Origin of the sequence: Pseudoalteromonas luteoviolacea (genome assembly GCF_021654285.1) — a bacterium.
GTDB classification, from domain to species: Bacteria; Pseudomonadota; Gammaproteobacteria; order Enterobacterales; family Alteromonadaceae; genus Pseudoalteromonas; species Pseudoalteromonas luteoviolacea_J.
Genome location: NZ_JAKFZS010000033.1, coordinates 1 through 57,671, shown reverse-complemented (window position 1 = coordinate 57,671; position 57,671 = coordinate 1). Strand labels below are relative to the sequence as shown.

Sequence of the window (57,671 nt, the reverse complement as noted above, 5' to 3'; positions counted from 1 at the left end):
AGATTGAAGAGCCTGAGCTAGTTTTAACTGGCTTTAATAAAATGGGTGTACCCGTCAAACTTGATACGCCCTACTCTTATGTAGAAAATATCAATATATCTTATCTTGATTACATCTTTTCTTTTGAATTTTCAGTACTCGATTTTTTATCTCCAAACAAAAATATCTACGCCTACAAACTTGAAGGATATGATGATAACTGGATCGAAATTGGAAATAGGAATACAGCATCGTTCACTAATTTGGATGGTGGTAGCTACCAATTTAAGGTAAAGGCAACCAATAGCAGTGGTGAATGGGGGGAAAAAATCTTATCTATAAATGTGGATGTTTCTCCCCCGCCTTGGAAAACTTGGTGGGCTTACGCACTCTATGTTTTATTTGTTGTAAGTGGTGTTTTTATGGTCATTTACTTACGAACAAAACTGCAAAAAGCTGAAATTAGACGTCAAAAGCAATTTGTTGTCGCACTTGAGCAGCAAGTATCAGAGAAAACAGCTTCTCTTGAAACGCAAGCGAGAAAACTAGAAGGTGCGCTCAAAAAGGCAGAAGAAGCGACCAGATTAAAATCTGAGTTTTTAGCTAATATGAGCCATGAAATACGCACCCCTATGAACGGCGTCATTGGCATGTTGGACTTATTAAAAAGCAGTGGATTAACTCAAGAACAATCGCATTCAGTCAATATTGCCAGTACAAGTGCGCACTCATTACTAAGCTTAATAAACGATATTCTAGATTTTTCTAAAATTGAGGCTGACAAACTTGAGCTTGAGTATGTCGATTTTGACCTGCGAGAGATTCTTGAAAGCCTTACAGAATCAATGGCCCTTTCAGCGCAGGAGAAAGGCGTCAGTATTGTTTTAGACCTTTCAGATATCAAAGAACCAATGATACAGTCAGATCCTGGCAGAATAAGACAAGTAGTAACAAACATTTTAAGCAATGCCATTAAATTTACTGAAAATGGTGAAATTGTTCTATCTGCATCATTAGTTGAAGATAGTTTCACTGGCAACTGTATTTTCTCATGCAATGTTAGTGACACAGGTATTGGGATCTCCGAGGAAAAACTCGTGACTTTATTTGACTCCTTTATTCAAGTTGATGCTTCAACCACACGTAAATACGGGGGGACAGGTTTAGGCCTTAGTATTACAAAAAGGCTATGTCAGCTGCTTGGAGGCGATGTGGGCGTCACCAGCCAAGTCGGCATTGGCAGCTGTTTTAGTATTAAGTGTTCAGTTAAAAAAAGCCATATTGAGAACGTCATTCACCCGGACTTTAGCAAACTAAACATTACGATGTTGCTTGTTGACCCTAATACATCAAGTAATAACGCGATAAAAAAGCAGCTTGAATTCTGGGGAGTTAGCGTAATTGAGGCTTTAAATGCTGACCAAGCTTTAGCAATACTAAATAAAAGTTCTATTGATTTAGTTCTGTTCAATAAAACGCTTACCGGCTTAAGTGGTGAACTAATGGCTAAAGAAATTAAAAGTAAGGTGTCTTTTGGCCATATTAAATTGATTATGATGACACAGCTAACTGAGCATTTTGAAGCAATGAATAATAGCTCTGTACAACTGGATGGTTACTTCACTAAACCGATGACAAAAAATGACCTACTCAAAGCCCTTTCTACAGTGACAACAACACTCGACTCAGTTGCGCATGTGCCCAAAGCAACTGTTCAGAACAATTCAGAAAAATTTATAAATACATTTTCAAAAGGTACGCGGATCTTATTGGTTGAAGATAATAAGGTAAACCAGATTGTCGCTCTACGAACCTTAGATAGTTTAAACCTAATAGTAGAAGTTGCTGAAAATGGCTTAGAAGCGCTAGAGAAGCTCAAGGAAGCCACTGTGGAATCAAAATATTCAATTATATTAATGGACTGCCAAATGCCAATGATGGATGGATATGAAACAACTAAAAATATTCGTGAATCAAATGCTGGCCCACAGAATTCAAACATACCTATTATTGCAATGACCGCAAATGCCATGCAAGGTGATAAGCAAAAGTGCTTAGATGCCGGCATGGATGATTATATAACTAAGCCTATCGAAGCGAATAAAGTCTTTGAAAAGATCGAGTATTGGTACAATAAAAAAAATAAACCCGTGAATTAGAACTATAAAAAAATGGGCCTAATGGCCCATTCTACAAAGTAAAAGTTACAATTACTTATAGTTTACGTTGTCAACAACTAGGTTGATATCGTTTTCACCAGTTACTTCCCAAACAGTTGTGTGTTCAGTTGTACCTGCTGGGTTATGACAAGCTACTGTTTGTCTGAAAACTCGGCCGATTTGTGAATAGACTTGCTCATTTAGTGCAAAGTGATTTGTGTGGAAAAGCGGTGTAGTACCTTCACCATTAAATACTTTCGAAACTAAACCATCGTTGATTTGTGATGTACAGTAACCGTCTTCAGTACCGTTGTTTACTAGAATTGAAGAAGTATAGCTAACTTGGTCATACCAACCTGCGCCACCACAGTGTTGTGATTGACCACTACAATCAGGAGTCTGCCAAGGGCCAACACCTGTTAAGCTAGCATTCCAAGTAATTTTTGGTAAAGCTGGTATCTTATGTTTTACTTTGTAGCTAACACCAGTTTCAGATTCACACGTTAGAGCCAATACGCGAGTACGTTGCAACTGCTCATCAGTGAAATAACCTTGAAGACTGACGACGTCAATATGATGAGTATTATGTCCAGCCGGGCTGATCCCAACATTTGCAATAAATTGGCCTGAAACTTCATCATATACAGCACCTGAAGAACAGTTGCCGTATCTATCTGCTCGGAAAACCCATGCATTAAATGTACGAGCATTTTCAGAGTCTGTCACTATACGCTCCATTAACGAACCAGCGTAATTTGACTCACGGTCATATCCATCTAAATCATCTAGGACAACATTAGCTGCCGCGCTATTGATTACAAGTAGAGATACAGCTGCTGTGAGAAGTTTAATTTTCATTTCTTAATCCCTTTTAAGATTAGTTTATTTTATAAAAATACCTTTTTGAATAGGCGTAATGTCGATTTTTAGCAGTGAGTATGTCAGTTGATATGTACTAAGTTGATATAGCTCACTGTCTGTTTCGCTATCTAAATTAGGTGTTAAAAAATGCCTTGTAAACAGCCAAAATCTCTAGAATCAAGCTGAAATCACGGGGGGTGTTATAAATCTAAATCATTAATTTGTTAGTAATGAAAAAGTAATTTTAATGTGCGGATCACACTGTTGAAATTTTTTATTTATTGATATTACATAGGCTTATATTCTTAATTTGTTTTTCATCACATTCCAGATTTATAAATAAAACCTTAGTGCAAGAATATAGGCTGGAGTTAAATTGTGATGAAAAGTGATTGAACTACTAAATTATATAAAACTGTAGTTCGCATAAAAAAATTTAATTTATAACGATGCATAGTAATTCGATAACACGAACATAAAAATTTCGTTATCAATTAATAAATATAAGTAATCCGAATTTTAATCTCTTATACTAAAGGCAGATTTTAGAGAGTTGCTAATGAACACTTCTTCTTGGGGAAGAAATAAATTTGCATGCGCTTCGATAATTAAGTCCTGAATCTTGCGTTTTTGAAGTGTTCTTTCAAACAAATCGACAGCTTTTCTTCCAACTTTAGAATCTGAACAAGCAATGTAGCCAAAAATAGTGGCTTTGGTATCGCCTATAGCATGAAAAGAGATGTCTTTGAGTACTTCTTCAGAAGGAAAATCCGTAACAAATACTGAGCTATATTCAATGATCCCATCCAGACGGCCTTGAACCAACATTTGTCTAAGCCTAAATGCACTATCATTGCCCTCACCGATAAATAGCCTATCTGTATTTTCAGTTATAAAATCATCGATTTCTAGTCCATATGAACGACCCTTTGTAACACCTATCCTTAACCCCATTGACAGCGCTCTTTTTAAAGTCACTTCTATAGACACAAACTTTTTATTACGCAAAATAAGTCGATTAGAGGGAAAGGCCATCAAAGGCAGTGATACAAATAAGGCCATTGTTTCACGTTCAGGCGTTCTAACCTTATTATACAAGCAGACGTTTTCATGATGTTTAAGCTCTCGCCACTCGCGTTCTCTACTGGCCGGCACAAACTCAATTGCCATTTCATTATTTAAGTTTCTGGCAATTATCAAAAGCAGCTGTGTGGCCAAATCCCCTGGTGACTCACCGTAGGATGGGTTGTAGTCAGATACAATTTCAATTTTTAAAGGTTTTGAGAAACTAAAGAAAGAAAGGAAAACACAAGCTAAAAGCACAAATCTAGACGGCATAGATACTCCCACTGCATGCAGTCCGTGCTGTAAATTGTTAGTTAAGTATAGCTACAAACCAATTGTTTGCTATTTATTACGCTAATAAAAAGGCCCTCAATTGAGGGCCTTTAAACAACTTACATTAGATGCTACAGCGTTTGTAGTTTCTGTATTCTGGCATCCAGTAGTTTTTATCGATTGCAGACCAAATTAGGTCATCAGGCATGTCTAATGACACCCCTTCTTCCATCGCTTTTTTGGCAACAGCAAATGCAATTCGCTTACTTAATTGCTCGATTTCCACCAGTGAAGGCAGAAGGCTGCCTTTACCTGTATTTGCCCATGGAGAAGATTCCGCTAATGTTTCACTCGCAACCATTAACATTGACTCTGTGATTCTTGACGCTTTAGCAGCCAATACACCTAGACCAATACCTGGGAAAATGTAACTGTTATTACATTGAGGGATTACGTGTGTTTTACCACCAAATTCAACTGGTTCAAACGGACTACCAGTGGCAACAATCGCATTACCTTCTGTCCACTCAATCACATCCTTTGGATGAGCTTCAACTTGGCGAGATGGATTACTAAGCGGGAAGATGATTGGTTGTTCACAACCTGCGTGCATCGCCTTGATCACTTGCTCAGTAAATAAGCCAGGTTGACCTGATACACCAATTAAAATATCTGGTTGTGCACAGTGCATCACGTCTAGTAAAGATGCATACTCACCACTGTAGTTCCAACTCTCTAGGTTTGCTGTTGTTTGAACAAGTGCTGCTTGGAAGTCTCTTAAGCCTTCCATACCTTCAGTTAATAGACCAAACCTATCAACCATAAATACTTGACTGCGTGCTTGCTCATCTGAGATACCTTCAGATACCATTTGTGCAATGATTTGCTCAGCAATACCACAACCAGCAGACCCCGCACCAACAAAAACAACTTTTTGCTCTGATAATTTTTCGCCTTTAACTCGACAAGCTGCAAGTAAAGAACCAACTGTTACAGAAGCGGTGCCTTGAATATCATCGTTAAAACAGCAAATTTCATCACGATAGCGCTTTAAAAGAGGCATTGCATTCGGTTGTGCAAAATCTTCGAACTGAAGTAACACATTTGGCCAGCGGCGCTTCACTGCTTTAATGAATAGATCTAAGAACTCATCGTATTCTTCTTGGCTAATGCGCTTATGTCTTGCGCCCATATACATTGGGTCGTTTAATAACTTCTCGTTATTTGTACCCACATCTAACATCACTGGTAATGTATACGCAGGACTGATCCCGCCACAGACTGTGTAAAGAGCCAATTTACCAATTGGAATACCCATACCACCGATACCTTGGTCACCAAGACCAAGAATTCGCTCACCATCAGTGACTACGATTACCTTTACTTTGCCTTTAGTCGCATTGCGAAGAATATCATCGATATTGTGGCGATCTTCATATGAAATAAATAATCCACGAGAGCTACGATAAATATCAGAGAACTTTTCACACGCATCGCCCACCGTTGGTGTGTAAATGATAGGCATCATCTCTTCTAGATGATCTCTCACTAGGCGGTAGTAAAGCGTCTCGTTGTTGTCTTGAATAGCTCGTAAATAAATATGTTTGTTTAGGTTATCTTTGAAACTTGAAAATTGTTGATAACAACGCTCTACCTGCTCCTCAATTGTTTCATAACGAGGAGGAACTAAACCTGCTAAGTTGAAGTTTTCACGCTCATGCTGGCTAAATGCACTGCCTTTATTAAGAAGCGGAGTTTCCAATAAAGTTGGGCCAGAATATGGGATGTAGAGGTAGTTAGGGTCGGTTTGTTTAGTCATATTTACAAGCTGTGACTCTTAATTTTTTGATATAAGGGATCATTATTGTCTAAGTACACAAATTTTCAATCACTTTAGTGCACATCAGACCAATAAAACGGCCCTGTAAACGAATGAGAGATCCGTAAACAGGGTCATACATTATAACTGAATAATCTATAATATCCTATGCTTACTCGCTAGATTCTCCAAGTGCAACCCCTTCTCTGCGCGGATCTGCACCGCCAAACAAAAGGCCTCCTTTTATTTCAATCGCGTGAATGCCTGAATTTAAATCAGAGATACGAACTTTATGGCCCTTTGACTCCAACCAAGGCTTCATTGTTTTTAAGTCTGTTCCTTTCTCCAAGGTAGTATATTTATTACGATTTGTAACACGCGGTAGGTTAATTGCCTGCTGTGGCGTTAAGCCCCAATCAAGCACGCCAATCACAGTTTGCGCTACGTAGTTAATAATTCGACTTCCACCAGGCGAACCAACAACCAATTTTAAACTGCCATCTTTATTAAATACCATCACAGGTGCCATGGAGCTTCTTGGGCGCTTATTTGGTTCAACACGGTTAGCGACCCATTTCCCACCAACTTTAGGTGAAAGAGAGAAGTCAGTCAGTTGATTGTTCAATAAATACCCGTTCACCATAATCGTTGATCCAAAACCCATCTCAATAGAGCTCGTCATAGAAACAGCATTACCTTTACTGTCGACTATTGACAGGTGTGTAGTTGATGGCAATTCATAGCTGTCGTCTTGAGCGTAAGATAATTTCCCCATTGATGGGTCGCCCACAGGCACGTCTTGATTGTCTCTTTCCCCGATTAACTTTGCTCTGGAATTTAAGTAAACCGGGTTTAAAAGCCCTTGGGTCGGCACGTCTACAAAATCAGGATCTGCGATATAAAAGTTACGGTCAGCGAATGCTAATCTTGATGCTTGAGTAAACAAATGAACGGCTTTTGGATCATTTGGTTTGTACTGCGCTAGTTTTTTGCCTTCTAGTAACTTCAATATCTGCAGCACCGTTAGCCCGCCGCTACTCGGTGGTGCCATCGAACACACTTTATAATCATGATATGAGGTGCAAACTGGATGACGCTCTTTACTTTGGTAATTTGCAAGATCGGACATTGATAAATGGCCCGGTGCAATTTCAGATTTTTGCACTGCTTTGACCATATCTTCTGCATATTTCCCTTCATAAAAGGCTTTAGGGCCGTATTCTGCGATCTCTTTATAGATTTTCGCTAATGCCGGATTCTTAACTAAAGTGCCTATTTCAAGCGCCTTCCCATCTGGGTAGAAATACTCTTTCGCTGGAGAAAGTTTAGTTAACCCCGGATTAAACTCTTTTTTAAGCAACATATGAAGTCTGGGGGATACTTTAAAGCCATTGTTAGCAAGTTCAATGGCTGGTTTGAATAACTGTTTCCACTTCAGCACTCCGTATTTATCATGCGCTTGCTTCATAGAATGAATAATACCCGGTACACCGACAGAACGGCCGCCAACAACCGCCTCAATCCACCTAACAGGTTTACCCTCTTTGTCTAAAAATAGCGTATGGTCTGCTTTTTTCGGTGCGGTTTCACGTCCATCAAACGAGGTGAGGTAATCATTGCGCTTGTCATAATGAAGAATGAATGCGCCACCACCAATACCTGATGATTGTGGCTCAACAAGCGTTAAAACTAACTGAGCAGCAATAGCTGCATCGATGGCGCTGCCACCTTGTTGAAGCATTAGCTGCCCTGCTTTACTTGCATGCGGGTTAGCAGCGACAACCATATACTTTTCAGCAATTTTTTCTTTTTTTAACGTCAGTCCGGTTGCCGCTTCAGGCTCTCTTGCTTCTCGCTTTTTGGGGTCAGCTTGGTCCGCTACAGCGGGTAAACTAGATGCGAGCATCAATGCTAGCAATGAGTGCTTAAGTTTGAATGTAGTCATTATTTATTTTCGATCTTCGTTGGCATCATAAAAGTTAACAGGCACAATATGTAAAAATACCTTTATTATTGTAGACATAGCATGCTTGGTTTCAACCTTCCAGTAAGCCCTCAGTATATCTTACCCCCATTGACACTAGCGATAATCGCTACTCTATTAATGGCTTTTGATATGCGAGATACACTCGAATTCCACCGCCAATTGATCACTGAAGGTCAAATATGGCGGATTTGGAGTAGCCAATATATTCATACCAATTGGACACATTTAGGTTTGAACCTAGTTGGTATTTTGTTTATTTGGGTACTGCACGCAGAACACACATCAATAAGGCGTTATTTTGTTCATGTATTATTACTAGGGCTTTGGACTGGATTAGGCATTTGGCTATTTTGTCCAGACATCAGAGTATACACTGGATTAAGCGGATTACTACATGGAATTATTGTTTGGGGTGCGCTAAAAGATATTCAAGTAAAAGAACCTACTGGTATTCTTTTATTCTTAGGTATTGTAGGTAAATTAGCTTGGGAACAATATGCAGGACCGAGTGCTGAGGTTGGTGACTTAATTGATTCCCGGGTGGCAATTGAATCACACCTTATTGGTGCTTTAGGTGGGGTTGTTTTAGCTATACCTTTATTTATACAAAATTTAGACCGTAATAAATCTGAAAATATATAACAACGAGCACTATTAGATGAAAAGGCCAGCATAATGCTGGCCTTTTTCGTCGTTATTAAAGGTTTTCTTTAAATAACTTATATATACGACGGTATTCATCTAACCAGCTTGACGGCTGAACAAAACCATGTGGTTCTACTGGGTAGATAGCAGTTTCAAAGTTTTCTTTTTCAAGTTCAATGAAACGCTGCACTAATCTAACAACATCTTGGAAAAACACATTGTCATCAATCATTGGCGCATTAATTAATAGAGGTTTATTTAAACCTTCAGCAAAGTAGATTGGAGAGCTTCGCTTATATGCAATAGGATCTACATCAGGCCTGTTCAAAATATTAGACGTGTACGGGTCATTGTAGTATGCCCAATCAGTAACTGGACGAAGCGCTGCACCTGCTTGGAACAGCTCTGGCTGCGTGAACAGTGCCATAAACGTCATGAATCCGCCATATGAACCGCCGTATGTACCGACAGAACCTACATCTACGTTTGCATGCTCACTCATCCATTTAACACCATCGGCCAAATCTTGGATCTCTGGAGTACCCATTTGACGATAAATGGCTGTACGCCAATCTCGGCCGTAGCCTTTCGACGCACGATAGTCCATATCCATTACCACATAGCCTTCGCTTGCAAGTAATGAATGGAACATAAACTCGCGGAAATAAACTGACCAACCCATATGTGAGTTTTGAAGGTAACCTGCACCATGGTTAAAGATAACTGCTTTACGCTTTTTACCTGTTTCGCCAGGCTTATAGTCTGCTGGATAATAAACTTTTGCATAAATTGGTGCGTCAGTGTGGCTAGATGGCACAGCAACAATTTTAGGAGCAATCAGTTTCTTGTTTAAGAATTCGTCAGAAACGGTATTGGTTAGGCGCTTTGGTTGAGCATTAGGCTTAGCATCAGCAACATAAAGCTCTGTAGGCATCATGATTTTTGAATGCTTAAGTAAAACCTTTGACTCGTCTGGGCTCAGCGAGTAATCAGTTAAACCATTTAAATCAGTAATTGCTGATTTTTCTTTTGTGTTTACATCGACGGTGTAAATCTCATAAATACCAGGGTGATCAACGTTTGCTTTGAAGAAAAACTTGCTGTTGTCACGCGTTAACTTTGGCTCTGATACTACAAACTTACCAGATGTAAGTTGCTTTGCCTTGCCATTAAGCGGTTTAACGTATAAATGGCTATACCCTGACTCTTCAGATAAGAAAAATAACGTATCTTCGTTATTCAACCAGCCAAAGTCATTGTACGCATAGTTTACCCAAGCTTTGTCATGTAGCCTATGCTGCGGCTCAAGTTCGCCTTTATCAAAGTCCAGAGTCGCGATCCAGCGATCTTTGTTATCCCAAGCTTTGAACATCATTGCGACTTGGTCACCTTTACTATTCCACTGGATAGGAGATTGTGACCAATACCAATCGCGCATTAGCTTAATTGCACGTGGTGATTTTTCAGACTTATACGTCTCACCTTTTGCTTTGGCATTTTCTCTTTTTACGTCGGCTAAAGCATCTTCGTCAAAACCCGGTAGGGTCTCAAAGCCAATGTTTTTTTGCTCACCTGTTTTCAAGTCGAAGTATCTCACTTCAACTTCAACTGGTTTGTTGTCCGCTACACGGCTGCGCGCTTGTACTGGATCGATATTACCATCCTGACCAATGTAATTTGGCATGATGTCTTTTTTCGTCGCTTGAGAAATCATGTGTGCTTTGCTTACAACAACAATCAGCTTGTCACCTTTAGGTGAAATGCTTGAATCTACTAGCTTGTAACCTTCACCGATATAAATTTGCTGACTAGCAATAGAGTTATTTTCAGACTCAATATTCGCTTGGCGCGCTTCTTTGTCTAAAGCGTTTTTGTGGGTAAGCGCAACATAATCGATAAGTTTGTGTTGCTCTTTTGCAATGTAGGTATTTGGCTCTTGTGTGCCAACCGGTTTATTGCCATTGTTGATTTTAACTAATTCTTTAGTCAAACCAGATATTACATCAACCGAAAAGATTGTTTTGCCTACTTTGAATGCTAGCTCACCAGAAACCATGAACTGAAGGATTTCTTCTTTTGCACTTGTACGCGTTAATTGTTTTACTTCTTGTGTTGCTACATTTCTAACAAAAATATTGCCTTGGAATGTATATGCTTGTAGCTTGCCGTCTGAAGAGTATATCGCTTCGTCGCTACCAATGTTATGTATGTTTGACAAAGCAACAGGCTGTGTACCTTTGCTATTTATCGAAAATGTGTCCCTAAGCTGGTTTCCAACCTGTTTTTGATTAAAGTAGATAGTATTACTATCAGCGCCCCAATAAGCATCTTCTGGAGAACGACCAATCCAATCTGGATCTGCCATAGCTTGCTCAAGCGTGATATTTTCACTACCAAAATCAAGTGGTGTTTGTACGTTTTCAACGACTGTTTTTGCAGTGCTGTTCGCACCTTCAAGGTCAGATTGTTGGCTTGTTGTTTGACAACCCGTTAGCAGTAAACCTGCAACGGCAATGCTCAATAGGGATTTTTTCATTAGAGCTCTTCTTTTAAGATTTAAATCGGCGCAATTTAAACAAAAGATAGAACATTATTCGACAGGTTTAAGACCAACAAACAAAGTTTTTAGCTTGTTTGCAGGTGTGTTCACAAAACAGCAACAACGAAGGATAAAAAAAGGCCAGTAAAGCTACTGGCCAAATACTCTCTGCGCTCACATAGTCGTTGATAGACAACGAATATGAAATGAGGCATATCCAAGCCTCATATATTCAGACTAGTGCAGTTTTAAAAGGTTCAAAAAAATTTAGTAAATTTACTTAATAAATCCATCAAGGATTAATACAAGTATGACTGAGCTGACAATTATCCATAAAATCAGGGCCATAATGAATGGCTGCCAGCCACACTGCTGTAATACTTTTTTCGAGATCCCCGAGCCAATCAAAAACAAAGTCCCGACTAAAAGTGCTTTTGCTCCCTCATAGCCCAATTCCCATAAAGACTTTAACTCTGGAAGCCAGGTGTTAATTGCTGCCGCCAATAAGAAGCCAACAATAAATAGAGGGATACTTGTTCTTTCTTCAGAGCGCCAAAATACACCAGCTAGTGCAGTATAGGGCACTATCCACATAGCACGTGTGAGCTTAATTGTTGTTGCCATGGCGAGCGCAACTGGACCATATGCAGCTGCTGCCCCTACGACGCTGCTCGTATCATGTATTGCAAGCGCGCTCCAGATTGCAAACTGGCTCTGGCTCAATTCAAAATAATGGCCGAGCCATGGAAATATCAGTAAACCAACTGCATTTAATGAAAATACAATTGCCAAAGCAACAGCAATTTCGTCTTGTTTGGCTTTAATAACGGGTGCCATCGCTGCTATCGCGCTGCCACCACAAATCGCGGTACCAAATGAAATAAGTGTGCCCGTGTTTTTATTCAATCGAAAAAGTTGAGTGAGAATTTCGCCCAACCCAATAATTGCGGTAATGCTAACAATAGTCAAAACTAGTGAACTACGCCCTACCTCAAGTACTTGCATAATATCAATATTAAAACCCAATCCAATAACTGAAATTTTGAGCAGTAACTTAGATAAATTCGCACTTTGTATCTCGAAAGGGTTGCCAAGCAGAAGCGCAAAAGTAATGCCCATAAATAATGCAGTAGCGGAACCAAAAACTGGACTGATACACGCAAAAAAACAAATCACGTATAGGGCTTTGAAGTAATTAGGACTGATTTGGGCCATGATAGAGCTTAATAAATACTTAATACAATAAAAAGCCGAGCTACTGCTCGGCTTTTTTTAGTTTAAAATCAAGGCGTGGCTTGTAGCTCCAACGCCTGGATAATCGTCATCAGGGAGTATCTCAGCTAGCTCTGCTAACCGCTCTCCTAATTGATGCAAATTATCTGCTGAGACATTAATGTGCCCCATTTTACGGCCAGGCTTAGATTCTTTACCATACCAATGGCTTGTGCAATCTTGAACACTGAGCACAGTATGAGGTATTGAAGGTTGACCTAGCACATTAATCATAGCTGTTGGCCTAACAAGTTCCGTTGAACCGATCGGTAGGCCTGTAATTGCACGCATGTGATTTTCAAATTGGCTAGTATGTGCACCTTGTTGAGTCCAATGCCCTGAGTTATGTACTCGAGGCGCTATCTCATTAACAAGTAGTTGACCCCCTACATCGAAAAACTCAATGGCCAAGACGCCAACATAATCCAGCTCAGTGGCTAACTTCTCGAAGGCAGACTCTGCTTGTACTTGTATTGCCGCCTTTTCTTTGCCTGCAATAGACAGAGTTAAGACGCCATTGGTGTGCTGATTCTCAGTCAAAGGATAAACCTTGCACTGGCCGTCTCTAGCACGAACACCAATAATAGAGACTTCTCTATCAAATGGGATCATTTTTTCAGCAATAATGGAATGTGGTGCTGTGTCAGTGCCCGAATCCAAAAAGTCTTTCATTTCTGCCCAAATTGGCTCAGCTTCGTCGGGCGTTTTCAATCGCCACTGCCCTTTACCGTCATAGCCTGCTTGACAAGTCTTTATTACCAGCGGTAAACCCAGTTCATCAATTGCATCAATAAATGCTTGTTTTTCTGTTATTAAAGCATAAGGTGCGCAAGGAACTCGTGCGTTGTCTAGCAAAGCCTTTTCTTTGCTGCGATCACCACCTGTTGCAATAGACTCAGCGCCGGGGAAGAACTTACCGCTTTGCTGACAGATACTTAACACATCTTCTGGAATGTGTTCGAACTCAGCTGTGATGGCGTAAGATTGCTCTACTTCTTGTTCGAGCGTGGTTGGTTTTACTTCAAATGTCACCGGGTTAACCACCTGCTTTGAACTTACATCGTAAGCCAAAACATCGATTCCCAAGTGTGTAGAAGCTAGGCTCATCATGCGGGCCAATTGACCCGCGCCTAGAACTAATACCTTCATGTTACTCAGCAGGATTAGGGTTAGCTAGAATTGTTTCAGTTTGTGCTTTTCTGAACGCTTCTACTTTTTCAAAAATCTCTGGTTGTTGACAACCTAGAATTTGAGCAGCTAGCAAACCAGCATTTGCAGCACCAGCATCACCAATTGCCAGAGTACCGACAGCAACACCTTTTGGCATCTGACAAATAGAGAGTAAAGAATCAACGCCGTTTAGCGTCTTAGATTTAACTGGAACACCAAGTACAGGCAAGCTAGTAAACGCTGCAGCCATACCCGGTAAATGCGCTGCACCGCCAGCGCCAGCAATGATAACCTTAATACCACGATCAGCTGCCGATGATGCATAATCGGCCAATAATTGAGGAGTGCGATGCGCCGAAACCACCTTTGTTTCATACTCAATGCCAAACTTATCTAACATATCTGCCGCATGTTGCATTGTAGGCCAATCCGACTTAGAGCCCATGATAATGCCAACCGTCATAATAAATCCTCAATTCTAAATTAAACGATACTTACTACAGCGCTAAAGGGGTTGCGCCGAAATCGAGAGTATTATACCCGAGTGATACGTTAAAGCGAGCACCAATAACTAAAAAACCGCGGTATGCGGTTTTTTTGATTGCGATATAACTCATTGCAAAGAATGCATTTTTAAAACTGACTAACCAATCTGATTACCTGGAACTGACTTTACCTCGTTAGGCTGAGTGTTAAAGGCAGCACGCCAGTGTGTGGAAAACTCCTTTGGACCAAGAATAATCACGAATAGCATCAAGCCTCCAGGAATAAGAACCAACTTAAGTGCTGGGCCTAGTATATAGCTGTAAAAAGCAATGAATGGGACAAATAAAATACAACCAATGACTCGCGTTAGCATCAAACACCTCCTAATAATTGAGCGCGCCCAATTAATTTAATGAGCGCGCTCAATTTTGTCAATATAAAGATAAGTTTGTTACATTTGCCGAGATTTATGATAAGCTTGCGCTTGCATTCAATATCTTGATTTAATATGAAAAAAAGAGAAATTACAGCTCAAAAAATACTTGATGTCAGCTGGAGTTTATTCCAAGAGCATGGCTATGCAGAAACGACAACTCGCCAAATAGCAACACATGCTTCTGTGGCAACAGGTACAGTGTTTAGCCACTTCCCCAACAAGATTGATATATTAAAGCTGGCGATGCATCAACGCATTGACGAAGTATTGAAAACGGCTCATCAAGAGAATGAACAGACAAGTCCGCGATTACGTCTTAGGCACTATGCTAAGTTTTTATATCGTTTTTACTGTGAGAACCGCCCTTTCAGCAAAGCCCTTTTGCAAGATTTGATGTGGCATAGCGCATTTTTTGAAGACCAGCTTACTGAGTTTAAGCACATGCTTTTTGAAGGTCATAAATATGATGAAGTCAAAGCTACAGCGATGATGGATTGTTATTTTATGACGTTAATTTATGGGTTAAATAATGAGCACCTATCCCCTGTAGACTTAGTTTCATTACTTACTGCGAAATTACAAATGATACACACATAATTATTGTATGATGTGTTCTTTATTTAATTTTGCTCATTACTCCATACACTTCTAAGCTTTAGTAAGAGTCACTATACAAACTATCGCTTGTGAAAATCTTATTTGTATTGTTGTTTTGTTACGTACAATATATCAGCGCAGCTGAGTCTGATCTTACGCTCACTAATGGCAAGTACCTAAATTTAAGTGCTGGCAGCGAATATTTGAACGATAATAATTTTGGCATAGTCGATGTGCTCTCTCTTCCCCCAAATCACTGGCGGACTAATTCAGTCAACAACTTTAATTTAGGTTACACAGACCAAACGTTTTGGGTAAGAGTCGATTTTGTTTTACCTCAAAATGACAAGGCCTACCTCATTGAAATCGCCTACCCCGTACTGGACAACTTAAAACTATATTTGATGCAGCAAGATGATGTCGTGAGTTATGCAAAACTAGGCGACAAACAGCATTTTGACTATCGCATTATTAAACACCACAACTTTATTTTACCCATCAAAAAAGAAGCCCATGGTCCACTTACTCTTTACATCCAAGTCGAGTCGACCAGTGCAGTACAATTACCAATTCGTCTTTGGGAGCAACCAGAGTTTTACGAGACCGACCAGTTGAATACGCTATTTCTAGGGGCTTATTTCGGTTTGATGAGTATCATGGTGGTATATAACATCTTCATGTATATCTCGCTCAAAGACGAAACATTTCTTTATTATGTTGTGTATGTTTCAGCCATCATTGCCTTCTATTTTAGCCTTTCAGGGCTTGCCTTTCGGTATTTGTGGCAAGAAAGCTTATGGTGGAATGACCAGTCCATATTATTTTTCTTAGTTGCAGCTGTGCTTGCTGGTACATTCTTTATTATTAAACTGTTAGAACTCCAAAAAAATAGCCTCATCTTGTATCGTGGTTGCTTAGTGATTTCATTTGTTGGCATATGCTTATTATTTGCGTCTATGTACTTCAACTATGGCACGATGATCCGCGTTATTATTTTATACGCGTCTGTGGCTTGTGCTTGGGGCGTTATCACCAGAACCATTAAATTGTTTGAAGGTACTCACTTTTCTACATACTACTCTTTAGCATGGAACGCCGCTTTATGTGGTGGCCTTATTTTGGCAGCCAATAAGCTCAACTTTTTACCAAATAATTGGTTTACTGAACATGCGTTAACCATAGGCACTTCGATAGAAGTGGCGTGTCTATCGTTTGCAATGGCCGAAAGGATAAACTCAGAGCGAAGAAAGCGATTTGTCGCGCAGGCTCGCAGTATGACAGAGATTCGCAAAGCGAATCAAAGACTAGAAACTGAAGTTATGAATAGAACTAAAGAGCTTCAAACTGCTTATGACAAGCTCAAGCATATTTCTCGCATCGATGAGCTGACTCAAGTGTTTAACCGACGTAGTCTCAATGACGCATTAAATACTGAGTGTTTAAGGGCAAAACGCTTTGGTCACTCCGTCAGTTTATTAATGATTGATATCGACCACTTTAAAAAAATTAATGATACCTATGGGCATCAATGCGGTGATAAGTGCATTGCACATATTGCGGATGTACTAAAAAAGACCTGTACACGCGCAGGTGATGTGGTAGCACGCTATGGTGGCGAAGAGTTTTGTATCTTATTACCAGAATGTAATGAAGGCGATGCGTTTGAACTGGCAGAATTAGTTAGAAAGCACACAGAAGCGTCTATAGTACGATTTGAGGACTCAGTAATCAAATTGACGGTTAGCATTGGAATAGCAACGCGTTGGGGTGTTGATTTAGAGCCACATCAACTGGTAAAACAATCCGACATGGCACTGTATTTTGCTAAGCAACATGGTCGTAATCAGGTGTCGCTTGGCTCGGTACTTGATATGTAAAGGCCGGTGTTAGATACCGGCCAATTATTTGTTAAGCTAAGCTAACTGTCTTTTGATGTTTACTGATGTTTGGGCAATACCAAATACTGTTTTCTTCCCCTTGGTAAACACGGATCTTAGCGCGTCTTAGGGCATAGAAAGCAACTGATGCAAAGCCAAGCGAACCCAACTCGATACCTAGATCGGCAATAGAATCAGGCGCCCAAATCCCAATTGAAGGAAGTATAATAGCAACGAGGGAGTTCAGAGGGACTACAATACATAAGGCTATAAATAACTTCAAACCAATAAGACTAAATCTGGCAGCACCTAATATAAACGCACTCACCATTGTGCCAAAGAACAAGGTGTAATAAACCCACATATAAGCAATATTAATGTTCCAATCACCTAAACTCAGCCACTTACTCGAGGCAAATACGCCTGCGATACCAATCGCACATCCAAGCGTAACGCCAATTGTTAAATTGGCCATAAAGTGACTTGAGCGGCTTTGTTCTACAGTTTGCTTTTTACGTCTTTTTTCAAGCCATATTAGGTTGCCACTATAGAATAAAAATGCACCGCCTAACCCCATTACAAAATAAAGCCAGCGACCGAGTTCACCGCCATAGCTCCCAAAGTGGAGTCCAAAAAAGCTCGTTACAATGGCACCCCAAACCCCTTGTTGGCCGGCATCAGTCGTAACACTACTTGAGTTAATCTCCATTGTGAAAGGGTTCATAAACACATAATCATTGTGTGGACCGCGCATGAGAGTTCGGTCACTGATGATCATCACGGTTGCAGATGGGTGCTCGGTCGTTAAACGGCTTAAACTAATGCTTTTAATCTCATAGTTTGGTGCATAAGTTAATGTAGCTTGCTTAATTTCATCTAAAGACGGCAGATCTTTCAGTTCATACCTGACCTCTTCGTGTTTTTCACCACCACCAAACATGGGTTTATCACCATATACTTGGCTCAAACCACCGTAAAACAAGTCATGAAACGAAAATACAATGACAGTCACTGCGATAATAATATGAAACGGTAAACTCGCAATACCCACAAGATTATGTGAGTCCAGCCAGAATCGGTTTGCACCTTTTTCTTTTCTCAGAGCAAAAAAGCTTTTTACTAAACTAGGGAGTAAAAAAATTACCCCAGACACAAGGGCAATAAAGTATAAAAATGCGGCAATGCCAAGTACATACACTCCCGCTTGATCGTGACCAAGCTCCCCCATAATACCTGCTGAACGATGTAAGTAGTCCACCAGCATGGAGAGCTCGTTCACATGGCGTAGTTCGGTGATCATGTCGCCCTGTTCATTAAGGGTTGCATGCCATACTTGATCATCCATCGAAAAGCCACGTGCTGAACCGTGTCCGTACCATGATATTGGAGAACTGCCTTCTTCAAAACTGATTGTGACGCCTTTGAGTGCCTCAGGGCTTGAAGACAAAACTTGTTGTAGTAGAACATCATGCTCGCCCGCCTTTACCTGCGGTAATTGATACTCTGGCGGTGTTGCCCAGTCGTTAATTGCAGAGCTAAACATCGTAAGTGCACCGGCAAAAAAGCCGATGAATAACAATAGACCGGCTGTGATCCCAGTCCATGTATGCAAGCTTTGGTATGTCCTTAAAATATCAGACCTAATTTTCATAGGTAACTCCTTAATGCATAGACAATTGCAATTGATAAAACAGCACCGCTACCAAGATACAACCAAGCTTGCTTACCTGTTTTAAACATATAAACAAAGCTTAAGATCAAACACCACAAAGGTGTGATCATCCACATATTAAATTGTGTTTTCCAGGATCTTTGCTCTGGCGTAATGTGCTCTGTAAGACCAGTCGGGCCAACCCACGCAAAAATTCCAACAAGACCAAGAGCTAAGAAAAAGCCTGCAAACACCCCTGCTAAAGTTTTACTCCACCAATGTGGTTGGATTTTATCTGTTTGAGACATGCTTAATTCCTTTTAATAAATAGCGCAATAAACGGAAAGCAAAATAAAGCTGCCATTAGAATTAGGATCCATATGAATACACCTGCCGAGCCAGAAAAATTAAAAAAACCTACCAAAATTGCCATGGTAAACAATCCATAGCCCAGTTTTTGGTATGTTTTAGAGAGCGGCTTTTTTAATAGTCTTTGGTGTCTATTAGACAAATATGAAAAAATTGCACCAGTGCTTATCAATAGCACCATCAGAAACGCGTACAAACCTATGCTCCTGTCCTTAGTAATGAGAGTATTTGGGATGCGGGATTATAAACATAATAGGAACATCATTGCACAGCTTAAATGTAATGAGAATGGTTTTTATTACATAAACAATATGAGATTTTCTAATAAATGAATTTATTCATGTAAAACAAGCTACTATATTATTATGTTAAATAAATTAGAGATTTCTCTTCATTAATCATTCCCCCTTCCAAAACAGAAAATAGCACTTCTTATATAGGCGAGGTTGACAACCTTCCCTATATTTAGTTTCCTCTTGATATTCTGTCTTACGCCTTAGTATCAACCAAAACTTAAACACTGCCCTCAAGGTAAACAATAATGGCAAACAAAAGAAAAGTGACGACTAAAAATAACAATATGGGTTTGTGCATCGCTTTAGGTGCAGGGTTAGGGATAATTTTTGGAGAGTTTACTAATAACGTAGAGCTTGGACTAATACTTGGTGCAGTAGCTGGCATGATAATTAGCTTGAGTAAAAAGCCAAATTTTTAATATTTGCGTTTAATACAAATGACACACAAACCAACTTAGCATTTTATTTTTTATCCGGTCCTCATTTCTTTGCTGGCTTCAAAAAACCTTTATGCTTGATCTGTAATCATTAAGCTTTATCTCGTATCAAAGACAACACTACCCAATAAATTATCTCAGTCGTAGAAAGTAGAACAGACTGACTCGATATAAATACATGATTCACATCACTGTTTCATTCATAAAATTATTGTACATTTTAAAATCAGTTATTAGATTGCCCGCACTCATGATATGAGAGCAGAAGTTTTGCATCATTTCCTCAAATAAAATCACAATAAAGGACTAATTGTGCCAAAAATATTCATTGTTCTATTCGCGTTTTTTGCCAACTGTGTCAGTGCCGAAGAAGCGTTTTCAAAGCGTACGCTGCAATTAGCAGCTAAAAAATACCAGCTCAATTACGATATTGATATAAAACAGCGCAACTTATCTGCCTCAGGCAAAATTACCGTCATTAATACCTCTCAAAAAAGCGCTGATCATATTCCGTTGCGTGTATACCGTTTATTAAAAGTCACTTCCGTAACAAATAGCGAAGGCCTGTCTATTCCTTTTACGCAGCAAGTTTTAAGCAACGAAGACTGGCCGATATTACAAACTAATTATGTTGAATTGAAATTAGATAAGGCAATAAAACCAAAAGAAATCTTTACATTTGAAATTAAGTATAAAGGGACTTTACTTGGGTATACTGAAACCGGCATGAACTATGTCAAAGATACTATCTCTGAAAATTTCTCCATTATTAGAATGGATGCATTTGCATACCCGCTAGTCACCTACCCCAACGATTTAGTCAATCGAAAAGCCAAATTTTGGCTCAATAGATATGATTACGATATCACCATAACAGTCCCAAACGAATACGTTGTTGCCAATGGTGGCAAACTCATCTCACATAACGAACATGCTACGAAACATACTTATCGATATACAAACAAATTACCCGCATGGAGAATGGACTTTGCAATAGCGCGTTATGCGTACTACGTCAAAGGAAAGTACTCCATATTTAGTTGGGAGTCATCGCAAAATTCGCAAGCCTTACTTGAAAAGATTGCGCATACTTTTGATTTATATACCAAGTGGTTCGGGCCATTAGAACAAGAACTGGGATATACATTTATCGAAGTTCCCGAAAACTATGGTGCGCAAGCAGACGTCACATCAGTCATTCAAGATGCAAAAGGGTTTAAAGAGCTCGACAGGGTTTATCATGAGATCAGTCATCAATGGAATGTAAAAAGTCTAGATGTACACTCTCCTCGATGGAATGAAGGCTTGGCCACCTTTTTAGAAGCCCTTACCTTAGATAAGTTAGACTCACCCGGACATCTAAGCCAACAAACTGCAAAAACCCTAAATAAAGTAAAATACACAATTAAACACAATCAACAATATGGTCAAACCGCATTTATTGACTACGGAAAAGAAGGGTTAAATTCCTACACAGTAGGAATGATATTTTTCCACTTACTCTATGACCTTGTTGGCGAAAATGAGTTCAATCACATTATAGGTGGCTTTTATCGAACATTTTATGCAACTGGGGCAACCACAGAGCAATTTATACAATTCGTTAAACGCAATTCAAGACAGGACTTGACCCATTTCTTCGATGAATGGGCTTATTCTCCAGTATTCGCAAAGCGCCTAAACGAATTTGAGTCATACAATGAGCTATATCACTTTTACAAAGTAAATAATCAAACACAATCGGCTTCTATCGTGAAATTAAAATAAGAGATAAAAAAATGAGAAGAAGAGTTACCTTGCTTGCAGTCACACTGCTTTTACCATCTTGTCGCTTGACGCAAACGGTTACGCTCAAGCCCTATGAGTGTGGTCCATTGGCAAGAAATAACTTTGGAGTTGTATTCTCTGTAGTACAGCCTAGTAACCGTCAAGCCTATTTCGTAAAAGGTGAAGCAAGTGATGTTTGTCCTAAGCTATTATCTGCAGAGTATGTGATAGGGGTTGGATCATCATACTGCGCTAATAAAGACTCCTCTAACGAGCATGAATGCAGCTCTATCAAAATATTCTCTATTATTGAGTATCAAAATGATCCCAGCATTTAACAAACAGATTGAGACAGCTCATGAAAAATAAAAAAGATTACATAAACATAAATGGTACAAACTTGTATTTTGATGTGTCGGGCAATCCAAAAGGTACACCATTATTGATGTTACATGGCGGCCTAGGTTCAATGGATGAACTAGACAGTATTTCCCCCTATGTCGCCTCGAATTATCAAGTTATCCGTGTTGACTTTAGAGGACATGGTAAATCACTTTTGGGTGAACTGCCTCTTAGCTATCTGCAATATCAAAAAGATATTCAAGCACTACTTAATCATCTAGACGTCGGTCAGTATTCAATATTTGGTTTTAGTGACGGTGGTATTGTTGCTTATCGGCTGGCAGCAAGCGAGCCTGAAAGGGTAAATTGCCTAGTGACACTTGGAGCACAATGGCGACTTAAGCCAAATGACCCGTCCATAGAGTTATTAAGCGGTTTAAATGAAGAAGATTGGCTATCGCAATTTGCTGATGAAGTTGCATATTACGAAGAGAATAATCCAGAACCGAATTTTTCAAAGCTTTTACATACAGTGAAAGGTGTATGGCTTGATACAACTGCATCGGGTTACCCGGATATTGCCGTCAAAACGATCAAGTGCCCTACTCTGGTCATGCGTGGAGACAACGACTTTTTATTCTCATTAGATGAAGCGGTCGCACTCAAAGCAAGCATAACAAATTGTAGTTTTGCCAATATACCGCTGACAGCTCATTCCTCTCATCAAGAATCACCAAAACTAGTTGGTGAAATGTTAAGCCAGTTTTTACGAAAACATACTATTTAAAATGTACTACAGGGTCTAAAACAACAAGGAAACAATATGCACAAACTACTACTCCCTTTATATTTCATATTATCTCTCATACCCGCTTTATCAAAAGCACAAGACCATCAATACGACATAATAAGGTAAATCATAATGGCTTGGTCGCTAATTTAATATCTACCAAAGGTTAAAGGTAAAGTGCCTGCTGTGATTGCTTTTGGAGGTTCTGAAGGTGGCTTAGGCACTGGCAATGCAAATGGTGAAATGATTGCCCCCCATGGTATAGCGGTGCTTGGTTTAGCCTATTTCAAAGACAAAGGCATTCCGCAAACGTTAGATCAGACCCCAATGGAGTATTTTATCGATGCAATAAATTATTTAGACACTCACCCATCAATAGATAGCTCAAAAATTGGGGTGGTTGGCGGTTCTAGAGACTCTGAAGCTGCATTTTTACTTGCAAGCTTAGACTCAAGAATTAAATCTGTCGACGTGACTACACCAAGTAAAGTTGCTTGGAATGGTTTAACTATGCCTAAGTCTGCATGGACAATGGATGGTAAAGACATCCCGGCATTAGCTCTGGGCTTAGATTCAAGTGCAACATTATTAAACAGGTTTAACGCAGCGTTAGATGACGAAATTCTAGTGAAAAAATCTTTATTTAAGTTTGAGAATATCAACGGTCCAATTTTAATGATTTCAGCTGAAAACGATCAAATCTGGCCTTCCTACCAAATGGCAAAGGACATTGAGTTGTACTTAAAAAATAGACAGTTCAAATATAAAGTAGTTCATAACTCATATAAAACTGGTCACGGGTTTAGCCAAGAAACAGCACCTAGAATTAAAAAGTCGATAATTAGACATTTTCTGAGTACATTATAGTTTGGAAAATTTAAAAGAAAAAAACTGGTTACTTACTGAGTACTTCGCACATCGACTTATATTAAGGAAATGCTTCACGGATGAGTCATTTTAAAATGAAAAATATTCTTCACTTAGATGGCATCGCTGGTTTAGTTGTAGGCATTCTTTTACTACTTTTGAACGATTGGGTTAGCCATCTATATAACTTACCTACTTCCATGATACTGTTTTTAGCGACAATGAATGCCTATTACGGCGTTTATGCATTGTCGCTCGCTTTTTCTAAAATTCGACAAGCCCGGTTAATTACCCTACTCATATTTGCAAACATTATATGGGCTGCATTATGTTGTGCGCTTGTTGTGTATTACATGCAAACTGCGAGTATAATAGGGTTAGTATTTATCAGCTTAGAAGGGATTTTTGTCACTTTTCTTGCCTATTTCGAGTGGCGTAATAAAGATCTACTATCAACTCCAAACAATACATGGAAAAATATTATGTAATTGATATTAAATAATTTTGTTGATAAATAACTTAAGAAAACCCAGTAAACAAGAGTTTAACCAAAGGTCTATATCTGCTTTTAATTTTATAAAATATTAATCGTAAAGCATTAATATTACGCACCAACAACTTATCAATACACTCAAGGGAATGTGCAGTGGAAAAAGAACAAGTACAAGGCGTCATCGTTAATGTCCTCCGTAAGACTGAGCACACATACGAATATTTATATCTAAAAAGGTCTGGCGGTAAATATAAAGGCCACTGGTGGCCAGTAGGAGGCACCTGCAATCCAACAGAGTCTTCATTAGACTGTGCAATCAGGAACTAAAAGAAGAAACAAACTTAAATGCATTCGCAATCTATCCACTTGGCAAAAAGATATCTCACATCGATAACATCTCTAAACTAATCGGTTATGTTGCGTTTATCAGTGCTAAGCAAACAGTTCGGTTGAACTATGAACATAATGATTTTAAATGGATGGCGGTAGAAAAAGCATACGCGTTTTTACCCCATTACACGCATGTATATATCAAGCATATAGAAGATAACTTTATCAAGAGCAAACCAAAGCCAAGCCAAAACCTTTTATAATCAGAGGCATTCATAAAGTTAAAAGCATCACTACTTAGTGTGTTGGTAGTCTTTACCTCACTGTTTTTCAGCTTTATAGACCATCAACATAAATTTCAAGTCTACTCTGCTTATCCCATTCTATTACAAACATTATCAATGTTGAGAACCGATTAGGTGCTTTACTATTTATTCTGTAATATAAATAATCTACATTCACTATCGTTTTAAAGGAAAGATGATGTTTTTCGCAAAATATAAAAAGAAAAAAGCGATCAGAAGTTACATATCAACTCTGGGCAAGGATCTTGCTCGCAGATACGGTAAAAGCAAAACATATACTACTGGACAAGTTGAAAAGACTATTCATGATGAAGGCTATAACTGGAGGCATATCTGCTACGCTCATGCTTTATATACCAGCATGAAACAGTTCGATAAATGGCACAGTGATCGTGGTGAAGTATGTGACTATAACAGTATGCGAGAAGAAATATCTGATTCATTTTTTGGCGGGGATATGTCACCCATCGACTCCGGTAGTTTTATGGAAGGAAGTGCTGGCGGCTCCTCTGGTGATGGTGGTTCAGATTAAGATAAACAAAGTATAAGCAGTCAAAGCGTTAGCAATGTGCTTTGACTACTTATATCGTATATTTACTTAAACAAAAGCCTAATCAAGACTAAGGTGCAATACTTCTAGCTCTTATTACTTGGAATAAAATCCAAAACATTAGCATTAATACAGTATCTATCCGTACCATTAGGCCCTTCTTTTTCAAATACGTGACCTAAATGGATGCCAGTAGATTTAGAGCGTATTTCGGTTCTGACCATGCCGTAACTTAAATCTTGATGATATGTCACACTCTCTTTTACCGGATATTTAAATGATAACCAACCAGTACCTGAATTAAATCTATCTTTTGTGTCAAACAAAGGCGCACCACTAAGCTTATCGACAAACACACCCTCCCCTGTATTTTTGAAAATATCATATTGCTTGCAAAACGGTCTCTCTGTGCCTTTTTGAAACGCAATTTTATAGGCCTCTGTATCACCTAGCTTAAAAGCGCCGAGCACTTTGTAAAAGGTTTCTCTATTCATAAAACCTTGATAACCCGCAACCTCTTTGCCATTTTCAATCAGTAAAATAGTCGGTGTTGCCCACGTAGCCGACATAATATCTATGCCTTGCAGTTGATCGGCATATCTATAATGAAGTGGTATAGAGCCTTGATAGTCATTCAGTACCGTGCTTTTCAACTTTTCACAATACGGACAATAACTGCGAGAATCTAAGACTATGATGTGCTTACCGCTTTTTAAAGCGTCGTTATCAACCAGTTTTGTTTCTTTTTTGTCAAACGTTACCCCCGTACTATGATCTGGGCAGTATCCATTGGGGTTTTTCGCGAGATAATTTTGATGATACTCTTCTGCTGAATAAAATCGCTCAAGGGGTTTTATTTTAGTCTGAATATCGCCATACCCCGCTTTTTGCAATAACAATTGGTAGCGCGCTTTTAAATCATGTGCTTGTTTTTCTTGCTCATCGGTATCAAACAAAATAACAGAACGGTATTGCGTGCCTACGTCATTCCCTTGGCGGTTTTTTTGCGTAGGATCATGGCTTTCAAAATATGATTTAATCAAAGACTCAGTAGAAATCAAATTAGCGTTGTAAGTAACTTTGACCACTTCAGCATAATTGTTCTCATCAAAGCGTCTACGAGGACTGATAATATTTTTGTAAGTCGCCTTAAAACCTCGACCATCGGCATAACCAGACTCTGCATCAATCACACCTTTCATGGCTTCATAGCGCTTCTCTGGTCCCCAAAAGCACCCAGAGCCAAGAACAAGTGTTTGAATATTTACACTCGCATTTTCCATTTCGGGCTTTGGCATATCAGCGCCGTAGCTAAAAGCCGAACATAAACCCAGTAACAAAGTAAAGGTAAGCTGCCTTTTCACTTACATGCTCCTATCATAATCGTCTAATCATTGGGACCGTGCTTTGAATAAAACAATTTCAAATTTTTGGATAGTTTTGATAAAACCTTGGGTCTAAAAACTGCGCTATAACAGGCTTATCTAGTAATTTTTTGAATAAAAAGCACATTTTTTAACTCACTTTTAAGTCTGTGCGTACATGTGAAAACTGATTGCCACACCTCCTTCACACTCACTATCTGTTCTTTGCAATTGCAACTTAACCTACAATACGAGCGGTTCAACGACATTAGATTAATATGTATTGTAAAATAAGGTAAAACGTTGCCACGCAATATCCAGAGGATTATAAAAATGTCTTTTATCTCTCGCCTTTCAGCGATCGCAGTCGCACTTGGTGCATCAGTTTCAGCAAACGCTGCAGATATCCAGTTCACTTCTACGCTTGATAACGCAGATTCATTAGTTGTATTCAAAGCTGAAGACAAAAAAGCGGCTTTCAAATTTCTAGACAAACCGACTAGAGCGCAATTAAACAGAGCATTAGAAAGTGAAGACTTCCAAGGTAAATTTGGAAAAACAGTTGAAGTACTAGCGCCTGTTTCCTCTGACTATAAACGCATTATTGTGGTTGGTCTTGGTAAAGAAGACGAACTAAACGCAAGCAAAATGACAAAACTTGGCGGTAACTTACATGCCAAGTTAGAAGATAAGAAATCAGCCAGTGTTGCAGTTGCTTTTGAAGACTTTGACGGTGAAATCAATAATTCACAACTTGCAGCTCAATTGGCACATGGTATCAACCTTCGTGACCACACTTTTGAAGTGTACAAAAAAGAGCCGAAAACTTTTAATGTAAGTTACAACATTGATGTAGACAGCAAGCGTAAAGCAGCTAAAGAATATATTACCCTAGAACATATTCAATCAGGTGTATTCTTAGCGCGTGACTTAACATCAGAAATTGCGTCTGAAATGACACCGGTTGATTTTGCAAAAGCAGCGAAAGAGCTAGAGCAATATGGTGTAGAAGTAAAAGTTCTAGAGCCTGCTGAAATTAAAGAACTCGGCATGGGCGCGCTAGAAGCAGTAGGTCGTGGCAGTGCACAAGGTTCACGCCTTGTTATCGCACACTATAAAGGTAACAACGACACCCCTATCGCTTTAGTTGGTAAAGGCATAACGTTTGATTCTGGCGGTTATAATGTTAAAACTGGCAAGTCTATCGCACTAATGAAGGTAGACATGGCAGGTGCAGCAGCAGTACTTGGTACTGTTCAGGCGATGGCTAAAGCAAAAGCAGAAGTAAACGTGGTTGCTGTTATGCCTATGGCTGCAAACATGGTATCAGAAAACTCTTTCGCTCCAGGTGATGTACTTCGCACAGCTGAAGGTCTAAGTGTTGAAGTACTGAACACAGACGCTGAAGGTCGTTTAATTCTAAGTGACGCTTTATGGTACGCACGTGAGTTCTATAAGCCGGAAATCATGGTTGATCTGGCGACATTAACAGGTTCAAAAATCCGTGCAGTTGGCAATGACTACTCGGCTATCTTCTCAGAAGACGATGAACTAGTAAAAGAGTTCACCATCGCTGGCCTAACGGTAAACGAGCAAGTATGGCGTTTACCGTTAGGCTATAAAGACGCGCTTAAGTCTGACATTGCAGATATGACAAATGTTGGCTCATATGGTCCAGGTGCAACAACTGCTGCAACTTTCCTACAGCAGTTTGTTGGTGATACACGTTGGGTACACCTTGATATTGCAGGTAATGCAATCTCTAAGAAAACCAAAGATGAAGTACCAGCAGGTGGTACAGGTTACGGCGTGCGAATTCTTAGTGAATGGTTATTAAGCGGTAACTAATCGACTTTAAGAAAAGGCCATGCAATTGCATGGCCTTTTTTGTTCTTTCTAATTGTGTAGCCTCGCACACCATAAATATGTATATTAAACATGCATATTCACCTGATATGACAACGCTAAAATAATAAGAAAACCGTGTTGCAAAATATAATAAAGACAACGTAATGACTAACAACAAGATCTACATTCTAGGCGAGCGTGCACTCGTTTTAGAGATCACGCAAAGTAACCTATCTCAGTATCAACAAAACAAGCTTTTCGCGCTACACGCGTGGATGCGCGAACAAAAAGTCTTTATTGATATAGTCCCAGCAAAAACCACAATCACAGGCTATTTAATGCATTCTCAAGATCCAGAATACTGGTTAGATAAAATGCAAGATGCCTGGCAAAACATTGAGCCTGAATCATTTGAGCCAACTGTTCATACAATTTTGACACATTATGGTAAGCATTACGGGCCAGACCTTCAATCAGTTGCCTCTTTGACTGGTTTGTCACAATCACAAATTGTTGAACTGCATAGCCAATGCAGCTATCAAGTGAAGTTTTTGGGCTTTTTGCCCGGCTTCGCCTACCTTGGAGATTTACACCCTCAATTGCACTTGCCAAGATTAGAGTCACCAAGAACCCATGTACCGAAAGGCTCTGTGGCCATTGCACAAGACTTAACTGCTGTGTACCCGAGCGAATCTCCTGGTGGTTGGAGATTGATTGGTCACACAGACACCGTATTATTCAATCATAATTTAGATTCCCCCAGTATTTTACAACCTGGAGATGTGGTGAAATTTTTACCAAGCACGGAGGGCATATGCTAACAATCTTAAAATCTGGTATTCAAACATGTATACAAGATTTAGGAAGAATGGGCTTTAGACACCTAGGTGTTTCACAGTCCGGTGTATTAGATCAATTAGCTGCTAAAAGTGCCAATATACTTCTAAGTAATCCAAAAGACACCCCAGTTATCGAGATAACTGTGGGTTTGTGTCAGTTTAAGTTTAATAAGCCAACAAACTTTGCAATCACAGGTGCAGATCTTTGCGCAAAGCTATCTGGACAAGCATTAATCACTGGCTGGCGCTATCATGCTAATGAAGGCGATATTTTAACATTTGCGACGAGCAAAACAGGGCTCAGAGCATATTTTGCGATTCAAAATGGCTTCTCTTCACTGCCTAGTGTCATGAATTCCTGCTCTACGGACATACAAGCAGGGTTTGGAGGTTTAAGCGGTAAAGCATTAAGCGATGGTGACGAGCTGGATTATGCAGCCAACTCTGTACTTAGCTCTATTGGCGCAGCTTTACCTGAATATACCGATACAATACGTGTTATTGCTGGACCGCACATAGACCTACTGGCAAAAGACAAGCAACAAAGCGTGTTCGAAAAGAGTTGGCAAGTATTACCGCAAAGCAATCGTATGGGGGTTAGATTATCAAGCGAAATAGACCTGGCTCATGACCTGAGTATTGCAAGCCAAGGGGTTTGCCCTGGCACAATACAATTGCCACCAAACGGTGAACCCATTGTCCTTTTAAATGACTGTCAAACAACGGGAGGTTATCCAATCATTGGCCAAGTCATTGAGGCGGACCTTAGACTGTTAAGTCAGCTTAGCGCAGGTCAAACTTGCAATTTTGTCGCCGTGGATAGAGCGCAAGCCTTAGAAGCGACAACACAACAATTACAACACTTAGCACAGCTAGAAATTGCTGTACAACATCACAATAAGAAAAACACATGACAGAACTAAACTTACTCCCATTAACGGGAATATTGGTTGTCGTACTGGGCTTTGCCCTTCGATTCAACCCATTATTGGTGGTCACCGCAGCCGGTCTCATTACAGGGTGGGCAGTAGACCTCAATTTTTCTGAATTACTTGCCACCTTTGGCGAAAAGTTTATGAATTCAAGGCAACTTGCCAGCTTCCTACTCATCTTACCCGTGATTGCCATTTTAGAGCGCTATGGTTTGCAAAACCGTGCTAAAAATTGGATTGCTAACATTAAAGGCGCAACCACTGCCAGAATATTAGGTATGTACTTTGTTGTACGTGAATCCTCCGCAGCACTTGGGCTATTAAGCCTTGCAGGTCAGGCACAAACTGTACGTCCACTGCTCGCTCCTATGGCGCTTGGTGCAGCTGCAAACCAGCATGGCGAACTGCCAAAAGAAGTGAAAGATATGATCAGTGCACACTCTGCTGCGTGCGATAACATCGCGGTATTTTTTGGCGAAGATATATTTATTGCCTTTGGCGCAGTATTACTGATGGATGCGTTTTTGAAAGAGAATGGTATTGCGGGTATTGAGCCTCTACACATCGGCTTGTGGGCGATCCCGACTGCTATTTTCGCGCTTATCGTGCATTTATTCCGCCTTGCTCGACTTGAAGCCAAGATTTGCAACAAAATTGCTGAAATCAAAGAACAAGAAGCACAAAACAAATCAGCAACGTCAGAGGAACCAGCATGAGCGCAGTAAATCATTCATCACAAGCTGAGGCACCAGCATTACTTTCCATTGAAAATATTTATTTGTTGATCGGCTTTTTAGTATTGTTCCTCGTTGTCAAAACACTTCAAGATAAAGGGCACCCAAAACGCTACACCACCGCCCTCTTTTGGATGTTGTTTGGTAACGTTTTTTTATTTGGCGATCTGTCAATTGCCCTCATTGGCGAAACACTAACATACCAATGGGTTGGTGTGAGTGTCATCATCATCGCCCTGCTTGCAGGCATGGGCAAAGTCTCCATGGGCACTTATTACACCCCAAGCGATGAAGAACTCGACCAAAGTGCAAAATCAATCGGTAACAAGTTATTTATTCCAGCTGTACTCATTCCAATCATTACGGTAATTTGTACCTTATTCTTAGGCGGCATTAACCTAGATGGTACCTACTTATTTGACCAAAACCACCTAACTTTGGCGTCATTAACACTCGCTTGTGGTGGCGCTTTGTTAGTCGCATGGAAGTTCACCTCTGGCAGCCCAATTCAAGCAATTGGCGAGTCTAGACGCCTTGTGGACTCTATCGGTTGGGCTGCTATTTTGCCACAAATGCTTGCCATGCTTGGTGGCGTATTTATTGTGGCGAACACCGGCACCGCGATTCAAGATATTGTCACTATGTTTATTTCACCAGATAATCGCTTTATGCTGGTTGTGCTTTATTGTGTTGGTATGGCACTGTTTACCATGGTTATGGGTAACGCCTTTGCTGCATTTCCGGTAATGACCGCAGGTATCGCCGTACCATTTTTAATTCAAGGACATGATGCAAGCCCAGCACCGCTGGTAGCGATTGGCATGTACTCGGGATACTGCGGCACGCTTATGACGCCAATGGCCGCAAATTTTAACATCGTGCCTGCCGCGCTGCTTGATTTAAAAGATAAATACCAAGTGATCAAAGTACAAATTCCGACTGCGATCGCCCTACTCATCATCAATATTTTCTTAATGTACGGGGTAATATTTAATGACTAAACCGAATCACCCTACGGTATTAATTACTGGTTTTGAGCCTTTTGGTGGCGAAGAGCTCAACCCATCATGGCAAGCCGTGCAAAAACTAGAAGGGTTAATCATCGAAGGCCACATGGTGGTGACACGCGAACTTCCTTGTGAATTTGATACATCCCTTGAGTCTCTTTACAACAGCATCGCGCTGCACGAGCCAAGTCTCGTCTTATGTGTCGGTCAAGCTGGCGGCAGAAGTGACATCACCATCGAGCGTATTGCTATCAATATCAACGATGCAAGGATCAAAGACAATGCAGGCCACCAGCCAATCGATACACCTGTGATTAAAGACGGCCCTGCAGCAGTATTTGCCAAGCTGCCGATAAAACAGATGCTCTGGGATTTACATGAAGCGCACATTCCCGCCAGTATTTCAAATACCGCTGGCACCTATGTATGTAATCATGTGATGTATGGATTATGCCACTATATCGAAACACACAAGGCAAATTTGAAAGGTGGATTTATCCATATTCCCTATTTGCCTGAGCAAGCAGTGCACCACAGTGGTGCGCCAAGTATGGCGGAGTCGACTGTCATTGCAGCACTAAAAACTATGATTGCCTCTGCTTTGACTCACGATCAAGACTTAGCCATCGCTGCGGGCACAACCCACTAAGTCCTTGCCTTATTTTGGTGCAGAAATGCACCAAAACTTCCCTCCATTTTCTTCGCTTATGTTTAAAATTTTCTGTGTGACTTAGCCAAAGTTTTCTGTTAGTTATAGTTTAAGCTTTATAAAAAATAACAATATATATCGCAGTGATAAGCCACCAAGTCAGTGTACAACAGCTGGGTGTCATAACAGGAATGAGGATAATATGTGTTCAATATTTGGTGTATTAGAAATCCAAAGCTCGGCTGAGAAGCTCAGAGCACAAGCAATAGAAATGTCTAAAAAGCTTAGACACCGTGGACCAGACTGGTCAGGGGTATATTCAAGCGAAAAAGCTATTTTAGTACACGAACGACTTGCTATCGTCGGTGTCGCCAGTGGCGCACAACCTCTTTACAACCCAGAGAAAACCCATGTTTTAGCGGTCAATGGTGAAATCTATAACCACAAAGCACTGGCTGAGCAATTAGAAGCCCCATTCGAATTTCAAACAAAATCTGACTGTGAAGTTATTCTGGCACTGTACAAACAGAAAGGGCCAGAGTTTTTAGATGACTTGAACGGTATTTTTGCTTTTTGTTTGTATGACGAAGAGCAAGATGCTTATCTTATTGGTCGAGATCATATCGGGATAATTCCATTGTATACCGGCCGAGACCAACACGGTAACTTTTATGTTGCCAGTGAAATGAAAGCCCTAACGCCAATTTGTACTCAAATAGAAGAATTTCCTCCCGGTCATTACTTATATTCAAAAGAAGGTACGTATCACAAATACTATCAACGTGACTGGCAAAACTATGATGCCGTCAAGGATAACCCAGCCAGTGCACTCGATGTTAAAAATGGCTTAGAAGCAGCCGTTAAAAGACAACTGATGTGTGACGTGCCTTATGGCGTACTTTTATCTGGTGGCTTAGATTCATCTGTTATCTCTGCAATTACTCAGCAATACGCCGCCAAACGAATAGAAGATAATGATGCCAGTGATGCATGGTGGCCCAAATTGCATTCTTTCTCCATTGGTCTTGAAGGGTCGCCAGATTTAGCCGCAGCACAAAAAGTTGCAGACCAAATTGGTACCGTCCACCACCCTATTCACTTTACAGTGCAACAAGGTTTAGATGCGCTTAAAGAAGTTGTGTATCATCTAGAAACATACGATGTAACGACTATTCGTGCATCCACGCCCATGTATTTAATGGCAAGATATATTAAAGCCATGGGGATCAAAATGGTGTTATCTGGTGAGGGTGCGGACGAGCTATTTGGTGGCTATTTATACTTCCACAAAGCCCCAAACAGTAAAGAGTTCCACGAAGAGCTTAATCGTAAAGTATCAAAATTACACATGTTTGATTGCCTGCGTGCGAACAAATCTATGGCGGCTTGGGGTGTTGAAGCTAGGGTGCCGTTTTTGGATAAAGAGTTTGTAGATATCGCCATGCGTACCAACCCTGAATACAAGATGTGTAAAGATGGCCGTATTGAAAAACATGTGATCCGTGAAGGCTTTGACGGTTATATCCCCGATGATGTGCTTTGGCGTCAAAAAGAGCAATTCTCAGATGGCGTGGGCTATTCTTGGATTGATTCTTTGCGTGATTACGCTGAGGCACAAGTGTCTGATCAAGATATAGCGAATGCACATTATCGTTTCCCGATTAATACGCCGGATAGTAAAGAAGCGTACTTCTATAGAACCATCTTTGAAGAGCATTTCCCAGGGGATGCCGCAGCTAAATGTGTGCCTCATGGCAAATCTGTTGCGTGTTCTACGCCTGAAGCACTTGCTTGGGATGCAAGCTTTGAGAACAATGCGGATCCGTCGGGTCGTGCTGCAAACGTACATAATGACGCATATAAGCAAAAGCAGTAATCCCTATCCTATTTGTTGACTATTCAAGCAGCCTATAAAATAAATTACTAGGCTGCTTAAATAACCCTTCATATTATCGGTTTTTATCTTTGCTTTTACATACTACACTTGCAAACATCTTAATCTAATAGAGAAAAAACAATGATTGAACAAGGACAACGCATTCCTGAGTCGGTATTAACAGAACTTACTGCTGATGGTATGCAAAACCATACGTCAGATGCGCTTTTTGCAAATAAAAAAGTGGTTGTATTTGCAGTTCCTGGTGCTTTTACACCAACCTGTTCTGCTGCGCATTTGCCGGGGTTTGTTGCACTCGCTGATAAAATTAAAGCAAAGGGCATTGATAGCATTATTTGTGTATCAGTTAACGATGCTTTTGTTATGAAGGCTTGGGGCGAAGCACACAATGCTGAAGCGCTGTTAATGTTAGGCGATGGCGATGCAAGCTTTACCAAAGCATTAGGCCTTGAAATGGATACTGAGACTTTTGGCGGCGTACGCTCACAGCGCTATGCCATGATTGTCGAGAACGGTGTTGTAACCCAACTGAATGTTGAAGCACCAAAAACATTTGAAGTCAGTAAAGCAGAAGTAATTTTAGAAGCACTTTAATCACTGATACCGTCAAACGAAAGAGCCACTCTTTCGTTTGACCTATTTTTATTTACTTTTATTATTGGCCTTTAAATGCGACCATGCTGTTTTCACCTTCGCGAATAATTAAAGTATCAAAACGACCTTGCGTATTTTGTACAAATTCAAAATATGTTTGATTTAACTCGTCGTCTCCTTCAAACACAAACCGGTTAGGGCCGATTGCAAAAAGCTCAGTGTCATTATAATAAAGCTTATTTTCTTTTAACTTAACCTGTCTTAATTTTGGTTTTTTATCATTGGCACTCACAAACCCCCTTTCCAAAAATGAGTTAACGCCTTTCGGGATTTTATATGTTCCAATAAACTGAGTGAGCCAGGCTTTATCCAATGAGGCTTGATATTGATAAGATGGTCTATAAAAAGGCCAGTCGAAAGCATCAGCAACAGCACGCCTTATTTCTCTAATTAACTTATCGCCATTACTGCCATTGGTAAAAATCACCAAACCGGATCCCAAATTCAGATGCCCTTCGACCCATGCTTTATATGATTGATTTGAACCACCGTGGCGAAAGCGCCTAAGTTCCCCGACACCGGATAATTCTGGCCCTAACCCATAATTGCCATAACCGACTTTGGTCATCATTTGCTGTGCAATATTTTGCTCTAAATAACCTTGCTCTGTGTGGTAACTTTGCATCAATGTAATGGCTAAATTGGCATAATCACTGGGGGAGCTCCAAAGTCCCGATGCAGCTTTTTCAGGAAAAGTATGCCACCCCCTTGGTTTGGCCTCTAGTTTACCTGCTCTGTCATGTGCTTTAGCGATATTACCAAAGCTTACTGGTAATGGGTTTTCAAAAGTAGACCGAGACATAACAAGCGGTTTAAATAGCAGCTGATTCGTTGCAGACTCAAACGAGTTATTTAATACATCCTCTATCATTAATTGGACAACTGTCGTGCCACCACCAGAATAACGCCAACTAGATCCTGGTTCGTAAAAACTTCGAACAGCTTCGGTTTTCGAAGCACCAGTCCCGTTAAGTGTATCAATCACTGTAGGTAGTGGTTCATTAGGGTTAAAATCTGGAAAACCCCATAGCGTTAAGCCCGCAGTATGAGAGAGAATACCTCGTAATGTCACTTTATGGGTTTGGGTGTATTTGCTTGTTGGCACCTGCCACCTTTTAAGGTACTTATTCACATCAGTATCGAGGGCTAGTTTTCCTTTTGAAACCAAATTAAGCGCGGTTGCCGCTGTTGCTACCTTACTCAATGATCCAACTGAAAACACCGTGTCCGTATTTATTGGCTTATTTGAACCCGCTTCTTTTACACCATAACCTTTTGCAAAAACCACCTTATAATCTTTTATCACAGCGATAGATACACCAGGTACGTTATAATGGGTCATCCGATCAACCAAAGGCCAGTTTTGTGGATTTTCTCTGTTCAAAACAGACGGCCTTAGGCCATTCTCAAAAGCGTTTATTCTATTTAAATCAAGTGCGTTTAAGTTAGTTGTATGTGATGCATAACCTGGATGGCTTGCAACCAAAATGAGCGCCAGCGTACCCATTTTAAAATTTACCTGTTTCATAAAGCTCCTTTTAGTTATCAGGTCGAAAGTTCTGATCCTATTACTTTCTGTTCAAAAATAATACCAAGATGTTGTAACAAAAAACTGTAACTAAAACGACTAAATATAGATAGGGAAAGGATAAGTAGGTGTTAAGAAGAACTAATTTTAAATGAGTTATATATTAAAAGTGCAAAGCACTACGATATACCAACAACAGTGCGTTTTAATACTGATATAAACTAAGCTTGTGCCGTTAATTCTTGGCGAATAATTGGAACCCACGCACTTAACGTACTTAGCTTTCCTCTAGCAACTGTAAGTGAAAAAGCCGCTGCAGCTAAAACACATTTAATTTTTTGCATAACGCTTATTTGTGTGCGTAAGCACAATGATTAACAAAGTTGCTCACGCTCACTGCTATAAAATAGTCAAGTCCCTACTAAGCGTAATTCGCTGACCACTGCTCAAGGATAGTTTGGTACGGTTTAATAAAGTGCTCCTCAGCAAATTTACCCTGCTCAATCGCAAGGCTACTGCGCTCTTCCCGGTCATACACAATCTGTGTGAGCGAGTGATCTAAGTTTTTCAAATTTGGCTTATAAACTGCACCTGCAATTGCATTAGCATTATAAATTTCTGGGCGATAAATTCTTTGGAATGTACCCATCGTACTGATTGTGCTAATAAGCTCCAAGTTTGAGTAGTCATTTAGCAAGTCACCGAAGAAGTAAAATGCAAATGGTGCAGCGCTGTTTGGCGGCATGAAGTAACGCACTTGTAAGCCCATTTTTTTGAAGTACTGATCAGTTAATGACGACTCATTTGGCAAGTATTCAAAACCCAACACTGGATGTTGATTTTCAGTTCTGTGATACGTTTTATTATCTGAAACACTTAAACAAATCACAGGTGGCTTTTTAAAGTTTTGCTTATACGCCTCAGAATTCACGAAATACTGAAATAGCTTGCCGTGCAAATCACCGAAATCTTCAGGAATACTGAACTGTGGCTTATCTTTATTATGAGCAAGCAGTCTAACGCTGAAATCGTAATCTCGTACATAAGATGAGAAGTTGTTACCGACAATTCCCTCTATACGCTCGCCAGTCTTATTATCTAGGACATACGTTTTTAATACCTCGATAGAAGGAAACGTTTCTCCGCCACCATCAACATCAATATCCACAGAGACAATTTCAAGCTCTACTGAATAACGGTCGCCTTGCGCATTGTCCCAATGTGCCAGCGCGTTAAAACTGTTATCAATCATCTTTAATGCGTTACGTAAGTTAGCTTGGCGGCTTTCACCTCGTGCTAAATTTGCAAAGTTAGTCGTAATACGCGTGCTATTTGCAGGGTGATAATTTTCGTCTAAACGAAGGCTTTTGATTGTAAATGTGAATTCTTTGCTCATAGTGTTCTTACATCCAAATTGGTTAGGTGACCCTAAATTTATGTCTCGCTCTATCGGGCTTTTTATTCCAGGCTGCGACTTATCCTCCTTAAATACGACTCGGTGGTGAATTTAAGATTAATACCTTTGGACTTTTAGACGTCTAGAGCTATGCGATGAGTAATTTATACTATTAAAGCTAAGAATCTAAAAATGTTATTAATTCAAATTGAACATGAGAAAAATTAATACAGCATAAAGCCAATACCTTTAGCCATATAAACCTCTGATATAAATGAGCTATAAAAGTCACATCCTAAAATTTTCGATTTCAAAATATGTATTTTCAACTCCAAAAATACGAGATGCTAACCCCATTTCAATGCTGTAGTATTGCAACCTCAATGATAAGAAGAGATAAGTTGAATGAGTGAATTGCTTTTATTGATCCTATACTGCGCATTACTTGGCAGTGGTGTTGGCTTCCTCGCAGGCTTGCTTGGTATCGGGGGCGGATTAGTTATAGTACCGATTTTGAGTATTATTTTACTTCATTTTGAAATACTGCCACCAAACCAAGTTGTTATAGCGGCCATAGCAACCTCACTAGCATCGATATTATTCACATCGACTTCCTCAGCACTTGCGCATCATAAAAATGGAAATGTGCCATGGGAGTTAGCACCTTGGATCATGACAGGTGTCGCATTTGGTGCATTGCTCAGTGGCTTTATGGCTTCATTATTGCCAGAGGAAGTAGTGAAAGGGGTATTTGCTTTATGTGTTGCTCTGATTGCTCTTAAAATGCTTTATAGTAGTAACAAACGCGAAGAAAACGAAGAACGCTCAATGCCAAATAAAGGCATATTAACCGTTTTAACAACCATCACAGGCGGTTTATCTGCCATGATTGGTATTGGCGGTGGTGCTTTACTAGTGCCTTTACTTACATATTTTTCTGTTAACATGAAAAAAGCAATAGGTTGCTCTTCTGCGTGTGGCATAGTAATCGCTTTGTTTGGATCTGTTGGTTATATCAGCTCAGGGCTGACTCATTTTCGTGTTGAAGACGGCTTTTTAGGGTTTGTCTATCTGCCAGCATTACTGGGGATCGTATGTACATCTTGGTTTACCGCACCATTGGGTGCAAAAGCAACTAACTACCTACCTGTATCAACTGTTAAGAGAATATTTGCTGCGTTACTGGTGATCATGGCTGGAAACATGGCGCTAAGTTAAACCTTTATAGTCTTCAAGTTATTTCATTAACCTCATTCACACTGGGGTTTTTGCTCTCCCACCCTCGCTCGAGTCACAAATACACACAACACGGTTCTAGATAATACTCACAAGGCAATTATGAAAAATTAAATTAAAATACGCATTTTAAAAACAAAAGATTTACAATAGGAAAAATACGTATAAAATGCGGAACAAGATTAAGATCTATAAAAATAGCGATAACAAGAATGATAAAGTCAATTTTTTTAGTGCTCTTCGCTTTAACACTAAGTGCAGTCCATAAATACGCAGAAGCCCGCTCTGCAACTTATGTGCTGTGTTACAAGCAAAACAAAGTTGCATGGAGTGAAGAACATTATAATCCCCGCTCTGTGCAATCAGCATATTACAAATGCGTAAGTGATGGCGGCACGCCACAGCTAGTAATGAATTAATCACTCTGGTGCGGCTTTTTTCTCTTAAATACCGCTACAGCTCGATAAGACAAAAATCAAAGTTGTTTAAGGTAAACATGAAGTATCCAGCCACTTTGTTATCTCATTACGATACTTTATGGACCACCTTTTGGCAGCTTTGACTTCACTGTTTCCATCAAAAACAGCGAATGAAGCTGCATCCGCTATCATCTTTTGTGTAAAGTCAATTTTCTTGACCAATTCATAAACACAAGGGTATGACTTTTCCAGCTGTGGCCAACCTGCTTTTCTTAACCACCCTTTTCTTGGATTGCCGCAGTCATTAACTAAGTTTGGGTTTATCCCCCAACTCGCGTCGGTTTCACACGCCATAGTGTACTCAGGAAACTCAACAAATCGCCCCGGAATATGCAGATCAGTCCAGTTCGGTGTCCAATTAATCAATACAATTGGGACTTTACTTAACCATGCCTTCTCCAGTTTTTGCCAAAGAGCTTCTTCATTTTCTAGCCTTTCGATTGTGAAATTTAAATTTAGTGCTCTTATCAAATCCGCGTCTTGATAATCCCAATCAATAGTATAAAAGACCCCTTTTTCAGGGTTTTCGTGGTTAGCAAATAATTTTGCACATTGATTAAGAGCCTGCCAGTCAGGTAAACCTGGGCATAACTCCTCTACGTATTCAGGGTACCACCACTCTTCACGCACGACGACGCTATGCACACCTAAATCGGCAATCATGTTATTCGCAACCATTCTGTTAAACTGGCCCGACATGGATTGCTGCCAAATTTCTAATTGAAAATGAACCAGCCCTTTTTGCATCGCGCCCCACTGATCGCTGGCAGGCATATCATGATATATCACTGTGAAACCGTATCGCTCTATCATGTTGCCAACTACATGAGAAAGCACTCTTTGACTCATCCAGTTATTTAGAGGAATAGAAATGGTATTTGTTTTACTTGAAGCGTATGTAGTTGACAGTAACAAAAATACCATCATGAATAGACGTAAAGATATTACATTGTATCGCATAACAGCTTACCAAAAAAAGTGGAAGAGTTTTACACTAGGGCAACTCATAATGCATCTGTATAGTGTAGTAAAAGATTAACCAGAACATGGGGTTTTCAATATCTAGTACAACACTAACAGCAAAAAATAACGCTTTGCTTATTACAAAGAGCTGTAGGGCTTGAAGATCAAGAGTTACATCAATAAATTTCTAATAAAAGAAAATGTGAAGAATAAACGAACAAGTAGCTAAATTAGTTCAGGCAGCGATTTTAAAAGCAACAGCAAAGTACATGCTGATCAACGGTACTTGTATCTAGTTCTGATAATATGTAATTTTCGGATTTTGCCGCTCTAAGAGCTGCTTTATTTCTTATAGGGCACCTAATGTAATTAGATTCAGGTTGTGTGACTCTACCTTGTTAGCTTTATACTTAAGCATTCCGTTGGTGCATCTGGTTTTTTTGTTAATCGCTCAAAGTATCATCATCATAACTAAAACACACTTGATTCCTCCCATTTCGCTTAGCTTGAAAAAGTGCCATATCAGATTCATCAAACAACTGCTGAGCACTTATTTCTCTAGTATGTTTCCAACAGGCACCACCTATACTGACAGTGACAAACTCACCTTCCGCAGCCCTATGCGGAATTTCAAGTTCACATACAGCGCGTCGTATGCCTTGAGCAATACTTTTTGCGCTTTCTAACTTTGTATTTGGCATTATGATAGCAAACTCTTCTCCACCGATTCGAGCAAGTAGGCTGTTTTTAACTGTTAATTTTGTCGATATTGCCTGACAGACATTTTGCAAACAGTAATCGCCAAGTTGATGACCATAATGATCGTTATATTGTTTAAAATTATCGACATCGATTACTAACAAACAAAACTCCAGTTTTAGTTTTTTACTTTCATCCAGTGTGTTTTGTAGAACTTGCTCGTAAACTCGTCTGTTAGGGATCCCAGTTAAAGGGTCTAAACTAGCAAGGCGTAATAATTCATCTTCCCGCGCTTTGAAATGCCGGCTGGTATGATCTAATAAATAATTGTAGGTCATACACAGGGAAGCATTATTTGAACCATGATCAACATTGAGATGCTGAGGGTTATTTTCATTTTTAGAAATTTTGTCAAATTGTTCCATCAGATCAATCAGCTCATCTTTCATGCCATGCTCACCGAAATTCAAACCAATCGTTTCTGTTTGTGCTGACACACGCAATGGATGAAAACGATTTATTAGCCATAAAACTCCAAAGCCAATCACGCAGACCCACACTGCGCATACACCTATGCCAAGTAATTGAACCATAAGTTGCTCTGTGTGTGATCCATGTTCTAATTTTTCAAGGGGTGCAAAAAAAGCGATTGCGAGTGTACCCCATACGCCACCTCCAAGGTGCACAGGTACAGCCCCCACTACATCATCAATTTTATATTTTTCTAAAAAATCACCGAGTAAAACACTGATACAACCTGCTATCGCACCGATCACTACGGCTGAAGGTAAATTTACTAAATCTGCGCTGGCAGAAATCGCAACTAAACCAGCCAAAAGTCCGTTAAGAACATAGCGTATTCCTTGCATAGAGTGTAAATTCCATGATAGCAATAGAGCACTCACGCCTCCTGCGCAAGCAGAAAGTGCTGTGTTCGAAAACACTCTAGCCAGTTCTGAATTAGGACTATGAACACTTCCTCCATTAAAACCAAACCAGCCTATGAAAAGTAAAAACGTACCAAGTGCAGAAAGTGGTAAGTTTTGACAATACAACTCTTTAGGCTTGCCCTCACTGGTAAAGCGACCTAACCTAGGTCCAACTATGATCAGTGCAACCAATGCAATCCAACCGCCAACACTATGAACAACTGTCGCACCGGCAAAATCAATAAAGCCCCGCTCAAAAAGCCAACCAAGAGGGGCTTGCTCAAAGTGTTTACCATGCCAGATCCAATGCCCCACAATCGGGAATAGAAGTGTTGCAGTTAAAAAAGCACAGATAATATAACCAGAAAATCGCATTCTCTCAGCCACTGCACCCGATAAAATTGTTGCTGCGGTTCCGCAAAACATCATCTGAAACAGAAAATATGCGAGCACAGACGGATCATCGTAGCTATTCAAAGCAAACTGATCTTTGCCAAACAACCCGCTTTGACTCGCTCCATACATCAAGCCATAACCAATGAGCCAAAAACATACTCCGCTGATACAAAAATCGGCAACGTTTTTTAGAGCAACATTAATGTTATTCTTACTCCGTACCAAGCCACTTTCGAAGCAAGTAAAGCCGGGTTGCATAAGTAACACCAATGCAGTACACAGTAACGTCCATGTAATCGAAATTATTTGTGGGTCTAATGCTATATGTTCCAAAGGGGTCCCACGTGTTTAGATGCTTCATATAGGGAGCTTAGACAAGCTCTTATTAATTCTCCAGATGAAACTTACACAATCCCTTTGCTCTATAAGTACACGGACGTTTCTAAAATAATTAGCAAATGAACTTTACGCTTTTATTGAAACGCGAACATAGGTAAACTCTGAGATTAATGATGGTTATGACATGTGTGTTATTATAACTTTTTTAGAAAGTAAGAGTGGTTATTTGCAACTTAGATTTAGAGTTATAAATGACAATTAAAACCAATTAAAATATAAGTGTTGCGACTTATTAAAAAGGAATCTATAACAGCTTAACTATAGAACATTGCACTAAAACATTTAAACAATAAAGTCTTTTTCATCAACAAGAACAATGCTACCCCTTCACTATCGCCACTAACTTTCTTAAGTATTAAAATTTAAAGCCTACTTAATTTTTTAAATTTCGAGGAGCCATAATCAACTTACGATGTTAAAAAAGGCTCAACATTACCCTCGTGATACTCCTTTTCAACTCTGATTTAGTAGATTGAACCAATAAAAAAGCCCTAGTATTGTTGCTAGGGCTTGTCTATTTCGAACTTCGTAGTTACACGCTCTTTAAGAGCTAAAAAAGCAAATTAATGTACTTGATACATGGCCGACGACGTAGAAAGCAGCAAATTAAGCTTGCCTTTTTCATCCAATCTAACTTTTAGTGCATCTTTTGAAGGCCTACCAAGTAAATCAGGGCTTCGGCTGATTTTATTACCAAAAGAATCTGTAAATAATACGTTAGAATATGAAGAATTACTCCAGCTATCACCACTTTGAGTCGCAAATATCAGTTGTTGGTGATTTTTATTTGTTGGAGAAACCGTAAAATCAATGACATTTTCATTCAGTGCTTTCTTATGCACTTGCTCGAATTCATCGCCATTAACTTCATATACTATAAGTGATAAGTCACTGTCTGAATAATACTCATCTTCGTTATATAAACATGCAACTTCTAGCTCTGCATCACTATCAAAATTAAAATACTCTACCTGAACACACCTTTGATCTAATTTACTTTTCTCAGAAAAACCACCATTCGAGAATGAGAGTAAAGTTAATTCATCAGACGCTACCAACATATTTAAAGCATCATTTTCAGTCAGACTAAAATCTTTTATCGGACCTGAAACTACAAAGCTAGATAGTAATGTTTGGTTATTTACATCCACAACTTTGACATAGTTTTGCGTGCTATAAATTGCATCGGGAATATTGTCACCATTTATGTCAGCAGCATCAACACCAACTAGTCTGTCATTAGAATCAATTGGCAACTCATAAGAAATATCATAAGTAGCAAGGTCCATCACACCCAATGCCGTACTATAGAGTGCGGTATTCGGAAGCAGTAACTCTGTCAAACCGTCATTGTTAAAGTCAGCAGTAATTGCTGCTTTATCGTCATTCCAATTAGTTGAAATTTCATCTGATGGGGTGAATGCACCATTTTCATCCATTTGAACTACACGCCCACCATCATAGCCAGAGTTGCTATTTGGTACATAGAAAATGGCTTTTTCAATATTTCCAGCCCCTTTAGCCCATCCTGCTGTTACAAAGCTATCAAGCTGAGGTGCTATTTGATCTTGTCTAACCGAAACGCTTTCGCTATTGATATCCGCTGTTACTAACTTATCAGCTCCTGAATCATAAATGCCAGTGCCCCATACAATTTCAAGTTTTCCGTCATTATCACTGTCACCCACCTGAAATGATGCTGTATCATTGTCTATCGCGTCAGCGTTCCACAGCTCGGTAAGCGCATTTTCACTATCATATTTATAGGCATGCAATTTACCCCATTGACAACTTCCAACAATGAGTTCATCACTTGCATCATTATCAAGATTTGCTGCGGCTATTTTACAATTATTGTTGTAGATATCTAAACTAGCAAGTTGAGCTTTATCAACTGCCGAATAAACAGTCACACCATTTTTATCGCCAATAATTTCATCAACACCATCTCCATTGATATCAGCAATAATAAAGTTGTTTTCACCGAACTCATTGCTACTTAACCATTGATTTTCCCAAGTAGCGGTATCGTACACTAGACCTGAGTTTACAATAAGTTCTACGTTTTCGTCTGTATCGACATTACCAAAACTCACTGTATTAGCGATGTTTAAAACAGTTTCAAATAATGGTTCATCTGGCTTTTCAAAAGAATATACAGCAAGCGTTTTTGCTGAATAATAGCTATCTTCATGCTGAAGCAAAACAGCCAACTCAGGTACACCATCGTTATTTATATCTCTAAATGCGCCAAATACGGCCTCTTTTTCGAATTTTAAGAGTGTGCGAGCTTCTGAGTTTAAATCATCAATAACACTTAGACCTTCCCCTGTAAGAACATAAATCTCTTTTTCAGGATCTTCATCGGTATTAGCAGCAAAAATGCTCTTAATAGTGCTGTATTCGGCTAGTGAATATGGATATAACCACTTTTGCTCGGGGGTTTCATTGTTATATGTGATTAACATCACCCGATTTGAATTATCGGTCGTGAGTATTTCATTCTTTTTATCACCGTCGAAGTCATCAATTATGAAATTGTTTTGTATTTTAGGAACTTCGACACCTGAGCGTGCAATCGGCAACGATTTTTGAGAATTAACAGTGACTTTAATCGCCGTCTCACTCGGGTTTGATTCATCTCCAGTTGCAAAAGTAAAGAAATAGTCCTGAGATGAAAACAACATTTCTGAAGGCGTATTCCAAGTTATTTGACCATTCTCGTCAACTGTGGCGCCTTCTGGTGATGCAATCAAAGTACCCGTTTGGGCTGCAGATTTATTATCAGGATCCACAACTTTTGCGGTGAACACAACACGTTGATCCGCAGAAATAGTGTCTGGGAGCCCCGTAACTTCAACGTAATTAGGTGCATCCTCTAACGTAATTGATGTACGATAACTTAGGACTGAGTTTGCGCCATCAGATACTCTCATCGCGACCTCTAGAACATCACCAAAAACTGCAACACCTGCTGGCAGTGTATTCGTGTACTCTCCCTCAACTAATTCATCATTGACATACCATTCGAAGCTAACAACTAAGTCTTCTATCGCTGTATCTTCATCTGAGTAATAGCCAGCCTCAACGATGATAGGCATCGTAGTATCAGGCATATAAACTAAATTGAAAGGGTTACCTACTTTAGGTGGCAATGACATAGCATCTATTGGCACTGGGTTAATATCTGTTTGAGTACCATAAATAAATTCGTTAATATTTGTGATATATGTGCCTAAGTCATTCTCATTATCTAAATCAGAGTCTAGATAATAAGTAGGGAAGCTATCAGAAAATGAAATAGTGGCACTTGAATTCTTCCCTGTAAATTTAATCTCGCCACTATCATAGCTTGGCGCATAACCTGTTAAGTCTTTTGCATCAACAGTCAAAATGCCAGAGTCGTTAAACATGATTGAGCCAGACATATTTAGACCGTCATCCCAGTTACGATCTGAGCTCCCATTAATTCTCATCTTAGACACAATTTGATCGCCATTGTGATCCTCAAGAAGAATATTTTGAGTAATGCTGACGGACCCAACATGAGCATTAAGGTCGCTTTGAGCCGCGTTGAGACTACCAGTTAACTTTTGAGATTTTCCTTGAGAGGACATTTGGAGTGCATCAAAGTAAATACCTAGCTGATTAGTATCAACAGAGATTTTAACGGTAATATTGCCTGAAATATTCGTATCCGAATAGTTAGAGCAATTGGTAAATTTCGCGGAAATAACGCCGCTGCCAGACTCACTTGCTGAACCAGAGTAATTAACCGAACCACCACTGGCACAGCGCTCCGTGCCGCTTATAGTTCCATCACTTTTCACGTGACTTTGAATACCGGGAAAATCGAAATCCGTAAATGAGCTAGCTGAATCATCGAGCATGTAAACAAAAGCTTGTTGCACAAGCTCAGGGCTTATTTCAGCCTTACTTTCTTGTCCAGTATATCTGCTTTGAACAAGAGAGTTCGCAGCTGTATCTAACTCAGAAAAGGTCTTATCTTTCGAGTTACTCAAGGTCTCAGATGCAACGTTTTCAGTGGATTGGCTATCGCTAGAGCCACCACCACAACCTGAAAGTACTATTGATAAAGCAATTGCGATAGATGAGTGTTTAAATTTTTTCATACTTCTAAAGTCCCTTTTAGGCCTTCTTATATTAATTTAAGTTAAGATTGTACCTAAAAGTAAAATAATTATCAAAACCTATAAACAAATGGCGAAATAAAAACCACAGAAAGAATAAAAACCAAACTATTGTAAATATAGGTGAGATTATATTTAAAATATTTTTTATTTTGCAGAGCGATTGAGGGCCAAAAAAATGATGTATCAGCTATTAACCTACACTTAGGGTTTTATGAACAAATAACAAACAAACTAATGAATGGTAATAAAAGTAAGACACTGTTAGTGTACAGTGTCAAGATTTCAGATCACGGTGTTCTTTAAAAGTTTTTGTGATTAAAGCTGTAGTCTAGAGTCTAAACTCTTCTAGTAGCTTTACTAGCTCAGCAGATTGTTCCTTCAACTTGTTCGCAGCAATTTCTGCATTTTGCGTATCAGATAAAGACCGTTTGCTCGAGTCATCTACTTGTACAATCTCTTTCGACATGTCTGCAGCTACTCTGGCTTGCTCTTCTGTATCAATAGCGATGGATTGGATCATACCCGCAATTTCTTGTGCACCGCTAACAATTTCATTTAGTGAACCACCTGCTTGCTGGGCTAGCTCAACGCTGTTATTTACTTGCTCGACACTAACATTCATTGCATTAACAGCCACTTGAGTTTTATCTTGAATTGCTTGAACTGTAGAAGATACCTCTCCAGTTGCTTTTGTGGTTCGCTCTGCAAGCGTTCTGACTTCATCTGCAACAACGGCGAACCCACGCCCTTGCTCACCTGCTCTTGCAGCCTCAATAGCAGCATTCAAAGCAAGTAAATTTGTTTGCTCAGCAATACTACCAATTACGCCAATCACATCTCCAATTTGTGCACTTAAATCGCCTAAACTAGTAATAGTAGTTGCCGTTTTTTGTACTTCACTCGCTGCATTCGTTATTTCTTCAACAGTATGCCTTACCACTCCTCCACCTTGATCAGCCAAATCTCGGGCACTCTCAGCGTGATCGGCGGCATCTTTTGCTCGCTGTGCGACTTCAGAAACGGTTACACTCATACGCTCAATTTCTGCAGCAATAATAGCCGATTGTGCAGAGCTACTTTGGCTTAAATTTGCTATTCTCTGATTTATTTCAGCGATATCTTCAACTGAAAGCTCTACATTACTAGCCACTTGATCTACATTACGTATCAGATTACTCAATGATTTTACCATTTCATTTGACGCACTCGCTAACCCATCGATTTCGTCTTTACTTTCATGTTCAAGTGGTTGTAAGGACAAATTTCCTCTAGCGGTTTCGCTGGCCACATTGAGCACTTTCGTAATTCGTGAAGAAAGTGAGTTACTTAGTATGTATGCGACAACACCGCTACCAACGGCAGCTAGTGTCGTTAATACAAAAATAACCTTAAGCATCCCTCGCATGTCCGAGTCAAGCTTAATCAAAGCGCTTTCAGCATCAGCCTTTTCCTCATTTGTCGATTTATCTAAAATCGCTTCCATTTTTTCAAACAAAACCACTTCAAGCTCATGTACAACGGCAACTGATTTTGATTTCGCACTCGGGTCAAAACGTTTAAAAACTTCGTGCGCTCCCTCATACAATTCATCATGTAACAGCTTTATTTTGTTCAGATTTGTCACTTCAATTGGTTTTCTCTCTAATGGTCTTAGCAGCTCTAGATACTTTATAAATCTTTTCGAACCTTCCTCAAAAGCTTCTTTCTCATCCAGTTCACCTGTCATAAATTCTGTAAGCGAGGCCAGCATATCGCCTTTTTCGTCAACCATTTCTAAATATAAACGCACACCGGGTAGATCATCAGAGACAGCCTCAACAATATCTGTAGTTTTAAGTGCATCCGCGAACTCCTCTTCTTTTAGCCTATCGAGTAACATCTCAAGTTCAGCGCCCACTGAATTTTCGAGTTCATCGACAAATTTGAAGGCCCACCTTTCTGTAACAGGGTCATAAACATTGAAGACTTCACTTTCTGCCCTTGACTTAAACTCATTTACAATACTCTCTATCTCTGCCATTTTTGCTCTATCAGACTCTGTAGCTGATTCTAGTGGCCTCAAGTTTCTGTAGACATCCATAAATTCATTATAGTTATCATAAAACTCCGCTTTTTTACTTTCATTACCTACTACGTAATCAAGTAACTCGACATGCATGTCTCCGATTTCATCCATGAGTTGCAAATAGTAAATTGCAGCGGGAACATCATCGCTGTGTACTTCCTCCGTCACTTCAGATAGTGCAGTAACTTGCATCCAAGTCACGGCACTTGAGATAATCATTAACATGACAATAATGCCAAAGGAAAGGTAGAGTTTTTTATCTAGTTTCATGTGCTGCAACTTTATTTAGATTGTCTAGAAGGATCACTCATAAAAAAGTAACATTAACGAAGGGTGTCCGAATTCATTTTCCTTGTGAAAAGTCAGTTAACACAAGTAATAGCATCCATGTTGAGTAACCATACTCGCCATTGTTGTGTGAGAGTAATCAGTCAGTCGAGATACATAAAACTTAGCCTAAAAACACGATGTTTCAAGATTCTAACCTTTCCAAGCTACCGTCTCATAGTCTACAGAACTACAGAACTACAGAACTACAGAACTACAGAACTACAGAACTACAGAACTACAGAACAAGATGAAGCTTGATAGAGCTTAGTCAATAAAAAGAGAGAACAACTCTTAACTATCTACATTTGACTACATTCATAGAAGTAAACATCCAAAACAGCATTACGTTAAATCTGAGGAAAGGCTCGAAATTCACTTTTAAAAAGCAAATGCATACCCTTCTCGAAGTTACTTTGGTAATACTGAATAAATGTCCGAATTTGCATAATGTATCGAGTTGTACAACAGTAAATTACTATGCCAGTCAAAGTCACTGGTATCTGATGTAATTAGTAACTTTTGCTGATTTGTGATGTCGTTATATTGAAACAGTTGATATCTTCGTGATTTTGCTCGCTGCCACAACCACTCGTTCGCTTTTTTTTGTAAATTAAACCTGCTTTGAACAACAAACGGAATTGTATTGATTTTCTTAGACACAACAGGTGAAAAATCTAATCCAGTAAAATAGGCACCATGAATATCTTGCCATATTATATCTTCAGAATATTTAGAATAAGAGACAAATTGCCACTTGGGGTCAGCACTTGATAATTTGTCGTTACGAAGATCGTAATAATGTACTCTCCACTTATCTGCACCCTTTAAACTAAAAGCAATCGTTTGCTCATCTTTTATTGAAAGGCCACTAATCTCAGCATGAGGTATTTTCAACTGTTTAACTAGGCCACTATTTACTGACACTTTAAAAAGCGCGTTGTGGGTTAGAGCAAAGAGATCTTGACCATCAAAAGACCACTTTAAATCAATAAAATATTGTTCTTCATCAAACTTAGAAAGTACAGTTTTAAGGTGACTATTAAAATCATATAGCCATATTTGCTCACTACCTGTTGCCAAACTAATGTATGCAATAGTTTGACTACCGGGTGAGAACCGAGCTAGTCGCTCATCTACTGAAGTTGCAGCGACTGTTTGTTCAACTAAGTCGGTCATCGAGTAATAAGTGATATTGCGATCTCTAGCCCCTGTACTAAACAAGTACCCTTTGCCATTAGAGTGACGACTTAAACCAAATAAAGAGTGGCTATTGGAATAAAGTACCGCTCTATCTTGACCTGTTAAGTCATAACTCACAATTTCATTGGCAGGGTAGCCACCAAGTAATACGATACGATCGCCTGAGTGATCCCAAACAGCCCCGCCTTCATTATCAAACAAATGGTCAAATCGGTTATGCTCAATATCAATCACATACAAACCTGTAGATAATTGCTTGTCAACGGCACTAATTAGCAGTTGATTTTCTGTCGGGTGCAAATCAAACTGGCTGTATCCACCAAGTCCGATTTTGGGCTGTTCAAGTCTAGTTATTTTGCCGCTAGATAGTTGTAAAGAATATAGATAAAAGGGACCACCTGGATACTTTGCTTCATTAAAAACAAGCAAGTCATTGTCATGTGTAAAAATAATTTTTCCATAACTTCCTGTATGACAATTGTGGATTAACTCTGGCTTGCTAAACTTTCCGTTTTCGAAACTCCTCATAAAGTATTGACAACTATTAGAAGTAGTTGTCAGATATACGAAAGCTTTACCGTCTTTGCGCCACGCACCTGGCCCTTCCCAAGAATCAAGACCATGGTCAATAATTTCAACACCTTCGGTATCAAGCGTTTTCAATTTTAAACTGATGTTTCCATTATGTACTTCTGTAAATAATAGATAATTACCATCGGGAGATATATGAGGATTCAACTCTAAACCAGGCTCACGTGTTAATGCGTTTACGCTTGTTAAGAGTTCAGCTGCTGATTTTGAATTGTTCTGAAGCAACAAATATATAGTGATGAGTACAAATATAGCGACAATACTTGGTGTTAACACCGACATATGGTTATTTTTTTCAATATGTGAACTGATGTTTCTAGCATGAAATTGAGGGCTTGGTTTATCTTCTAGTATTCTAACAGGTGCAATAAACTGATAGCCTTTCTTTGGGTAAGTTACAATAAAAAAGGGTTTTCTAGGATCATCATTCAATGCTTTTCGTAGTTTTGTGATCACACGGTTAACTGCATTATCAGTCACGATGCGCCCTTGCCATACCTGTTCAATCAGCTCGTCTCTAGACACCAAAATTTGTGGATTTAAACAAAAAAAACGCAGCACCTCCGAAACCATGGGTTCAAGCTGTATCTCTTTGTCATCAAAACTTATTGTAAGAGTTTTATCACAAAACTTAATTTCACCAATTTGCCAATGCATCACATCTCTTTATTGTTTTTAAGTGATTGTATTCTATGGTTAATATTTTTAGTCATAAAAAGTCATAAAAAGTTTTCTAATTATCAGTACTTTAAAAAAACCAAAAAATAAACTGATTTCGATTATTAAAATTAGGAAATCAGAAATGTGCATTTTATCTAAAATTATCGCGAAAGTAATTGCTTTAATTGTAGTTTTCTTAGCGATGAGTATACCTCACCCAACACAGGCAGCGAAGAACGAGCAATACCGGTTACCAACCAAGCTAATTGAGCTACTATCTCATGGCGAGACAAACATAACTCAGATTGTAGAGTCTGAGCTTTTTTTTAATTCACTATTACCATTAATTAAACAACTACCTAGTGAAGCAATATCAAAACAACCGGATGCCATAAAAGCCAGTCTAAGTTTAATATTACAAGGCTCGCTAGATTTAAGCGCACAAAGCAACCTAACAGCCCATTCAACTTTAGCAATCTTAGAGTATCAACAATTTTATAGTGTAAGTAATAAAGAGAGTCATCAATTGACGTTTAAGCAACAGATCATGCAAAAGCTTGATTCCTTAAACTACACTGCGCTATATCAATATGAAAACAATTTAAATATGACTTACAAGCAAAAGCGCAAACAGCTAGCGAATACTGTTAAGGATATTAAAGGCGTTAAAGCGCTCAGCGAACAGCAACTTATTAAGCTTGCATCAAGCGCAATGAATTTGAAAGTTAGCAAACATATCTACGTTATTGCACAACCACTTATTCAAAAAAAATGGCAAGAAGATTTCATTATTGAACCAGCATATTTAATTACTACAAAACAAGGAGTCGAGCATACAGCAACTATTGTTAGGCCTAAAAACAGAAACAAAACTTACACTGCAGCGTTTCAATTTACGATATACGCAGATGAAAGCCGCCATATAAAAACGGCAAAATTCGCTGCTTTACAAGGTTATGTCGGTATTGTTGTCAATTCTCGTGGTAAGCGATTAAGTAAAAACAAAATTGAACCATGGGTCAATGAAGGAATAGACACACATAGGCTCATAGATTGGATTAGCAAACAAAGCTGGAGTGATGGTCAAGTGGTGATGTATGGCGGAAGTTATAATGGCTATACACAGTGGGCTGCAGCAAAATATAAACACCCTGCATTAAAAGCCATTGCTCCTTATACAGCAGCGCACCCAGCCCTTGGTTTACCGATGGAAAATAACGTATTTCTGACCGCTAACTACCAATGGGGCTTTCATGTGACAAACAATAAAACCATGGATAATAGCGAATATGCTAACAGAGCGCACTGGAACAACTTAAACAAAACGTTATTTACCAGTGGCCGCGCTTTTAAAGATATAGATAAAATTGAAGGACGCCCCAACCCGTTATTTCAAAAATTTTTAAGTCACCCGAGTTTTGATGATTACTACAAATCCATGGTCCCTTATGGTGAAGAGTTTGCTGACATCAATATTCCTGTACTCTCAATCACAGGCTATTTTGACGGTGGACAAATATCCGCTATTCATTATATGAAAGAGCACTATAAATATAATCCAAAAGCCAAACATAGCTTACTCATTGGCCCTTATGATCACTGGACTGCTCAAGCTTTACCAAACAGTCATGTTACAAACTACAAACTAGACCCCGTAGCATTACAAAAAGACACTGAAAAAGTAGTATTTGAATGGTTTGACCATGTTTTAAATAATGCACCAGCCCCCGATCTTGTAAAAAATAAAATTAACTACCAACTTATGGGAAATAATACTTGGCACCACGTTGACAGTTACGAGCAACTAAACCAGCAAGGTATAGATTTTTACTTAGGCACCCCCTCTAAGAGCAAGTACCAGTCTTTATTAAAACAAAAGCCAAACCCAATAGCTCTCCACACTCAAGTTGTTGACCTTGCTGATAGAAAAATACAGCATAATATTGACTATATGAACGTGATACTCCCAAAGTTACCTGATGAAACTGGGGTGGTGTTTGTTTCTGACGCATTTGAACAAGATATGCAATACGCTGGTGCACCGTCAGGCCACGTATTTATCTCAATTAACAAAAAGGACGTAGATATTGGCTTTAATCTTTATCAACTTATGCCTGACGGTCAAACATTTCATCTGGCCCACTACCGAAGCCGAGCTAGTTATGCGAATAACAGCTCAAAACGCCAACTGCTTACACCAAACCAAAAAACCAAACTCCCGTTAGTGAATACTCGAATGACTGCAAGAAAGTTAATAAAAGGCAGTAGATTAGCGCTGGTTTTGGATGTGAATAAAAATGAGCACGCTCAAGTCAATATGGGAACGGGCAAGGATGTTAGCGTCGAAACCATTGATGATGCAAAAGAACCTTTGATATTAAAATGGTTTACGGATAGTAAAATTCACCTTCCGATCACTAGATTGAAGAAAATATAGGCAACTCTTACCTGGGGGCTAAAATTAGTTTACTCAATTCTTTGTATATCAACTAACTTTAATAAAAAACAATCACCATTTCTCAGTACCAACAGGTTAAACGAAGAAAAGCTTCAATGCATTTCATTGAAGCTTTTCTCTGAAATTGATTTTAAACTTCAAAATCGAAAATTTTATCTTGGAGCAGTACAGCACTTCCATCGTGAATATCAATAAAGTGCAAAGAAATACTATTGACCGACAAATTGAGAAAAGAGCTCCATATAACCAAATTTGATGATTTCTTATCATCCGTTACTTTTCCACATAACGCACCACCTAGGCCAGAAACAGACGCTCCATACATTTGGTTCGATCCTAGCCACCAATTATTACGTAAATCGGCAAATGAACCTTGTGATAAAAGAAGGTTTTCAACAGTATAGTACTTGCCGTCTACCTTACATTTCAACGTGCCTTTTACCGCAAAATTTAACTCATTAGGCACCTTATCTATTGAAGAGCAAGCTATCATCCTAGTTGATAGTTTATCCATATCAACAGTCAGACCAGTATGTTTATGGACATATTTTTCTATAACACCATTCAGTTCACTTTGAACTAAGGTTCCAAGTATAGACTTGTTGTTATCAATCTGATCATTGAACCACATCGCCACGGCACTAGATTTTTTGCGCCCAGCTTTAACCGTGATGATCCCTTTACCACCATCACAGGAACAACAGACCCCAGCAAATGGTTGAGAACTTGTAATGCTGTGATCTACTAAATCAAATTTCAAATCTTCAATTTCATGCCCTTCAATAGACAATATAAAATCATTGTCATGGCAAGCCTTCATATCCGAAACACACTTAATATCGAAGCTATTTGAACCACTTTGGGAAAGGTAGTATTTACCCCCTAGCATCCCTGATTTAGAATTACTGTCCGCATCTATTGACATTGAACACAGATGCCAATTATTTACACTACCTGAGTAGCTACCCTGTCCAAGGCATATTTCAAATACTTCATTATTGATTATCAATGAGCCTTTGATGGCAAAGTTTAGCTCTTTAGGTTCAGCACTACCGCCTTTAGTATGAATCATTTTTGCGACTTCAAAATCAACAGATTCCTTGTACCAACAAGCCGGTTTAGCAGTCTTATGTCGTTTGGCTTTTATATCAATTGTTAATTCATTTTCCGAGGGCGTTACAAAAACACCCGAAAAATTATTGTGTGGCGAATCATTTGCATAACAATATACATTGTTATCAATTGCGTACATTTTATTCCAGATAAATTTTATGTTAGAGCCTTTCGCTGAACCATCTAGATAAAAGATAAATTTATTAGCTGTCATAATCCATTAGTACCTTGAGTTGCTTATTTCTAAATTTCTAAAATTAAAAATAAACCTTAGGAAAGCATGTAATAAAAATACATTACACTATATGACAGCTAGGTAGTTCGAGACTCCATTAAAGTTAGTGGCTCACCTTTCAGCATAATTAATAAATAGTTACAATACGGTTCATATAAATCGATTGATTCATGTCACTGTGAGCATCTTTTCTGTATAAAAGTAATGTAATGTTACTTACAATGTGAATAAAATTTAGTGCTCTTTATTAAAAGAAAATTAAAAAAACAAAGATATAGATTAAGATTTGTATCAAAGGGAGTTCCCCCCCTTCGATACGATAACCATCAAACGGTTGACAGAGTCGCGATCACCATCAAAAAGACCAGTGCAACAACTAAATATGAAATTATCCCTACAGGCTTTTTGAAAAACTCTGGCACTTGAGGCCATATTTTTTCTTCGGCAGTTACATGCTTGTAATAGTCATGACAGGCCATTTGTGCACATATAACATTAGGCACTACCCAAAAAATTACAGATGGAAATTGGAAGCCTAAAAGACCTTGAACTAAATACAGTAGGCCATTGAACACCCAAATACTCGCAATTATGAAGCCAGCTTTCATCCACATTTTCTTGATAAGATAATAAAGCGGCCCAAAAAACAGCACGAAGAAATTTAGCGAAACACTGATCCGCTCTGAGTTTGACAACCCCTTAAACTCAGGGGTTTTCATAATTGAAAACATAGATTGTGAATCAGCACCTAGATTTTTAAGTAATTTAAAACGTTTTAGCCACTTTTCTGACAATTTATATTGCTCAAATTCCGACGATGGCTCTGGTACTGCGGTTGTAGATTCCGGGTTTGTTGGCTCTGTGTTCGTTGTTTCACTCATTAATTTCATCCCTTTAAAGTTAACTCTGAAATATTGCATTGCCAGCAGGCAAAAGAAGCACGATGCTCAAAGATGAGTAATACACGCAATTCCATTTGCTTGTTTTAGATCTGACAGTAGTGATTTCGGCCCTGTGAAGTTCGCACGTCTTTGTAGACGACTACCTCTATATGAAATCAGAACAAACTGTACATAATTTAGCCATGATTTTATTAATAAATTTACGATAATTATGATTTAATTGAATAATCAGATGCTTTTCAAGCATTCTAACGTTCGAATACAGTAATCTGTGCTTAATAAAAGTGTTAGGTTTCTGCCCCTTAAGTAACAGAACCAAAAATGCTACGCTTTTATAAGTACTTGTTTTTTCCATACGCTTGAAACGCCCATAAAGAAGTTTTTTGACCCCTTGATAATAGAAGCGTACCAAGGCTCTAGTTTTTGGCTACTATGACATTTATGAACTATTTTACGTGTATGTTGTTCTTCAGCAGCTTTAATTAATTCGACAAGAATTTCTAATGGTTTTGGTTTTTCAAATGATTTGATCTTTTTTGAGATTACCTTAAGCATGCTACCCCTATGCCAAATAACAGCAACATCAAGACCCACTTATTTCTTATCCACATTGTAATTTATCATCTAGCTTAGAATATTGGCATTACCGACG

Annotated in this window: 45 protein-coding genes (1 of these 45 running past the window's edge); 23 read left to right on the top strand and 22 right to left on the bottom strand. The window is 39.2% G+C overall.

The window, feature by feature from the left end; translation table 11 throughout:
* Positions 1 to 2,138, top strand: the 3' portion of a protein-coding gene (locus L1077_RS23090) for a hybrid sensor histidine kinase/response regulator (RefSeq protein ID WP_237139191.1). 2,002 nt of this gene lie to the left of the window's left edge; 2,138 of the gene's 4,140 nt are visible here — the last part of the coding sequence; its start codon lies off the left edge, out of view; its stop codon occupies positions 2,136 to 2,138.
* Positions 2,139 to 2,189: 51 nt separating this feature from the next.
* On the opposite strand, the gene L1077_RS23085 is transcribed toward L1077_RS23090, so the two are convergent.
* From L1077_RS23085 to ggt, 4 genes are all read right to left on the bottom strand, one after another.
* A complete protein-coding gene (locus L1077_RS23085; protein WP_237139190.1) occupies positions 2,190 to 2,996 on the bottom strand; it encodes a hypothetical protein in 807 nt (268 codons plus the stop codon).
* Between the two features lie 522 nt (positions 2,997 to 3,518).
* On the bottom strand, positions 3,519 to 4,349 hold the full coding sequence (locus tag L1077_RS23080) for an ABC transporter substrate-binding protein (protein WP_237139189.1): 831 nt from the start codon (positions 4,347 to 4,349) through the stop codon (positions 3,519 to 3,521).
* A 112-nt stretch (positions 4,350 to 4,461) separates the two neighbouring features.
* Positions 4,462 to 6,156, bottom strand: coding sequence for an NAD-dependent malic enzyme (locus L1077_RS23075; protein ID WP_237139188.1), 1,695 nt, complete (start codon positions 6,154 to 6,156; stop codon positions 4,462 to 4,464).
* 172 nt (positions 6,157 to 6,328) lie between these two features.
* Positions 6,329 to 8,101: a gamma-glutamyltransferase gene (gene ggt / locus L1077_RS23070; protein ID WP_237139187.1), complete on the bottom strand. Its 1,773-nt coding sequence runs from the start codon at positions 8,099 to 8,101 to the stop codon at positions 6,329 to 6,331.
* 171 nt (positions 8,102 to 8,272) lie between these two features.
* On the opposite strand from ggt, the gene rrtA reads away from it, so the two are divergent.
* Positions 8,273 to 8,785, top strand: a complete 513-nt coding sequence (rrtA, locus tag L1077_RS23065) for a rhombosortase (RefSeq protein WP_343222292.1) — start codon at positions 8,273 to 8,275, stop codon at positions 8,783 to 8,785.
* 55 nt (positions 8,786 to 8,840) lie between these two features.
* On the opposite strand, the gene L1077_RS23060 is transcribed toward rrtA, so the two are convergent.
* The 5 genes from L1077_RS23060 to L1077_RS23040 form a co-directional block, all read right to left on the bottom strand.
* On the bottom strand, positions 8,841 to 11,324 hold the full coding sequence (locus tag L1077_RS23060) for a prolyl oligopeptidase family serine peptidase (protein WP_237139185.1): 2,484 nt from the start codon (positions 11,322 to 11,324) through the stop codon (positions 8,841 to 8,843).
* Between the two features lie 279 nt (positions 11,325 to 11,603).
* Positions 11,604 to 12,542 (bottom strand): YeiH family protein, encoded by a 939-nt coding sequence (locus L1077_RS23055; RefSeq protein ID WP_237139184.1) that lies wholly within the window; start codon positions 12,540 to 12,542, stop codon positions 11,604 to 11,606.
* Between the two features lie 57 nt (positions 12,543 to 12,599).
* A complete protein-coding gene (locus tag L1077_RS23050) occupies positions 12,600 to 13,748 on the bottom strand; it encodes a 5-(carboxyamino)imidazole ribonucleotide synthase (RefSeq protein WP_237139183.1) in 1,149 nt (382 codons plus the stop codon).
* A gap of 1 nt (position 13,749) precedes the next feature.
* Positions 13,750 to 14,232, bottom strand: a complete 483-nt coding sequence (purE, locus tag L1077_RS23045; RefSeq protein WP_039610090.1) for a 5-(carboxyamino)imidazole ribonucleotide mutase — start codon at positions 14,230 to 14,232, stop codon at positions 13,750 to 13,752.
* 180 nt (positions 14,233 to 14,412) lie between these two features.
* A complete protein-coding gene (locus tag L1077_RS23040; protein ID WP_237139182.1) occupies positions 14,413 to 14,628 on the bottom strand; it encodes a hypothetical protein in 216 nt (71 codons plus the stop codon).
* A 135-nt stretch (positions 14,629 to 14,763) separates the two neighbouring features.
* Between L1077_RS23040 and L1077_RS23035 the strand changes: the two genes are divergently transcribed.
* Complete coding sequence (locus L1077_RS23035; RefSeq protein ID WP_063363807.1) at positions 14,764 to 15,288, top strand: TetR/AcrR family transcriptional regulator; 525 nt, start codon at positions 14,764 to 14,766, stop codon at positions 15,286 to 15,288.
* 89 nt (positions 15,289 to 15,377) lie between these two features.
* Positions 15,378 to 17,165 carry a sensor domain-containing diguanylate cyclase gene (locus tag L1077_RS23030; protein ID WP_237139181.1) on the top strand — a complete coding sequence of 596 codons (1,788 nt, stop codon included), beginning with the start codon at positions 15,378 to 15,380 and terminating at the stop codon, positions 17,163 to 17,165.
* Between the two features lie 31 nt (positions 17,166 to 17,196).
* Here L1077_RS23030 and L1077_RS23025 read toward each other — a convergent pair whose 3' ends face one another.
* Together L1077_RS23025 and L1077_RS23020 are read right to left on the bottom strand one after the other, a co-directional pair.
* The gene (locus L1077_RS23025; RefSeq protein WP_237139180.1) at positions 17,197 to 18,816 is read right to left on the bottom strand and encodes a PepSY-associated TM helix domain-containing protein; all 1,620 of its coding nucleotides are present in this window, start codon (positions 18,814 to 18,816) and stop codon (positions 17,197 to 17,199) included.
* Positions 18,813 to 19,124 (bottom strand): hypothetical protein, encoded by a 312-nt coding sequence (locus L1077_RS23020; RefSeq protein ID WP_237139179.1) that lies wholly within the window; start codon positions 19,122 to 19,124, stop codon positions 18,813 to 18,815. Before L1077_RS23020 ends, L1077_RS23025 begins: the two co-directional genes overlap by 4 nt.
* A 602-nt stretch (positions 19,125 to 19,726) precedes the next feature.
* Between L1077_RS23020 and L1077_RS23015 the strand changes: the two genes are divergently transcribed.
* The 8 genes from L1077_RS23015 to L1077_RS22980 all read left to right on the top strand — a co-directional run bounded on the left by L1077_RS23015 (position 19,727) and on the right by L1077_RS22980 (position 25,344).
* The gene (locus tag L1077_RS23015; RefSeq protein WP_237139178.1) at positions 19,727 to 19,900 is read left to right on the top strand and encodes a hypothetical protein; all 174 of its coding nucleotides are present in this window, start codon (positions 19,727 to 19,729) and stop codon (positions 19,898 to 19,900) included.
* 330 nt (positions 19,901 to 20,230) lie between these two features.
* Positions 20,231 to 21,685, top strand: coding sequence for a M1 family aminopeptidase (locus L1077_RS27655; RefSeq protein WP_237139177.1), 1,455 nt, complete (start codon positions 20,231 to 20,233; stop codon positions 21,683 to 21,685).
* Between the two features lie 11 nt (positions 21,686 to 21,696).
* Positions 21,697 to 22,023 carry a hypothetical protein gene (locus L1077_RS23005; RefSeq protein ID WP_237139176.1) on the top strand — a complete coding sequence of 109 codons (327 nt, stop codon included), beginning with the start codon at positions 21,697 to 21,699 and terminating at the stop codon, positions 22,021 to 22,023.
* A gap of 20 nt (positions 22,024 to 22,043) precedes the next feature.
* Complete coding sequence (locus L1077_RS23000; RefSeq protein ID WP_237139175.1) at positions 22,044 to 22,814, top strand: alpha/beta fold hydrolase; 771 nt, start codon at positions 22,044 to 22,046, stop codon at positions 22,812 to 22,814.
* Positions 22,815 to 23,003: 189 nt separating this feature from the next.
* Positions 23,004 to 23,684, top strand: coding sequence for an acyl-CoA thioester hydrolase/BAAT C-terminal domain-containing protein (locus tag L1077_RS22995; RefSeq protein WP_237139174.1), 681 nt, complete (start codon positions 23,004 to 23,006; stop codon positions 23,682 to 23,684).
* Between the two features lie 80 nt (positions 23,685 to 23,764).
* A complete protein-coding gene (locus L1077_RS22990) occupies positions 23,765 to 24,172 on the top strand; it encodes a hypothetical protein (RefSeq protein WP_237139173.1) in 408 nt (135 codons plus the stop codon).
* Positions 24,173 to 24,440: 268 nt separating this feature from the next.
* Positions 24,441 to 24,770, top strand: a complete 330-nt coding sequence (locus tag L1077_RS22985) for a hypothetical protein (RefSeq protein WP_237139172.1) — start codon at positions 24,441 to 24,443, stop codon at positions 24,768 to 24,770.
* Positions 24,771 to 24,987: 217 nt separating this feature from the next.
* A complete protein-coding gene (locus L1077_RS22980; RefSeq protein ID WP_237139171.1) occupies positions 24,988 to 25,344 on the top strand; it encodes a DUF6559 family protein in 357 nt (118 codons plus the stop codon).
* Positions 25,345 to 25,448: 104 nt separating this feature from the next.
* Here L1077_RS22980 and msrA read toward each other — a convergent pair whose 3' ends face one another.
* The gene (msrA, locus tag L1077_RS22975; RefSeq protein ID WP_237139196.1) at positions 25,449 to 26,660 is read right to left on the bottom strand and encodes a peptide-methionine (S)-S-oxide reductase MsrA; all 1,212 of its coding nucleotides are present in this window, start codon (positions 26,658 to 26,660) and stop codon (positions 25,449 to 25,451) included.
* A gap of 399 nt (positions 26,661 to 27,059) precedes the next feature.
* Here msrA and L1077_RS22970 point away from each other — a divergent pair, with 399 nt between their 5' ends.
* The 8 genes from L1077_RS22970 (at position 27,060) to L1077_RS22935 (ending at position 35,226) form a co-directional block, all read left to right on the top strand.
* Entirely contained in the window at positions 27,060 to 28,574 is a 1,515-nt protein-coding gene (locus L1077_RS22970; RefSeq protein ID WP_237139170.1) for a leucyl aminopeptidase, read from the top strand.
* Between the two features lie 164 nt (positions 28,575 to 28,738).
* Positions 28,739 to 29,395 carry a 5-oxoprolinase subunit PxpB gene (gene pxpB, locus L1077_RS22965; RefSeq protein ID WP_237139169.1) on the top strand — a complete coding sequence of 219 codons (657 nt, stop codon included), beginning with the start codon at positions 28,739 to 28,741 and terminating at the stop codon, positions 29,393 to 29,395.
* On the top strand, positions 29,389 to 30,327 hold the full coding sequence (locus L1077_RS22960) for a biotin-dependent carboxyltransferase family protein (RefSeq protein WP_237139168.1): 939 nt from the start codon (positions 29,389 to 29,391) through the stop codon (positions 30,325 to 30,327). The genes pxpB and L1077_RS22960 overlap by 7 nt, the downstream gene beginning before the upstream one ends.
* Positions 30,324 to 31,061, top strand: coding sequence for a DUF969 domain-containing protein (locus L1077_RS22955; RefSeq protein ID WP_237139167.1), 738 nt, complete (start codon positions 30,324 to 30,326; stop codon positions 31,059 to 31,061). Before L1077_RS22960 ends, L1077_RS22955 begins: the two co-directional genes overlap by 4 nt.
* Positions 31,058 to 32,080, top strand: a complete 1,023-nt coding sequence (locus L1077_RS22950; RefSeq protein ID WP_237139166.1) for a DUF979 domain-containing protein — start codon at positions 31,058 to 31,060, stop codon at positions 32,078 to 32,080. The genes L1077_RS22955 and L1077_RS22950 overlap by 4 nt, the downstream gene beginning before the upstream one ends.
* Complete coding sequence (gene pcp / locus L1077_RS22945) at positions 32,073 to 32,735, top strand: pyroglutamyl-peptidase I (protein ID WP_237139165.1); 663 nt, start codon at positions 32,073 to 32,075, stop codon at positions 32,733 to 32,735. The genes L1077_RS22950 and pcp overlap by 8 nt, the downstream gene beginning before the upstream one ends.
* Before the next feature lie 202 nt (positions 32,736 to 32,937).
* Entirely contained in the window at positions 32,938 to 34,611 is a 1,674-nt protein-coding gene (asnB, locus tag L1077_RS22940) for an asparagine synthase B (protein WP_237139164.1), read from the top strand.
* Between the two features lie 141 nt (positions 34,612 to 34,752).
* On the top strand, positions 34,753 to 35,226 hold the full coding sequence (locus tag L1077_RS22935; protein WP_237139163.1) for a peroxiredoxin: 474 nt from the start codon (positions 34,753 to 34,755) through the stop codon (positions 35,224 to 35,226).
* A 61-nt stretch (positions 35,227 to 35,287) separates the two neighbouring features.
* On the opposite strand, the gene L1077_RS22930 is transcribed toward L1077_RS22935, so the two are convergent.
* A complete protein-coding gene (locus L1077_RS22930) occupies positions 35,288 to 36,814 on the bottom strand; it encodes a serine hydrolase domain-containing protein (RefSeq protein ID WP_237139162.1) in 1,527 nt (508 codons plus the stop codon).
* Positions 36,815 to 37,235: 421 nt separating this feature from the next.
* Positions 37,236 to 38,210 (bottom strand): DUF1852 domain-containing protein, encoded by a 975-nt coding sequence (locus tag L1077_RS22925; protein ID WP_237139161.1) that lies wholly within the window; start codon positions 38,208 to 38,210, stop codon positions 37,236 to 37,238.
* Between the two features lie 405 nt (positions 38,211 to 38,615).
* Here L1077_RS22925 and L1077_RS22920 point away from each other — a divergent pair, with 405 nt between their 5' ends.
* Both L1077_RS22920 and L1077_RS22915 read left to right on the top strand, forming a co-directional pair.
* Positions 38,616 to 39,428, top strand: coding sequence for a sulfite exporter TauE/SafE family protein (locus tag L1077_RS22920; RefSeq protein WP_237139160.1), 813 nt, complete (start codon positions 38,616 to 38,618; stop codon positions 39,426 to 39,428).
* Between the two features lie 230 nt (positions 39,429 to 39,658).
* Entirely contained in the window at positions 39,659 to 39,865 is a 207-nt protein-coding gene (locus L1077_RS22915) for a hypothetical protein (RefSeq protein WP_237139159.1), read from the top strand.
* A gap of 66 nt (positions 39,866 to 39,931) precedes the next feature.
* On the opposite strand, the gene L1077_RS22910 is transcribed toward L1077_RS22915, so the two are convergent.
* The 5 genes from L1077_RS22910 to L1077_RS22890 all read right to left on the bottom strand — a co-directional run bounded on the left by L1077_RS22910 (position 39,932) and on the right by L1077_RS22890 (position 52,308).
* Positions 39,932 to 40,885, bottom strand: coding sequence for an ABC transporter substrate-binding protein (locus L1077_RS22910; protein WP_237139158.1), 954 nt, complete (start codon positions 40,883 to 40,885; stop codon positions 39,932 to 39,934).
* A 446-nt stretch (positions 40,886 to 41,331) separates the two neighbouring features.
* The gene (amt, locus tag L1077_RS22905) at positions 41,332 to 43,245 is read right to left on the bottom strand and encodes an ammonium transporter (RefSeq protein ID WP_237139157.1); all 1,914 of its coding nucleotides are present in this window, start codon (positions 43,243 to 43,245) and stop codon (positions 41,332 to 41,334) included.
* 629 nt (positions 43,246 to 43,874) lie between these two features.
* Positions 43,875 to 47,444: a VCBS repeat-containing protein gene (locus tag L1077_RS22900; protein ID WP_237139156.1), complete on the bottom strand. Its 3,570-nt coding sequence runs from the start codon at positions 47,442 to 47,444 to the stop codon at positions 43,875 to 43,877.
* Positions 47,445 to 47,793: 349 nt separating this feature from the next.
* Positions 47,794 to 49,800 (bottom strand): methyl-accepting chemotaxis protein, encoded by a 2,007-nt coding sequence (locus L1077_RS22895; RefSeq protein WP_237139155.1) that lies wholly within the window; start codon positions 49,798 to 49,800, stop codon positions 47,794 to 47,796.
* Between the two features lie 468 nt (positions 49,801 to 50,268).
* Positions 50,269 to 52,308, bottom strand: a complete 2,040-nt coding sequence (locus L1077_RS22890; protein ID WP_237139154.1) for a winged helix-turn-helix domain-containing protein — start codon at positions 52,306 to 52,308, stop codon at positions 50,269 to 50,271.
* Between the two features lie 145 nt (positions 52,309 to 52,453).
* On the opposite strand from L1077_RS22890, the gene L1077_RS22885 reads away from it, so the two are divergent.
* Positions 52,454 to 54,748, top strand: coding sequence for a CocE/NonD family hydrolase (locus tag L1077_RS22885; RefSeq protein ID WP_237139153.1), 2,295 nt, complete (start codon positions 52,454 to 52,456; stop codon positions 54,746 to 54,748).
* A gap of 151 nt (positions 54,749 to 54,899) precedes the next feature.
* On the opposite strand, the gene L1077_RS22880 is transcribed toward L1077_RS22885, so the two are convergent.
* From L1077_RS22880 to L1077_RS22870, 3 genes are all read right to left on the bottom strand, one after another.
* Positions 54,900 to 56,096, bottom strand: coding sequence for a hypothetical protein (locus tag L1077_RS22880; RefSeq protein ID WP_237139152.1), 1,197 nt, complete (start codon positions 56,094 to 56,096; stop codon positions 54,900 to 54,902).
* A 347-nt stretch (positions 56,097 to 56,443) separates the two neighbouring features.
* Positions 56,444 to 56,998, bottom strand: coding sequence for a DUF2628 domain-containing protein (locus L1077_RS22875; protein WP_237139151.1), 555 nt, complete (start codon positions 56,996 to 56,998; stop codon positions 56,444 to 56,446).
* Between the two features lie 345 nt (positions 56,999 to 57,343).
* Positions 57,344 to 57,574 (bottom strand): hypothetical protein, encoded by a 231-nt coding sequence (locus L1077_RS22870; RefSeq protein WP_237139150.1) that lies wholly within the window; start codon positions 57,572 to 57,574, stop codon positions 57,344 to 57,346.
* Between the last annotated feature and the right edge of the window lie 97 nt (positions 57,575 to 57,671).

What these genes read in the sequence shown, in the direction of transcription:
- L1077_RS23085 (WP_237139190.1), bottom strand. Translation starts at nt 2,996, where the DNA reads ATGAAAATTAAACTTCTCACAGCAGCTGTATCTCTACTTGTAATCAAT.
- L1077_RS23075 (WP_237139188.1), bottom strand. Translation starts at nt 6,156, where the DNA reads ATGACTAAACAAACCGACCCTAACTACCTCTACATCCCATATTCTGGC.
- ggt (WP_237139187.1), bottom strand. Translation starts at nt 8,101, where the DNA reads ATGACTACATTCAAACTTAAGCACTCATTGCTAGCATTGATGCTCGCA.
- rrtA (WP_343222292.1), top strand. Translation starts at nt 8,273, where the DNA reads ATGCGAGATACACTCGAATTCCACCGCCAATTGATCACTGAAGGTCAA.
- L1077_RS23060 (WP_237139185.1), bottom strand. Translation starts at nt 11,324, where the DNA reads ATGAAAAAATCCCTATTGAGCATTGCCGTTGCAGGTTTACTGCTAACG.
- L1077_RS23055 (WP_237139184.1), bottom strand. Translation starts at nt 12,542, where the DNA reads ATGGCCCAAATCAGTCCTAATTACTTCAAAGCCCTATACGTGATTTGT.
- L1077_RS23050 (WP_237139183.1), bottom strand. Translation starts at nt 13,748, where the DNA reads ATGAAGGTATTAGTTCTAGGCGCGGGTCAATTGGCCCGCATGATGAGC.
- purE (WP_039610090.1), bottom strand. Translation starts at nt 14,232, where the DNA reads ATGACGGTTGGCATTATCATGGGCTCTAAGTCGGATTGGCCTACAATG.
- L1077_RS23040 (WP_237139182.1), bottom strand. Translation starts at nt 14,628, where the DNA reads ATGCTAACGCGAGTCATTGGTTGTATTTTATTTGTCCCATTCATTGCT.
- L1077_RS23035 (WP_063363807.1), top strand. Translation starts at nt 14,764, where the DNA reads ATGAAAAAAAGAGAAATTACAGCTCAAAAAATACTTGATGTCAGCTGG.
- L1077_RS23025 (WP_237139180.1), bottom strand. Translation starts at nt 18,816, where the DNA reads ATGAAAATTAGGTCTGATATTTTAAGGACATACCAAAGCTTGCATACA.
- L1077_RS23020 (WP_237139179.1), bottom strand. Translation starts at nt 19,124, where the DNA reads ATGTCTCAAACAGATAAAATCCAACCACATTGGTGGAGTAAAACTTTA.
- L1077_RS23015 (WP_237139178.1), top strand. Translation starts at nt 19,727, where the DNA reads ATGGCAAACAAAAGAAAAGTGACGACTAAAAATAACAATATGGGTTTG.
- L1077_RS23005 (WP_237139176.1), top strand. Translation starts at nt 21,697, where the DNA reads ATGAGAAGAAGAGTTACCTTGCTTGCAGTCACACTGCTTTTACCATCT.
- L1077_RS23000 (WP_237139175.1), top strand. Translation starts at nt 22,044, where the DNA reads ATGAAAAATAAAAAAGATTACATAAACATAAATGGTACAAACTTGTAT.
- L1077_RS22990 (WP_237139173.1), top strand. Translation starts at nt 23,765, where the DNA reads ATGAGTCATTTTAAAATGAAAAATATTCTTCACTTAGATGGCATCGCT.
- L1077_RS22980 (WP_237139171.1), top strand. Translation starts at nt 24,988, where the DNA reads ATGATGTTTTTCGCAAAATATAAAAAGAAAAAAGCGATCAGAAGTTAC.
- msrA (WP_237139196.1), bottom strand. Translation starts at nt 26,660, where the DNA reads ATGCCAAAGCCCGAAATGGAAAATGCGAGTGTAAATATTCAAACACTT.
- L1077_RS22970 (WP_237139170.1), top strand. Translation starts at nt 27,060, where the DNA reads ATGTCTTTTATCTCTCGCCTTTCAGCGATCGCAGTCGCACTTGGTGCA.
- pxpB (WP_237139169.1), top strand. Translation starts at nt 28,739, where the DNA reads ATGACTAACAACAAGATCTACATTCTAGGCGAGCGTGCACTCGTTTTA.
- L1077_RS22960 (WP_237139168.1), top strand. Translation starts at nt 29,389, where the DNA reads ATGCTAACAATCTTAAAATCTGGTATTCAAACATGTATACAAGATTTA.
- L1077_RS22955 (WP_237139167.1), top strand. Translation starts at nt 30,324, where the DNA reads ATGACAGAACTAAACTTACTCCCATTAACGGGAATATTGGTTGTCGTA.
- L1077_RS22950 (WP_237139166.1), top strand. Translation starts at nt 31,058, where the DNA reads ATGAGCGCAGTAAATCATTCATCACAAGCTGAGGCACCAGCATTACTT.
- pcp (WP_237139165.1), top strand. Translation starts at nt 32,073, where the DNA reads ATGACTAAACCGAATCACCCTACGGTATTAATTACTGGTTTTGAGCCT.
- asnB (WP_237139164.1), top strand. Translation starts at nt 32,938, where the DNA reads ATGTGTTCAATATTTGGTGTATTAGAAATCCAAAGCTCGGCTGAGAAG.
- L1077_RS22935 (WP_237139163.1), top strand. Translation starts at nt 34,753, where the DNA reads ATGATTGAACAAGGACAACGCATTCCTGAGTCGGTATTAACAGAACTT.
- L1077_RS22930 (WP_237139162.1), bottom strand. Translation starts at nt 36,814, where the DNA reads ATGAAACAGGTAAATTTTAAAATGGGTACGCTGGCGCTCATTTTGGTT.
- L1077_RS22925 (WP_237139161.1), bottom strand. Translation starts at nt 38,210, where the DNA reads ATGAGCAAAGAATTCACATTTACAATCAAAAGCCTTCGTTTAGACGAA.
- L1077_RS22920 (WP_237139160.1), top strand. Translation starts at nt 38,616, where the DNA reads ATGAGTGAATTGCTTTTATTGATCCTATACTGCGCATTACTTGGCAGT.
- L1077_RS22915 (WP_237139159.1), top strand. Translation starts at nt 39,659, where the DNA reads ATGATAAAGTCAATTTTTTTAGTGCTCTTCGCTTTAACACTAAGTGCA.
- L1077_RS22910 (WP_237139158.1), bottom strand. Translation starts at nt 40,885, where the DNA reads ATGCGATACAATGTAATATCTTTACGTCTATTCATGATGGTATTTTTG.
- L1077_RS22900 (WP_237139156.1), bottom strand. Translation starts at nt 47,444, where the DNA reads ATGAAAAAATTTAAACACTCATCTATCGCAATTGCTTTATCAATAGTA.
- L1077_RS22895 (WP_237139155.1), bottom strand. Translation starts at nt 49,800, where the DNA reads ATGAAACTAGATAAAAAACTCTACCTTTCCTTTGGCATTATTGTCATG.
- L1077_RS22890 (WP_237139154.1), bottom strand. Translation starts at nt 52,308, where the DNA reads ATGCATTGGCAAATTGGTGAAATTAAGTTTTGTGATAAAACTCTTACA.
- L1077_RS22885 (WP_237139153.1), top strand. Translation starts at nt 52,454, where the DNA reads ATGTGCATTTTATCTAAAATTATCGCGAAAGTAATTGCTTTAATTGTA.
- L1077_RS22880 (WP_237139152.1), bottom strand. Translation starts at nt 56,096, where the DNA reads ATGACAGCTAATAAATTTATCTTTTATCTAGATGGTTCAGCGAAAGGC.
- L1077_RS22875 (WP_237139151.1), bottom strand. Translation starts at nt 56,998, where the DNA reads ATGAGTGAAACAACGAACACAGAGCCAACAAACCCGGAATCTACAACC.
- L1077_RS22870 (WP_237139150.1), bottom strand. Translation starts at nt 57,574, where the DNA reads ATGCTTAAGGTAATCTCAAAAAAGATCAAATCATTTGAAAAACCAAAA.